The following is a 56,929-nucleotide window of genomic DNA, read 5'->3' as shown; positions in this document are numbered from 1 at the left end:
GCGATGCCGGATCGGACACCAGGGCCGCACAGCTTGCATAGGACCGTACCCGATAGCGTTCGGACAGCAGCAGGATCTGCCGCGCACGGCGTCGCGCGGGATTGCCGTCGACCAGCGAGATGCCCGGGCTGGTGTGCAGAAGCGGGGCCGGTTGAGTCATCGTCGATCCTTGTCGGACCTTCGATGACAGGACGCGCGGACCCGGTCTGTACGTAGATCACGGGGGGCCGCTCAGGCCGGGTCGGTCGTCTCGCCCACACCCGCGGCAAAGGCGATGCGGAGCACGTCCGACAGGCTGCGCGCCATCAGCTTTTCCATCAGATTGGCGCGGTGGACCTCGACCGTCCGCGTCGCGATGTCGAGATCGAACGCGATCAGCTTGTTCGGCCGGCCCAGGACCATCCCGTCCAGCACGTCGCGCTCGCGCGGGGTCAGCGCCGCGAGCAGGACGCGGGCCTCGGCCGCGGCCAGCTGGTCGCGACCGATCCGTGCGGCCTTGGCGATCGCGGTCTCGATCGCCGCGAGCAACGTCGCGCGCTCGAACGGCTTTTCCAGAAACTCGATCGCCCCCGCCTTGATCGCGCGCACGGCGAGCGCGACGTCGCCGTGTCCGGTCAGCATGATCACGGGCAGGGCTATGCCCCGCTGCGCCAGCGTCGCCTGCACCTCGAGCCCGTCGATATCGGGCATCCGCACGTCGAGCAGGACACAGCCATGGGCTTCGCGCGTGACGTGCTTCAGGAACTGCGTGCCCGACACATGTGTCTCGACCGCATAGCCCGCCTTGCGCAGCAGGAAGCCGACCGACTGGCGGATCGCGGGATCGTCGTCGACGACGTGCACGACGCGGCTGGTCTCATCCATCGACAACATCCTGTGTGGCGAGCGGTATCGTGAAGTGGAAGGCGGTACCGGCGGGGCATGTCGGTTCGACCCAGATCCGGCCGCCATGCGCCTCGACGATCGTCCGACAGATCGACAGGCCAAGGCCCATGCCGTCGCTCTTGGTCGTCGCGAACGCGTCGAACAGGCGCTCGCGGATCGCCGGATCGATGCCCGCACCGGTATCGGCCACGCTGATCCGCACCCAGCCTTCGCGATCCGCCAGCGTCGCGATCGTCAGCCGCTTGTCGGGTGCGCAGGCCATCGACTGGATGGCGTTGCGAATCAGATTGACCAGGACCTGCTGGATCTGGATGCGGTCGACCCGCACCAGATCGGCGCCCTGGCGGATATCGGTGGTGACCGTGATCCCCGCCTCGTGCGCGCCGAGCAGCCCCAGGCTGATCGCCTCCTCGACAAGCACGGCGAGCGGTTCCACGCGAAGTGCGGTGTCGCCGCCCTCGACGAACGCGCGCAGCCGCCGGACGATCGTGCCGGCGCGCAGCGACTGCGCCGCCGCCAGCTCGAGCGCCTCGGCGATCTCCGCCAGCAGCGGGGACGGCGCGTCGCCGATCATGTCCCGCGTCGCCTCCAGATAATTGGCGATCGCGGTCAGCGGCTGGTTGATCTCATGCGCGAGCGTCGATGCCATCGTGCCCATCGCGCTGACCCGCGAGACGTGGACCAGCTCGGCCTGAAGCTCCTTCAGCCGGCGCTCGGTGGCCTGGCGCTGGCTGATGTCGCGGATGAAGCCGGTGAAGATCCGCTCGCCCGCGATCGACGCCTCGCCGACCGCGAGCTCGATCGGAAAGACCTCGCCATTCTTGCGCAGCCCGTGTTCGAGCCGGACATTGCCGATGACGTGCCGCACCCCGGTCCGCCGGTAGGTGTGCAGATGCGCGTCATGCGCAGCGGCATTCGCGGGCGGCATGAGCATCGCGACGTTGCGGCCGATCACCTCGTCCGTCTCATAACCGAAGACGAGCGCGGCGGCGGCGCTGAACGATACGATGACGCCGTGTTCGTTCATCACGATCATCGCATCGGGGACGGTGTTCAGGATCGAGCGCAGATGATGTTCGCGGCGCAGGATCGCGGCCTCCGCCGCCTTTTCGTCGGTGATGTCGCGGATCACCTTGCCAAAGCCGCGCAGCGCGCCCGCGTCGTCATGCAACGCGGTGATCGTCACGCTCGCGAGAAATTCCGATCCGTCCTTGCGGACCCGCCAGCTTTCCTCCTCGATCCGGCCACCGGCATGCGCGCGCTCGAGATCGGCGCGTGGTTTGCCCGCCGCGACGTCCTCGGCCGGGTAGAAGATCGCCGCATCGCGGCCGATGATCTCGGCCTCGGTCCATCCCTTGATCCGCTCGGCGCCCCGGTTCCAGATTGTCACCCGCCCCTGCGGGTCGAGCATGTAGATCGCATAGGTCGTTGCGGCATCGATCAGCAGGCCGAGTTCCTCCGCCAGCACGGCGGGACGTCCGGCAGCCGCGTCGCCCATGTCGGACGGATGCGCGATCATGCGGGCGGGGCGGCGGCTGGTCGGGCTGGGCGCGTGCGGTTCATCGGGCTCTGGGCCTTGTCCGGCGGTCGGGTCCGATACGCCGGCGGCCAAGATCCTGGTCGCCGGTACGGGGCCGGCCTGCATGATAGACCAGAACCGCCGCACCGGCCACCGCCGGCCGCTCGCATGCCGCTTGAACCAGAACGAGTCAGGCGGGCGGCGATGCCAGCGTCAGTCGCAGGATCATCGCGGAGGGATCGCCAGGGCAGGGGGCGGCCGTCCAGCCGCGCTCGCGCTCCATGTCGATCGCCTGGTGATTGTCGCGGCTCTCGATCGATTCGAGCGTGCGGAGGCCCTTGGCGCGCGCGAACATCGCGACGTGATCGAGCAGGACCCAGCTGATCCCGCGTCGCTTGAAATCGCTGCGGATCGCGACCGCGACCTCCGCGCGCAGACCATCGTCATCGCCGACCAGCATCGCGGTCGCAAGGATTTTGCCGCTGCCGATCTCGCAGGCGAGGAAATGCTCGCTATGCTCGTGATCGACGCGCAGCAGCGCGAGCAGCTGTTCGTGCCCGACATGGTCGATCGCACTGAGGAAGCGGAAGCGCAGATCCTCCTTGCCGACATGCGTGAAGAAGTCAGCCAGCGCCGCCTCGTCATCCGGCGTGATCGGGCGGACGTGAAACGCGTAGCCGGTCCGGGTCGTCAGATCCGCGCTCCAGTCGGTGGCCGGCGCGGGGAGGGTATCTGGCGAATCGGTATTGCGGGCGGCATCGGCCATGCTGGCATCCTTCCACGGGGTGCACGCCCTCGAAAATGAGGACGGCCCCGGGTAGCGCCCGCTCGCCCGTCGCTGCACCGTCGGGAAACACGTAGCGACACGGTTGCCGCGCACACGAATGCCGCAGTGATCTACGTCTCAGCGATGCCAAAATGGGTAGACTTGGTGACCCCTACGAGAATCGAACTCGTGCTTACGCCGTGAGAGGGCGTCGTCCTAACCGCTAGACGAAGGGGCCGTGTAGTCGAGCCGCGCTCCTACGGAAGCGGGGCGCGGGCGTCAAGGCGGTGCGGCGGCAAAATCGCGCGAGGGGCACGTTTTGCCGCCGGATCGCCTCGACGGTCGTCGTCGTCAGGCAGCGACCTTCTTGCGCTCGGCCATTTCGGCGTTGAGCATTTCGGCCAGAAGAAACGCCATCTCAAGGCTTTGGCTGGCGTTCAGGCGCGGATCGCAATGCGTGTGATACCGGTCCGCCAGGCTCTGCTCGGTGACGTCGACCGCGCCGCCGGTGCATTCGGTGACGTTCTGACCGGTCATCTCGATATGGATGCCGCCAGCATGCGTGCCCTCGGCGCGGTGCACTGCGAAGAAGCCGCGGACCTCGGCGAGGATACGCTCGAACGGCCGTGTCTTGTAGCCATTGGCCGCCTTCACGACGTTCCCGTGCATCGGGTCGCACGACCAGACGACGGGGTGCCCCGCGCGGGTCACCGCACGGACGAGCTTGGGCAGCGCGGCCTCGATCGAATCATAGCCATAGCGCGTGATCAGCGTCATCCGGCCGGGGATGCGCGCGGGGTTGAGCGTGTCGAGCATCCGCAGCAAAGCGTCCGGCTCGAGGCTCGGACCGCATTTGATGCCGATCGGATTGCCGATGCCGCGCAGATATTCGACATGGCTCGACCCCTCGAATCGCGTCCGGTCGCCGATCCACAGGAAATGCGCGCTCGTGTCGTACCAGTCGCCGGTCAGCGAATCCTGCCGCGTGAGTGCCTGCTCATATTGCAGCAGCAAAGCCTCGTGGCTGGTGTAGAAATTGGTCTGGGCGAGCTGCGGCACGGTTTCGGGATCGATCCCGCAGGCCGCCATGAACTCGAGCGCCTCGCCGATCCGGTCCGCCGTCTCGGCATATTTCTTCGACCAGGGGCTGCGGCCCATGAAGTCGTGCGTCCAGCGATGCACCTGATGCAGGTTGGCATACCCGCCCTGCGCGAAGGCGCGGAGCAGGTTGAGCGTCGCCGCCGACTGCGAATAGGCGCGGATCATCCGCTGCGGATCGGGGGCCCGCGACTCGGCCGTAAAGGCGATGTCGTTGACGTTGTCGCCGCGATAGCTCGGCAGCTCGACGCCGCCGATCGTCTCGGTATTGGCCGAGCGCGGCTTGGCGAACTGGCCCGCCATCCGGCCAAGCTTCACGACCGGCAGCTTCGAGGCGAAGGTCAGCACGACCGCCATCTGCAGGATGACGCGGAAGGTATCGCGGATGTTGTTCGCGCTGTGCTCGGCAAAGCTCTCGGCGCAGTCGCCGCCCTGGAGCAGGAACGCCTTGCCTGCCGCAACCTCGGCGAGGCTCGCGGTCAGGTTGCGCGCCTCGCCCGCGAAGACGAGCGGCGGAAACGTCGCAAGCTGTGCGGTCGCGGCGTCGAGCGCGCCGGCGTCGGGATACGAGGGGAGCTGGCGGGCTTCGTGCGTGGTCCAGCTGTCGGGGGCCCAGTTCGCGGCCATAATTGTTCGTCCGATTGGTGAATTCGAGGCGCGGCCATGCGCCGAATCGGCTTTTGGCGCAATCAAGTAAAGCTTGCAGGCGGGTGAGCACCGGATGGAATGTGACTGATCGCAGCAATCCGGACGGTCAGGGGTTGCCCGAGATTGTAGAGAAAGCGCTTCTCAATGTCGGGCAGGTTTGGCACAGGGCGACGATGGATCTTCCCTTGCGAATTATCATTGCATTTTCGATCGTTGGCGTCGGTGTCGCGATCGGCGTGCCCGTCCTGATCATGACGATGAAGCGCCGCCGTCGCGACAAGCGCCGCCGTCGCGGGATCAAGGACTATAACAGCCCGAACAACGGCACCGCGCGCAGCTGATCGTGCGACCGCCGGTGCCTGCCACCGACGCTATCGTTCAATAGCCCGCTGCAAGATCGGCGACGTTCCGCATCGCGGACCCCGCGCGGAACGCCTGCAGATTGTCGAGGAACATCGCCGCGCCGCGTTGGAACATCCTGGTCTGGCTGCGACCCGACAGATGCATCGTCAGGATCGTGTTCGGCGCGGACCATAAGGGGTGATCGGCGGGCAGCGGTTCGGGGTGCGTCGGATCGAGGAACGCGCCGCCAATCTGCCCCGAACGCAAGGCGGCGAGCAACGCCTCGTCATCGATCATGTCGCCGCGCGCGATGTTGATCAGCCATGCGCTGTCCTTCATCGCGGCAAGCTCGCCGCTGCCGATCAGCGTCTTGGTCGCATCGGTCGAGGGCGCGGCAAGCACCACCCAGTCGAACTCCCCGAGACGGGCGCGCCAGGCATCGGGCGTGAGCGTCGCGCCGCGCCCGGTCCGGGTCACGCCGGTCACGTCGACGCCAAAGGCCGCGAGCCGATCGCCGATCATCGCGCCGATCGTGCCATAGCCGATGACCAGCGCACGCGTGTCGGCAAGCTCGATCTTGCCCGGCGCGTCCTTCAGCCAGACATGTTCGGCCTGCGCGCGGAGGACTGTGTCGAGGCGCTTGGCGGCGACGAGTATCCCCATCACCGCATATTCCGCGACCGCGACCGCGTTGATGCCCGCGCCGTTGGTCAGGGTCACGCCCCGGTCGCGGAGCAAGGCGAGCGGGAAGGCGTCGAGTCCCGCATAGATGGTCGACACCCATTTCAGCTGCGGCCCGGCGGCGCGAATCGCGTCCGCCACCAGGTGAGTCGGCTGCATGTCGACCCAGGCGATGTCCGCATCGGCGATCGCCGCATTCGCCTCGCTTGGCGTTGCAAACCATTCGACGTCGAGATCGGACGGCAGATGCGGTTCGAGCAGCGGGCGGGCGGCGGCGGGAAGGACGGCTTTCATCCCCGCCTCTGTACCGCGCTTCGGGTGCGACGCCAAAGCGCAGAGTCGTTTTTCGCCGCGTGTCAGCCGATCCGCCAGTCCCAGCCGAGCGGATCGCCGTCCATCACCTCGACCCCGGCGCTGGCGAGGTCGTCGCGGATCGCGTCCGACCGCGGGAAGTCCTTCGCGGCCCGCGCGGCGCGGCGCTCGGCAAGGCGTTCGTCGACGGCTGCAGCATCAAGCGTAGCCGAAGCCGGACGAACGCGCAGATCTTCCCGGCGCAGGGCCGCAAGATCGAGTCCCAGCACCGCATCGAAATCGGCCAGCGCGGCGAGTCGGTCCGCGGGCGACAGTCGCTTGTCTGCGAGCAGTTCGTCGAGGACCGGCAAGGCGCGCGGCGTTGCGAGGTCGTCGCAGACCGCGATGTCGAGTCGGTCGCGGTAGCCAGCGAGCAGCGCGCGGACGGCGTCGGTCGCGGGTTTGGCGGGATCGCTTGCCGAATTGCCTGGGGCCGCACGGTCGCGCAACGCCTGCACGGTGAGTGCCAGCCGCTTCAGTCGCGTCGTCGCGGCCGCCAGATTGTCCCAGGAGAATTCGAGCTCGCTGCGATACTGTGCCTGCAGGCACATCAGCCGATAGGCGAGCGGGTGGAAGCCACGATCGATAAGCGTCTGGAGCGTCGTGAACTCGCCGCCGGATTTCGACATCTTTCCCGAGCGTTCGACGAGAAAGTTGTTGTGCATCCAGAGGTTCGCGCCGGTGTCCGCACAGCCGCAGCGTGCCTGGTTCTGGGCGATCTCGTTCGGGTGGTGGATCTCGCGGTGGTCGATGCCGCCGGTGTGGATGTCGAACTGCGGCCCCAGATATTTCTGGCTCATCACCGAGCATTCGAGATGCCAGCCGGGCGCACCGCGTCCCCAGGGCGAGTCCCATTCCATCTGGCGCATCTCGCCGGGCGCCGACGTCCGCCAGATCGCAAAATCCTGCGGGTGGCGCTTGCCCGCGACCGGATCGATCCGGCTCTCGCCGGCATCGTCGTTCGACCGGGCGAGCCGGCCATAATCCGGGACCGTGCTGGTATCGAAATACAGCCCGTCCTCGAGCAGGTAGCAATGCTCCGGCGCGATAGCCTCGGCAAAGGCGATCATCTCCGCGATATGGTCGGTCGCGAGCGGGAAGCGCGTCGGCGTGCGGATGTGGAGGTCGATCAGGTTGCGTTTGAAGGCTTCGGTGTAATGTCTTGCGATCGCCCAGATATCCTGCCCGCTGGCGCGCGCGGCGGCCTCCATCTTGTCGTCGCCCGCATCGGCATCCGAGGTCAGGTGGCCGACATCGGTGATGTTGACGATGTGCGTGAGGCCAAAGCCCTTCCACGTCAGCGTCCGCGACAGCGTGTCGGTGAAGACATAGGCGCGCAAATTGCCGATATGCGCATAATTGTAGACGGTCGGTCCGCAGGAATAGAGCCCGACATTGGCGGGATCGATCGGCGCAAACGGCTCGAGCCGGCGCGTCAGGCTGTTATACAGGGTCAGGGCGTGCGTGGTCATGCGCGGCTCTTAGCGCTCGCTTAGCCGGCGCGTAAACCGGTGCCCGACGTCAATCCCGACAAGGATAGGGCGGGTTTGGCTTGAAACAGCCGGCACACGCTGTTAGGGGCTCCCGTTCATGCGGCGCGGACTTGTTCGCGACGGCACTATCCATTCGTATCTATTCGACCGGAGCTTAACGGGTTTATGCAAATCATCGTCCGCGACAACAACGTCGACCAGGCCCTTCGCGCGCTCAAGAAGAAGCTGCAGCGTGAAGGCGTGTATCGCGAGATGAAGTTGCGCCGCCACTACGAGAAGCCGTCGGAAAAGCGCGCTCGCGAGCGTGCGGCTGCGATCCGTCGTTCGCGCAAGCTCGAGCGCAAGCGCGCCGAGCGCGACGGCGCACGCTAAGCTTCGCCTGCAGTAGGAACCCTCGGCTGCACGCGCAGCCAGGGTTTTGGGGGCCGCGTCACCGCGGCTCCGATTACGAATTCTACGGCACGCGCGGCGCTCCGGCGTGACCAGATGACCCGGGGTTTGTCCGATGTCGACCGTCACCGCCGTTCCGCTGCAGCCGACCAAGCGCAGCTATCTCATCTATCTGTGGCTGGGCATCGCGCTCGCGCTGATCGGCGCCGTCGCGCTCGCGCGCCAGGGTGACGATCCGCTGACCCGCAACGGGCGCGCCAAGGGCGTCGTCACGACCGCGTCGGGCCTCCAGTACAAGATTCTGACGCCGGGCAAGCCCGGTGCCGCCAAGCCGACCGATGCCGATGTCGCGCTGGTGAACTATGAGGGCAAGCTCCTCAACGGCACCACCTTCGACAAGTCGCAGCAGCCGACGCCGCTGCCCGTCACGGGCGTCGTTCCCGGCTTCTCCGAAGCGCTCAAGCTGATGCCAAAGGGCGGCAAGTACCGCTTCTGGCTGAAGCCCTCGCTCGGCTATGGCGACAAGGCGAGCGGGCCGATCCCGGCCAACTCGACGCTCGTGTTTGACGTCGAACTGCTCGACTTCCTGCCGCAGAGCGTCGTCCAGCAGATGCAGGCGCAGCAGCAGATGCAGATGCAGCAGGGTGCGCCGGGCGCCGGCGCCGGCGGCGCGGTACCGCAGCCGCGCTGATCGCCTCGTCGGGCGGTGCGCCGCCCGACTCGCCGAACTCGGCATCATGATACAGGGCCGTCCGCGACTGATCGTCGCGGGCGGCCTTTCTATGTCGGCGTAACTTGGATCATGCAGGGTTCGGCCGACGCGCCCGGTGACGCCTCGGGTGATCTCTCGCCCGCATGCCTTGGCCAAGGGTGGGCGCGCCGCGTCAGGGGTCAAACACCATCCGGCATTACAGCGGGATGGCGGATCATGGTCGACTGCCGGAATTCGTGTGCAGGCCTCAGTCCCGCGGATCGTCGCAATCTATCGTCGATCCCGGTGGCACGCGGTGCTTGCGCAGCGGTGCGAGGCGGGGAGGGGCGCTGGAGTTTCGCCGTACCCGCCCCGGGCCCATCTGCGGCAGGCAAAAAAATAGCGGCCCGAAGACCGCTATTTTCCAGAACTGAGCCTAGGCTTAGTTGCTGTCGCTGTCGTCGTCGTTATCGGCAACGATAACGATGCCGCCGACAACGGCTGCTGCTGCGAGGACTGCAACGATAACGCCGCCGCCTGCAACCTTGTTCTTCTTTGCGGTAACCGAACCGGCGCGAGCCGACTTCGAAACCGAAAGGCTTGCTGCCGAATTAACCGGTGCTGCCATGGCCGGAGCAACTGCCATCGTGGCTGCTGCTGCGGTCAGGAGATACTTCCCAAGACGCATGATGAACTCCCTTTGTGCTCGTCGCGTAGGTCTTTGGCACGAAACCTGACCTTGCGCAACCGAGGTAACTGGAACGGTACGGAAGAGTTCCATACTGTTGCGAGCGGGCAACATGCCCTGATCGCCCTGGGGGTATACCCTATTGTAGTAAGACGAGAAGGCATAGTTTTCAGGATTCGAGAGAATTTTCCGACGAACCGGGGCGGGGTGCCGTCTGCAACGTCCATGTGCGATCGCCCTCGATTCCCAGCGCGGTCAGCCGACCGGTCGCATAGGCGCCCGTATCTATGCCGATACGATGCGCCATCGTCTGGACCTCTTCGATCACCGTGTGGCCATGGACGATCATCTTGTCGAGCGGGCTGCGATGATCGAGAAACGGGTCGCGGATCCAGCGCAGATCCGAACCGCGCTGGTCCTCAAGCGGCGTTCCCGGACGGACGCCCGCATGCACGAACGCATAGTCGCCGATCGTGATCAGATCCTCGAAGCCGGCCAGGAACGCGCGGTGTGCCTCGGGCACGAGCTGCGCGAGACGCTGAACCAGCTCCTCGTAATCGAGCCGCTCATATTCCGCCGCGTCCATGCCGTAGCTCAGCACCGTCTCGCGACCGCCGATCCGGCAGAACAGCCGCAGCGCCTTGGGCTCGCCGTCGAGCGCGCCGAGGAAGATCTCCTCGTGATTGCCCTGCAGGAACCGCACGTCGGAGCGCGTCGCGGCATAGCCGATCAGCCGATCGATCACCGCGGCCGAGCCCGGACCCCGGTCGACGATATCGCCGAGGAAGATCACCGTCGTCTCCGCCGCGCCGCGCGCCGCATCGTCCGCGTCGATCTGCGCGATCAGGTCGTCGAGCAGATCGGCACAGCCATGGATGTCGCCGACCGCATAGACGCGCCGGCCTTCGGGGATCGAGCAGGACCGGCCCGCGGATCGCGGGGCCTTTGACCGAAAGAATCTTGAAATCATAAAGTCTATATCCGTTGGCACCGCACATAGAGGCTCGGGCGCGCCGTCGCAACGCGGCGCGGTTCGTCGACTCCTGCGCGAGGGTGGATGGCGTGCGGCTGAAAGCCGTCTATCAGGGCCGCATGTCGATCGTCATGCGTCTCCTGCCCGCAGTCCTGCTAAGCGCAGGTGCGGCCTCCGCGGTTCCGCCGCCGTCCGTCTCCGTCTCCCTCGCCGGCACCACCGCCGCTCCGGCTGCAGCACCCGCGGAGGCCCCGCCCAGGGCATTCTTCGAAGCACTGCGCGCCGCGGATCTGCGGCTTGCGACGATCGGATACCGGCTGACCTCCGCCAATGCGGCTTTGTGCGACCGGCTGCAGCCGCAGATTGGCATGCCGATCCATGCGCTCAACCAATATAGTGCGGAGGCCAGGCCGAATGCGATCGGCGTATTCGGGTTCGAAACGCGGCTGGCGGTCGAGGCGGTGGTCGCCAACGGGCCGGCCGCGCGCGCAGGCGTCCGGTCGGGGGATTCGATCCAGCTGCTCGCGGGCAAGCGGCAACCCGGGATCGGTGCCGCGAACACCGCGGAAACTCCCGCCGACCGCGACGCCGCCGAGGCCCTGATCGCAGCGCAGCCGCCCGGCGCACCGATCGCGATGACGGTCCTGCGCGACGGGCGCGCGGTCACGGTCTCGATCCCGGCTGTCGCGGGATGCCGCTCGCGATTCGAGATCCTGCTCGGCAGCGGTCTGGATGCGAGCGCGGACGGCGCGGTCGTCCAGATCGGCGAGAAATATTTCGAAGGCTATAGCGACGCGGAGATCGCGGTCATCGTCGCGCACGAACTGGCGCACAACATACTGCGCCACCGCGACCGGCTCGACGCGGCGAAGATCAGCCGCGGGCTGATGGCGGAACTCGGCCGCAACGGCCGACTGATCCGCCAGACCGAGGACGAGGCGGACCGGCTCAGCGTCTATCTGCTCGCCAATGCCGGCTATGATCCGCGCTCGGCACCACAATTCTGGCGCGAGAAGGGGGGCACGATCGACGGCGGCCTGTTCCGCAGCCGCACCCACGCCTCGTCAAAGGCGCGGGCGACCGCGCTCGACGCCGCCGTCCAGGACATTGCCCGCCGCCCCGAACGGCCGATCCTGCCCGCCGATGTCCTCGCGCTGCGGACCCAGCCGCTCCGCTAGCCCGCGGTCCGCGCCGGCTGCTGCGCCGTGCCGCGCGGCTGGTCGGGCCAGATCCCCCGCGTATCGAGCACCGTCTTCTCGCTGCGCTCCTCGAGCGGGATCGAACGGAAGACGTCGTGATCGACCAGCACGACCATGATCGGGCAGGTTTCGATCGCGGTGTCGACGTCGATCAGGGTCGCGCCGGTGCCGTCGAACGCCGGTGGCAGCGCCGCGGCATAGGGCTCGACGATCCGGACCCGGTCCCCGAAGCGATTCGCCACCGCCAGCGCGACCTTCATCGCCGGGCTCTCGCGGAAATCGTCGATATTGGCCTTGAACGCGAGGCCCAGGCACGCGACCGGCGCGGCCGGATCCGCCGCGATCATCGCGGCGACCTGCGCAATGACGTGATCGGTCTTGCCGTCATTCACCTCGCGCGCGGTGCGGATCAGCGGCGTCTGGTCGGGCGCGGCATGGACGAGGAACCAGGGGTCGACCGCGATGCAATGCCCGCCGACGCCGGGCCCGGGCTGCAGGATGTTGACGCGCGGGTGGCGATTGGCGAGCCGGATCACCTCCCAGACATCGACGTTCATCGTGTCGGCGATCAGCGACAGCTCGTTGGCGAACGCGATGTTGACGTCGCGAAACGCATTCTCGGTCAGCTTCGTCATCTCCGCGGCGCGCGCGGTGGTGGTGACGCACGCGCCGCGCACGAACCGGCGGTAGAAGGTGAGCGCCTTGCGTGCACAGCGCGGCGTGATCCCGCCGATGACGCGGTCATTGTCGATCAGCTCGACCAGGATGCGTCCCGGCAGCACGCGTTCGGGGCAATAGGCGATCGCGATATCGGCCTGGTCCCGGGTCCGCCCGGGCACGCGCAGATCGGGGCGCAAGGTCGCCAGCAGGTCGCGGACCTTCTCGGTCGTCCCGACGGGCGAGGTCGATTCGAGGATGACCGTATCGCCGGGCTTCAGCACGGGCGCGATCGTCGTCGCGGCCCCCAGGACATAGCTGATGTCGGGTGCATGCGCGGCGTCGAACGGGGTTGGCACCGCGATCACGAAGACGTCGGCGGGCTCGACCGTCATCGCCGCACGCAGCGTACCGCGCGCGACCACGCCCGAGACCAGACCGTCGAGATCGACCTCCTCGATATGCACGCGCCCCGAATTGATCGTCTCGACGACGCGTTCGGTCACGTCGACACCGAGCACGCGCGCGCCGGTCCGCGCGATGATCGCCGCGGTGGGCAGGCCGATATAGCCCAGTCCCATGACGACGACGTTCAGTTCAGTATCGGAAAGCATGACGGATGTTCCTCAACGATAGGCCGGTGCGCTGGCGACCGCCTGGGCCATGGTCTGCGCGATGGTCTGGGCGATCCGGGCCGCAGCATGGCCGTCGCCGAACGGATTGTGCGCGCGCGCCATCGCGGAATAGGCCGCTTTGTCGTCGAGCAGCGTGAAGATTTCGGAAACGATGCGGTCCTCCGACGTCCCGACCAGCTTTGCGGTACCCGCTTCGACACCCTCGGGGCGCTCGGTCGTCTCGCGCATCACCAGCACCGGCTTGCCGAGCGCGGGCGCTTCCTCCTGCACGCCGCCTGAATCGGTCAGGACGATCTCGGCAAGCCCTAGCGCGCGGACGAAGCTCGGGTAATCGAGCGGCGCGATCCGCGCGATATCGGGCTGATCGCCAAGGATGCGGTCCATCACCGCGACGACATTCGGGTTGGGATGCACGGGAAAGACGACCGCGACGTCGTCGCGCGCCGCGATCCGCGCGATCGCCCGCGCGATCCCGGCCATCGCGTCGCCGAAATTCTCGCGCCGGTGCGTCGTGACGAGGATGATCCGCTTGCCCGCAGTATCCGCCACGACCGGGTCGAGCGCGGCGCCGAGCGCCGGATCCGCCGCCACCCGCGCGTTTGTCCAGTGCAGCGCGTCGATCACAGTGTTGCCCGTGACGTGAATCGTCGAGGGGGCGATATTCTCGCGCAGCAACGCGTCCGCCGCGGTCTGGGTCGGCGCGAAGTGCAAGGCGGCGATCGGCGCGACGATCCGCCGGTTCACTTCCTCGGGCCAGGGATGATGGATGTCGCCCGAGCGCAGCCCCGCCTCGACATGCGCGACCGGGACCTTGCGGTAATAGGCGGCGAGCGCGCCGGTCATCGCGGTCGCGGTGTCGCCCTGGACCACGACCATGTCGGGCTGCTCGGCGTCCATCACCTCGCCCAGCCCGACCAGCAGCCGCGCGGTCAGCCGATCAAGCGTCTGGCCCGGCTCCATCAGGTCGAGATCGATATCGGGGGACAGCCCCGCGATCGCGAGCACCTGGTCGAGCAGTCCGCGATGCTGTGCGGTCACGCAGGTCCTGACGACCAGCCCCGGCTGCGCCTGCAACGCCCGGATGACCGGGAAGAGTTTGATCGCTTCGGGGCGCGTCCCGAAGATGACGAGTATTTTTGACATGGAACCCGCCTACACCCCACGTCTTTAATGACGCGCTAACCGCCGCAGTTGATTTGCCGACTCCGTTCGGCGGCTTTATGCACCCGCAACGATCTGCACCCGCAACGATACAAGGGACTACTGAATGACGATCAAACCGCTGCGCAAGGCCGTATTCCCCGTTGCTGGGCTTGGCACGCGATTCCTTCCGGCGACCAAGTCGATGCCCAAGGAGATGCTGACCGTCGTCGACAAGCCGCTGATCCAATATGCCGTCGAAGAGGCGCTTGAGGCGGGGATCGAGCAGATCATCTTCGTCACCGGCCGCGGCAAGGGCGCGCTCGAGGATCATTTCGACATCTCCTACGAGCTCGAGGCGACGATGCGCGCGCGCGGCAAGTCGCTGACCGTGCTCGACGGCATCCGCCAGCGGCCCGGTTCGCCCGTCTATGTCCGTCAGCAGGAGCCGCTGGGTCTCGGCCATGCGGTCTGGTGCGCGCGCGAGATCGTCGGCGACGAGCCGTTCGCGGTGCTGCTCCCCGACGAGCTGATGGTCGGCAAGCCCGGCTTCATGAAGCAGATGGTCGAGGCGTATAACAAGGTCGGCGGCAACGTCATCGGAGCGCTCGAGGTCGCCGATTCGGAAACCGACAAATACGGCATCATCTCGCCCGGCGCGACCGACGGTCGCCTGACCGAGGTCACCGCGCTGATCGAGAAGCCCGCCAAGGGCACCTCGCCGTCGAACCTGATGATCCCGGGCCGCTACATCCTTCAGCCCGAGGTGATGCGCATCCTCGAAGGGCAGGAAAAGGGCGCCGGCGGCGAGATCCAGCTGACCGACGCGATGGCGCAGCTGATCGGCAACCAGCCGTTCCACGGCTTTACCTTCGATGGCCAGCGCTACGACTGCGGCGACAAGGCGGGCTATATCCAGGCCAATCTCGCGCTCGCACTCGCACGCGACGATATCGGACCGGTCGTCCGCGCCTTCGCCAAGACGCTGCTGGGCTGAACGATCTGCAAGATGCGGGGCGGGTGGGTTCAGCCCATCCGCCCCGCTCGTTTTCGGATCAGCCGCCGCCGCAGCAGGGGCAGCCGGGATCCTTGGGCAGCCGGATCGTCCGGAAGCGGAGCGACAACAGGTCGATCAGCAACAGCTGCCCCGCCACATCGTCGCCGAACGGCGCGACCGCACGAATCACTTCCAGCGCGGCCAGGCTGCCGACCACGCCCGTGACGGGGCCGAGGATGCCGTCCTCCGCACAGCTCGTCTCGGCACGCTCGGGATTCTCGCCGACGAAACAGCGATAGCAGGGCCGGTCGGGCTCCCAGCCGCGATAGACGCCGAGCTGGCCTTCGAACTGTCCGACCGCCGCCGAGACCAGCGGGATCCGCGCCGCATGCGCCGCATCGGCGACCACGAACCGCGTCGCGAAATTGTCGCAGCCGTCGAGCACCACGTCCGCGCCCGCGATCAGCGCGCCGATATTGCCTTGGTCGACCCTCAGGCGGTGCGTGTCGACCGTGACGTTCGGATTGATCCGGCGCAGCGCCGCGGCGGCGGCCTCGACCTTGGCGAGACCTTGGTCTTCGGTGCGGAAGATCGTCTGACGCTGCAGGTTCGACGTCTCGACCGCGTCGTCGTCGATCAGCACGAGGCGCCCGATCCCGGCCGCCGCGAGATACTGGATCGCCGGCGAGCCGATGCCGCCGGCGCCGATCACCACCGCCGTCGCCGCCTTCAGGCGGAGCTGACCGGTGCCGCCGAACTCGCGGAGAACGATGTGCCGGGCATAGCGCGCAAGTTCGTCGTCGGAGAGCGTCATGCCTTCCACGCGAACACCATCGTCGTGCGGTACCAGCTGTCGGTGGCGGCGCCGCGCAGGTCGACATTGTTGCGCGCCGCGCCCAGCAGCAGTCCGGCGGCGAACTGCTCGACTGTCGGGCAGTCGATCGCGCGCGGCGTGACCCGTCGCACCCGGCCATCCGCCGCGGCGAGCAGTGCGAGGTCGAGGTTCAGGACCCAGCCCTGCGGCGTCCGCGTCGCGCCACCGCACCGCCCGGCCAGCACCTCGCGCTGAACGAACGTGCTGGCATCCAGCGACGGGGCGACCGCGCGTCGCAGCCGCAACACCGGCAGCGCGCTCCAGTCCTGTGGTGGCAGCGGGACGCCACCCGTCACCTGCGGCGGCGCGGACGGCGCAGGCGCGGGGGGCAGGGTCGGAACGACGGGCGGGGGGATGATCCGCGGCACGGGCAGCGCCGGTCCGGTCTGCAGATCGGCGGCCGGCGCCTGCACGGCGCCCAGCGACGCTGCCAGGAGGAGCAGCGCGATCATCGTCCGGTCGACCCGAATCCTCCATGCCCGCGCACCGTGTCGTCGAGCGTCTCGACCTCGCCGAGGCTCGCGCGCACCACCGCTGCGGGAACGAGCTGCGCGATCCGGTCGCCGCGGGCGATGTCGAAGGGGGCATCGCCGAGATTGGCGAGGATGACCTTCACCTCGCCGCGATAGTCCGAATCGATCGTTCCGGGCGTGTTGAGGCAGGTCACGCCGTGCTTGAGCGCAAGCCCCGAGCGCGGCCGCACCTGCACCTCGTAGCCTTCGGGAATCGCGATCGCAAAGCCGGTCGCGACCGCCGCGCGGGCGCCCGGTGCGAGCGTCAGCGGCTCGGCGGCGACCACGTCCATGCCCGCGGCACCTGTGGTCGCATAGGCGGGCAGGGGGAGGCCATCGCCATGCGGCAATCTCTTGAGGTCTATACGGATCGTCATGCGGCGCGGTTTAGCGCATCGGCTGTGCGGGTTCCAGCGCATCGGCGACGCGCCGTGCCAGCTGCGCCGCGACTGCATCCTTGCCCTGCCGCGGCCAGCTCTCGACGCCGTCCTTCGTGACGATGTGGACGCTGTTGCTGTCGCCGCCCATCACGTCGCCCGACACGTCGTTGGCGACGATCCAGTCGACGTCCTTGCGCGCGCGCTTGGCGGTCGCATGCTCGACGACGCGTTCGGTCTCGGCCGCAAAACCGATCAGCAGCGCGGGTCGCTGCGGGCTGCGCGCCAGCGTCGCCAGGATGTCGGGGTTCTCGGACAGCGAAAGCGTCGGCGTCGCGTCGCCCTTCTTGATCTTCTGCACCGCGGCGTCGACGTGCCAGTCGGCGACCGCCGCGACCATGATCGCGGCGTCGACGGGCAGGGCCCGATCCACCGCATCGGCCATCTCGCGTGCGGTCTCGACGTCGATGCGCGTCACGCCGGCGGGGGTCGGCAGCGTCACCGGCCCTGCCACCAGCGTCACCCGTGCGCCGAGTGCCGCCAGCGCGCCCGCGATCGCGAAGCCCTGCCGCCCCGACGACCGGTTGGCGATATAGCGGACGGGATCGATCGGCTCGTGCGTCGGCCCTGCGGTGACGAGGATGTGCCGGCCCGCGAGACGCTGCGGCTTGGCCTCGAGCGCGGCATCGATCGCGTCGGCGATCCGGTCGGGCTCGGGCAGCCGCCCCGGACCGAATTCACCGCACGCCATCGGCCCCTCGTCGGGCGCCATCACGGTGATGCCGTCCGCACGCAGCTGCGCGACGTTGCGGATTGTCGCGGGGTGCAGCCACATCCGCACGTTCATCGCCGGCGCCGCGAGCACCGGCTTGTCGGTCGCGAGCAGCAATGTCGTCGCAAGGTCGTTGGCGAGCCCGCCCGCCATCCGCGCGATCAGGTCCGCGGTCGCGGGCGCGACGACGATCAGGTCGGCCTGACGGCTGAGCTGGATATGCCCCATCTCCGCCTCGTCCTTCAGGTCCCACAGGGTCGTATAGACCTTGTCCTCGCTGAGTGCGGCGAGCGTCATCGGCGTGACGAAATGCTGCCCCGCCTCGGTCAGCACGCAGCGGACCGCATGGCCCCGCTTGCGCAGGAGTCGGACGAGTTCGCTCGCCTTGTAGGCGGCGATGCCGCCCCCGACGATCAGGAGAATACGCTTCATGCGGCGAGTCCTAGCGGATCACGCGCGTCACCGTAATCCGTCGTGTATCGCGCGCCGCGACGATCATGTCGCGCAGGCCGTCCACCGCGAAGACGATCCCGATCAGCAGGACAGGGGTGGTGATCAGCGCCCAGGGGAAGTCGTCGCTGCGCACGCCCAGCGCGATCACCGCCGCATAGCCCAGCAGCGTGGCGAGCGCCCGGACAGCGGCAGGATCGCGCCACGCCAGCCACCCGAACAGCGCGGTCGCGATCAGGACCGCCGCCAGCCAGTCCGGCAGCAGCGCGAGGCCCGACGACAGCGTCACGAGCTGCACATAGAAGCCGAACCCCTCCAGACCGCTCAGCCCCTGCGCGCTGCGGTCGAGCGGACCGGTGACCAGCGTCACCGCATGCGCATGCGCGGCGAGCGCGACGAAGAAGACGAGGGTCGCGCCGACCCATGCGGCGGCCTCGCGGCGCTCGCCCTCGATCCACGCGATCACCGCCATGATCACGACATAGATCAGCGCGGTCTCGCGGATCAGCATCGCCGACAGGCCGAGCGCGACCGCGGGGATCCACTCACCGGGGCGCCGCAAGGCGAGCGAGAGCGCGATCAGAGCCCCCGCCCAGACTTCGGGGAACACGACCAGCGGCGGCTCGAGATGCACGTAGAGCCCCGTCAGGATCAGCAGCCCCGCGATTCCCACGGGGATCGGCCCGGTCATCGCCGGGCGCAACCGGACGATCCACGCGCCCATCGCGCCAATGCAGAGGAGCGGCAACAGCGCGGTGACGAGCAGCGGCGGCACCGCGGCCTGCACCACCGCCAGCGTCGGCAGCCGGACCGTCGTATAGGGCTTGAGCGGAGCGTGCGCGACGCGGTGCGCCTCGGCCGCCGCGACATAATAGGGCGTGCCGCTGCGCACGTTTGCGACGACGCTCTGATAGAGCAGCAGCTCGGTCTGGCCCAGCGGCGCGGACGCCACGCCCGCCTCGCCAGGGCGTGGTCCGGGCGCGCTGGTCGCGGTCAGGCACGCGAGCAGCAGCATCGCGAACAGCGCGAGCCCCAGCCGCGCCTGCGACCGGGACATGCCGGCAAACCGGCTCGGGCCGACCAGCCACAGGGGGGCGCCCCGCCGCGTCCTCATCCGACGTGCAGGCTCAACCGAAGACCAGCGTGGCGGCAACCCCGGCCATCGCCGCGATCACCGCGACGAGGCCATAGCGCCAGCCGCCGCCGATCCGGATGACCTCGATCTCGCGCAGTGGCATCGTCGGCGGTGCGCCGCCGGGTGCCGGGTAATGCGCCTCAATCCGGCGGACCAGTTCGGGCAGCCGGGTCAGCGTGCGCACGTCCTCGATGATCCGGTCGGCGATCGCCGCCTCGGGGCCGAGTTCGCCGCGGATCCAGTCGCGCACGAACGGCTCCGCGCTCTCCCACAGGTTGATGTCGGGATCCAGGCTGGTCGCCACGCCCTCGACCATCACCATCGTCTTCTGCAGCAGCAGCAAATGCGGCTGAGTCACCATGTCGAAGTCGCGCGTGATCGAGAACAGGCTGTCGAGCATCATGCCGATCGACATGTCCTTGACCGGCAACCCGCGCATCGGCTCGCCAACCGCGCGCAAGGCGGTCGCGAATTCGGCGACGTCGTGGTGCGCAGGCACATAGCCCGCCTCGAAATGGATCTCGGCGACGCGTTTATAGTTGCCGGTGATGAGGCCATAAAGGATCTCGGCGAGCCAGACTCGGGCGCGCCGGTCGATCCGGCCCATGATGCCGAAGTCGATCGCCGCGATCCGGTTGCCCGGCATCGCGAACAGGTTTCCCTGGTGCATGTCGGCATGGAAGAACCCGTCGGCGATCGCCTGGCGCAGGAACGCGCGTACCAAGGTCTGCGCGAGGCCGGGCAGGTCGTAGCCGGCCGCGACCAGCGCGGGGCGATCCGACAGCTTGATGCCGTTGATCCACTCGATCGTCATGACCTTGGCGGTCGATCGCGCCCAGTCGATCGCGGGGATGACGAAATCGGGCTCGGCGGTCATGCCGTCCGCGAGCTCGGACGCCGAGGCGGCCTCGCGCCGGAAGTTGAGCTCGCGCAGCGTCCAGCGCTTGAACGTCTCGATCGTCAGGCGCGGCCGCAGACGCATCGCCTCGGGGCTCAGCGCCTCGAGCTGCGCCGCCGCCCAGCTATAGGTGTCGATCGCCCGCGCGAAATCATCCTCGACGCCGGGGCGCAGCACCTTGACCGCAACCTGGCGGCCATCGGTGGTCGTCGCGCGGTGGACCTGCGCGATCGACGCGGCGCCGACCGGGACCTGCTCGATCCGCGAGAACAGCGTTTCGAGCGGCTTGCCGAAGCTCGCCAGCATCGCCGCCTCGATCGTCTCGTAAGGGACGGGCGACAGCTGGTCCTGCAGCCGCAGCAGATCCTGCGCGGCATCCTCGCCGACCAGATCAGGGCGAGTGGCGAGCGTCTGCCCGAGCTTGATCGCGGCGGGGCCGATCGCCTGGAACGCATCGGCATAGCGCGGCACCTTCGGCACGCGCGCGCCGAACCGGGCGATCCGCGCGAGGCGACGCACGGCGGCCGGCGTATTGGGATCCCGCTCGATCCCGCGCAGCGCGCCGTGCCGGGCGAGAATGCGACCCCATTTGAGAAGCCGCCAGACATGGGTGGTCGAGGCGGTCACAGGCCGTTCACTGCAGAAAGCGAGATGGGTTCACGCGAAGGCGCGAAGGCGCAAAGAGAAGGCAGAAATGGTTCGCGCGGAGGCGCGGAGGCGCGGAGAGTGTGCACCCTGCCGCGACTGCGGCTTTTCATCACCGGCGAAGAGTTGATTATGCGCTGTCGCGCGAATGCGGCTCTGACTCTCCGCGTCTCCGCGTCTCCGCGTGAACCCCTCTTCGCGCCTTCGCGCCTTCGCGTGACCACTAAATCTTCCAACCCGAATGAATCGCAACCAGACCGCCCAGCAGCGGCTCGACCTTCGTCTGCACGAAACCCGCATCCGCGATCATGCCCTTGAACTTGGGCATGTCCGGGAATCGACGGATCGACTCGATCAGATAGCGATAGCTGTCGGCATCCTGCGCGAGCAGTTGCCCGAGCTTCGGCACCATCTTGTGCGAATAGGCGTCGTACACCTCGGCAAAGCCCGGCCACACGGTGGTCGAGAATTCGAGACAGTAAAACCGCCCGCCACGCCGCAGCACGCGGTGGGCCTCGCGCAGCGCCTTGGGGATGTCGGTCACGTTCCGGATTCCGAACGCGATCGTGTACGCGTCGAAGAACCTGTCGGGAAAGGTCAGCGTCTCGGCATTCGCCTCGGTCCAGACCAGCCCGTCGAGCCCGCGCTTGTGCGCGCGTTCCATGCCGACCTCGAGCATCTGCGGATTGATGTCGGCAACCGTGATCGATGCGCCCGACGGCTCCATGCGGAACGCGATGTCACCGGTGCCGCCCGCCATGTCGAGGATCTGCTCGCCCTCGCGCGGCTTCACGCGGCGGACGAAGCGGTCCTTCCACAGCCGGTGCATGCCGCCCGACATCGCGTCGTTCATCAGGTCATATTTGCTCGCGACGTTCGAAAACACGCCGCCGACGCGCGCGGTCTTCTCGGTGGCGGGAATGTCCTCATAACCGAACGAGACGGTATCGGCCTTCGGGGCGGTGTCGGGGATGAGAGCGGGGGCGGGCGCGATGTCATTCATGCCCCGTGCTCTAGCGGCGCCTTGTGGCGCGGGCAAACGCAACCTAGCTGGAAAACGTGCCAGAACTTCCCGAAGTCGAAACCACCGTGCGCGGGCTCGAACCCGTGCTGCTCGGCCAGCGCCTGGCCTCGGTCGAACCGCGCCGTGCGGACCTGCGCAAGGCGATTCCCGTCGACCTGCGGCAGCGCATGACCGGCGCGACCGTCACGCGGCTGTCGCGGCGCGCCAAATACGGCCTGATCAACACCGATCGCGGCGATACGCTCGTCTTCCATCTCGGCATGTCGGGACGCTGGCGGGTCGATCCCAGCGCGATCCTGCCGCACGACCATCTGCTCATCGGCACCGCGGCGGGGCGGACGGTCGCGCTGAACGACCCGCGACGCTTCGGCTTTCTCGATCTCTGGTCCAGCGACGCGATCGAGACCTATCCGCCGTTCCTCACGATGGGGCCCGAACCGCTCGGCCCCGATCTGACCGCGGCCTATCTCCTCGCGGCGCTCGAAGGGCGTGGCGCCTCGATCAAGGCGATGCTGCTCGACCAGCGGATCGTCGCAGGCCTCGGCAACATCTATGTGTGCGAGGCGCTGCACATGGCTAAGATCGCGCCGAGCCGGGCGGCGGGGCGAATCGCGCTGCCACGACTCGAACGGCTGGTCGAGGCGATCCGCACGGTGCTGACCGCCGCGATCCTCGCGGGCGGATCGAGTCTGCGCGACTATGCGCGGCCCGACGGCGAGCTCGGCTATTTCTCGAAACAATGGCGCGTCTATGGTCGCGAGGGCGAACCCTGTTCGTGCGGCGCGCTGGTCCGCCGCAGGACGGAGGGCGGGCGTTCGACCTTCTGGTGCGCGCGCTGTCAAAAGGCATGACGGAACGCGGTTGACGATTCGGTGCGGAGTGGGTAGGAGCCGCGCTTCGAGAGGGCGTAGGAGCAATCCGGCGCCCCTTTTTATCATTCGAACATCCAGAGGGCTTCATGGCGAACACGCCGCAGGCGAAAAAGCGTATCCGTCGCAACGACCGTCGCGCGGAAGTGAACGGCAACCGCGTTGGCCGTATCCGTACCTTCATCAAGAAGGTCGAGGCCGCACTGGCTTCGGGCGACAAGGGCGCAGCGACCACCGCACTGGCCGCGGCACAGCCTGAGCTGCAGCGTGGCGTCGCCAAGGGCGTGCTGCACAAGAACACCGCGAGCCGCAAGTTCGCGCGTCTGACCAAGGCCGTGACCGGGCTCGCCTGAGCGACCCGACATTGCCGGAGCGGATTGCCCGCCGGGATCTTCCCGGCGGGTTTTTTGCGTCTGCAAAGGGAACGGAAGGCGCGCTCGCGCAACCCACGGATTCCCCGCGATTCGAGTGACGCCGGATCATGCCGCACCGGCTCCGAAATCGTAAAAATTGGCCAAACACAGCCACTTATAAAAATATCGACGCATTTCCGGGGCTTGATCAAGTCAACCCGCTTTATTTCGAAAATGTGACGTGCTCGGGCCTTGCTAGACTCGCCGATCGCTTCATAACTGAACGAACGGCGGCGGTGAATCACGGACGTGAATCACCACTGCGCAAGCAACAGGGCGAAGATGCCGGGCGACCCTATGGGTCGTCACGGGGGATCATTTTCTGTCGGGACTATATCACCAGCGCGGCTGTCGCGCGGGGTCGGAGAAGTGTGCGCGTGACGAATTGGCAAGGATCGACCGTGCACGCTTCGGAGGCCGAAAAGGCCTGGGATCGCGTGCGCTCGTCCCTGCGCGAGTCTGCCGGCGCGCGCCTGTTCGAGCAGTGGCTGAAGCCGATCGAGCTGATCCCGAGCGACGACGAGGAGTCGATCCGCCTCGCCTTGCCGTCGGCCTTCATGACCAACTGGGTCCGCAACCATTATGCGGACCGGCTCGCACTCGAATTCCGGCAGATCCTGCCGCAGGTCCGCACCGTCCAGATCGAGACGCGCAGGCCCGGTCCGAAGCCCGTGCTGCTGGTGATGCCGACCCCTGCGGAGATCCCGGACCGCACCACCGCGGCTGCGGCCGTGGAACCCGCCCAGGTCCCGGTCAAATTCGGCGTCGACCCGTCACTGAAGCCCGCCCCCGCGGCACAGCCGGCGCCCGCCTACGACACCATCATCCCCGAGCGCCCGCCGCTTGATCCGCGCTACACGTTCGACCGCTTCGTCGTCGATGCGTCGAACAAGGTCGCGTTCAACGCCGCCAAGGTGCTCGCCGAGCCCGGACCCGTGCGGTTCAGCCCGCTGTTCCTCCACAGCAACACGGGGCAGGGCAAGACGCATCTGATGCATGCGATCGGCCACACGTTCCTCGCGGCCAACCCGCACGCGGTCGTGCTGTGCATGTCGGCCGAGCGGTTCATGTATGACTTCGTCGCGGCGATGCGCGCGCGCGACACGCATGCGTTCAAGCGCCGGCTGCGCGGCGCCGACCTGCTGCTGATCGACGATCTCCAGTTCATCGCCGGCAAGGACGCGACGCAGGAGGAATTCTTCCACACGATCAACGAGATCATGACCGCCGGCAAGCGGCTGGTGATCTCCGCCGATCGCTGCCCGCAGGCGCTCGAGGGCGTCGAATCGCGGATCATCAGCCGCATGGCGGTCGGGCTGGTCGCCGACATCAAGGCGCCCGACCTGCTGCTGCGCCGGACGATCCTCGACCGCAAGCTCGTCGACCTGCCCGACCTGCGCGTGCCGACCGACGTGCTCGATCTGATCGCGAGCCGGATCCACGCCAATATCCGCGAGCTCGAGGGCGCGCTGAACCGCGTCATCGCCTATGCGCAGCTGACCGGCGAGACGATCGACCTCGAGTTCGCGATCGCGACGCTCGGCGAAGTGCTGCGCGGCGCGCAGAAGCGCGTGACGATCGACGAGATCCAGAAGCTGGTGACGGCGCATTTCGAACTGAAGCCGCTCGACATGATCTCGGCACGCCGCGCGCGTGCGGTCGCGCGGCCGCGGCAGATCGCAATGTATCTCGCCAAGCGGCTGACGACGCGGTCGCTGCCCGAGATCGGGCGCAAGTTCGGCGGCCGCGATCACTCGACGGTGATCCACGCGGTCCGCAAGATCACCGAACTGCGCGACCAGGACCGCGACATCGACGCCGCGGTCCGTGTGCTGATGCGCGAACTGGAGGGCTGAGGCCCTCGCGCCCCTCATCCCGATGACGGGGGGGGCTTCAGGGTAACGGGTGCAAGGCAGCCTAAACCTGCAACCCCATCGCATCCTGCGTCCGCTTCAGCACCGGCGCCGCCAGCGCGCGCGCCTTCTCCGCGCCGTCGCGCAGCACCGCGGTCACGGCGCTGCGATCGTCGAGCAGCCGCACCATCTCGTCACGAATCGGCCCGAGCTTGGCGACAGCCAGATCCGCGAGCGCCGGCTTGAACGCGCCGAAGCCCTTGCCGCCATATTCGCCCAGCACGGTCGCGACGTCGCTGTCCGCCAGCGCGGCATAAATCGTCAGCAGGTTGCGCGCCTCCGCCCGGTCGCCGAGCTCGTCGACGGTCGCGGGCAGCAGGTCGGGATCGGTCTTCGCCTTGCGGAACTTGTCCGCGATCGTGTCGTCGCTGTCGATCAGCTTGACCACCGACTGTTCGGACGGGTTCGACTTGGACATCTTCGCCGACGCATCGCGCAAGCTCATGATCCGCGGCGCCGCCTTGCTGATCAGCGGCGCGGGGAGCGTGAACAGGTCGACGCCGTAATCGCCGTTGAACTTGGTCGCGATGTCGCGCGCAAGCTCGAGATGCTGCTTCTGGTCCTCGCCGACCGGCACGTGGGTCGCATTGTAGAGCAGCACGTCCGCCGCCATCAGCACCGGGTAATCATACAGCCCGACGCTCGCGCCCTCGCGGTTCTTGCCCGCCTTGTCCTTGAACTGCGTCATGCGGTTCAGCCAGCCGACGCGCGCGACGGTGTTGAGCAGCCACGCCATCTCGCTGTGCGCGGGCACGCGCGCCTGGTTGAACAGGATCGACTTGGCCGGATCGACGCCCGCCGCGATCATCGTCGCGGCAACCTCGAGCGTGTGTGACGAGAGTTCGGCCGGCGCGATCCATTCGGTCGGCGCATGCAGGTCGGCGATGAAGAACATCGACTCCCCGCCCTGCGCGACGACGTCGTCCTGCAACGTCACCCATTGCTTCACCGCCCCCAGGTAATTGCCGAGATGGAGATTACCGGTGGGCTTGATGCCGGAGACGACGCGCATGGGAAAACCTTATTTGGAACGACGCAGGAGCGTGGAGATGTCGCCCAGCCGGAACGCGCCGGTGAGCAGGGTGGCGATCGCATAGACGACCCCGCCGGTCGCGACCAGCACGAGCATCGCACCCCAGCGCTCGGTCCCGCTGCCCGAGACGAACGGCTGGAACAGGTCGTTGAGGAAATACATCACGCCGCCCATGATCAGCGCGGCGACCAGCAGCCGCCACGTCCGCCGCACCAGCCGTGCATCGGGGATGAAATGCCCGCGACGGACGAGCGTCCGGTAGAGCATCGCGACGTTGACCGTGCTCGCGATCGCGGTGGCGAGCGGCGGGCCCATATGGCCGAGCGGCTTGATGAAGGCGAGGTTGAGGACGAGGTTCACGACCATCGACATCGTCGCATAACGCACCGGCGTCTTCGTGTCGGACCGCGCATAATAGCCCGGCGTCAGCACCTTCACGAGGATGTAGGACGGCAGCCCGATCGAGAAGGCGGCGAGCGCCTGCGCGGTCAGCTGGCTGTCCTCGAGCGCGAACTTGCCGTGCTGGAACAGCGCACCGACGATCGGCACGCCGCAGACGATCAGCGCCACCGTCGCGGGCAGCGTCAGGAACAGCGCGAGCTCCATGCCGCGGTTCTGCGTCGCCATCGCCTCCGTCTCCTCGCCGCGACCGAGCTGGCGCGAGATGGTGGGGAGCAGGACGGTGCCGAGCCCGATGCCGATCAGCCCGAGCGGCAGCTGGTTCAGCCGGTCCGCGAAATAGATGTACGAGACCGAACCCGCGGGCAGCAGCGCGGCGGCGAGTGCGGTCGAGACGACGAGGTTGATCTGTACCGCGCCCGCACCCGCGGCGGCGGGCCAGATCAGCGACATCAGCCGCTTTACCTCGGGATTGAGCTGGGGCCGCTTCAGCCGGAGCACGACGCCCGATCGGCGGCAGGCGTAGATCAGCCAGAGCAGCTGGAGCGCGCCCGACACCGTGACCGCGATCGCCTGGTTGCGCGCGGTCATCAGCGGCAGCCGCTCGTGGAACAGCAGCAGCGCGGCGATCAGCGTCGCGTTGAGCAGGATCGGCGCCGCGGCGTTGATCCAGAATTTATGCAGCGAATTGAGGATGCCGCCGAGCAGCGAGACGAGGCTGATCAGCAGCAGATAGGGCAACATGATCCGCGACAGGTGGACGACATAGGCGAAGCGCTCGGCGCTCGCCCCGTTGAACCCGAAGGTCAGCAGCCAGGTGACGGGCCAGGCGGCAAGCTCGAGCAGCACCGTCATGCCGATCAGCACCGGCAGCAAGACCGACAAGGCGTCCTCGGCAAAGGCGATGCCGTCGGGCAGGCCGCGGCCATCCTTGTCGCCGACCTTGCGGTTGAACATCGGGATGAATGCGGCCGAGAACGCGCCTTCCGCGAACAGCGCGCGGAACATGTTCGGGAGGCGAAACGCGATCAGATAAGCATCCGATGCGAACCCCGCGCCGACGAACCGCGCGAACAGCGAATCGCGCACCAGCCCCAGGATGCGGCTGGCGAGCGTCAGCCCGCCAACCGATCCCAGCGCCTTGGTCAGGTTCACCTATGCGCCCTCCGGTCTGGGCTTCACGCCTGGCCGAAATCGCCGACGTTCGGCTGGATGCCCTGCTGCTCCGACTGCTGGAGATAGAGCTGCGCGAAATCGATCGGCTCGAGCAGCAGCGGCGGGAAGCCGCCGTCACGCACCGCATCCGACAGCACGCGGCGCGCGAACGGGAAGAGCAGGCGCGGGGCCTCGCCCAGCAGGAAGGGCTGGACATGCTCGGCCGGGATGTTGCGCAGCCCGAACAGGCCCGCAAAGGACAGGTCGACGATGAAGGCGACCTGGCCGTCGGTCTCGGCGCGGACGTCGATCTTCAGCACGACCTCGTGCACCTCGTCGCCGACCTGCGCCGCGCCGATGTTGAACTGGACGTCGATCGCGGGCGGGGTCTGGTTCTGGTAGACTGCGGGCGCGTTGGGGTTCTCGAACGAGAGATCCTTGACATATTGCGAGATCAGGCCGGCGGCGGGCGCTTCGTCGGCACCATTGGCAAGCGGCTGATCCGCGATCGACATGCCGTTCTGGTCGTCCATGATCTGCGAATCCTTCGTATAAATGAGGTGGGACCGAAGCGGACGGGTCGCGCGTTCGTGTCTTGAGGCAGTGCGCGTAGCAGTGCCCGACGGGTGTTTCAACGGCTACGGATCCCACGGAATCCTAGGCGGGTTTGAAAAGAGACGCCGTTGCCCTATGTTGGGACGAAGATCGGAGGCACGGTTGTTTTACGTAGTACTTCTCGCGATGGTCGCAGGGTTCCTGGCGATGCGTCTTTATAGCGTGCTCGGAAAGCGGACCGGTCATGAACAGCAGCCCCTGCCGCGTGCGGCAGAGGAGCGGTCCATACCCGTCACGATCCCGCGCACGATCGATGCGGCCGCCGAACAGCGGACGATCGCGAACCGCAACATCGACGCGCGCGCCGAACCCGGCCTGCGCTCGATCATCGCCGTCGAGCCCGGCTTCGACGTCAACCAGTTCCTCGAAGGCGCGCAGGCGGCTTATCGCATGACGCTGGAGGCCTTCTGGAAGGGTGACGCTGATACGCTCACTGATCTGGCCGAGGACGATGTCCGCACCGCGTTCGTCGAGGCGATCGCGGCGCGCGAGGCGGCTGGCGAGACGCTCGACAATCGTCTGGTGACGATCGAACGCGCGGTGATCGCCGACGCGTCGGTCTCGGGCCGTGAAGCCCGCATCTCGGTGCGCTTCGATGCCGACATCGCCGCGATCACGCGCAACGAGGCGGGCGAAGTCATCGCCGGGTCACTGACCGACGCGGTCGAGACGCATGACATCTGGACGTTCGTCCGGACGCTCAAGAGCGCCGGTCCGAACTGGAAGCTCGCGGACACCGACGAGGCGTGACGCGCGCGATCAGGGGGATTGGCGGTTCGTTCGCGCTGGCCCTGGCCGTCAGCGGGTGCGTCAGCGGTGTCGCGGCACCGACCGACCGCCCGTCCTCGCCGGGCACCGCATCGCCGGCGGCCACCGCCGGAAAGCCGTCACGGGGTCAATTTACCCCAAACAGTGACAACATTCGCAACATTCGCGGCATCCAGATACCCGCCCGCATTGTTGGGGCGGTACCGCTGGCTGCCGTTCCCGTCGCACCGCCTCTGCCCGGTGCGCTCGCCCCGGTCAGCGCGGTCACGGCCGGCGTAACGCTGGGGCCGTCGCTCGCAACGCTGCCGATCAGCGATGCGCAGGCCGAGGCCGCACGTCTGGCCTTCGTCACGAGCTGCCCCGGCTTGCAGCGTCGTTCCGACCAGTCGGGGCTGACCCGCGGTCCCGATTGGCAACCCGCCTGCGCCGCGGCACAGGCGACCGGGCCCGGTGGCGCGCGCGCATTCTTCACCCAGTGGTTCGAGGCGGTGCAGGTCGGCGACGGCAAGGCCTTCGCAACGGGCTATTACGAGCCCGAGATCGCCGGCTCGCTCGAACGCCGCGACGGCTATGCCCCGGTCTATGGGCGCCCGCGCGATCTGATCGACGTCGATCTCGGCGCCTTTTCGACATCGTTGAAAGGCAAGAAGATCCGCGGCCGCGTGTCGGGCTCGAACTTCATTCCCTATTATGACCGCACCGCGATCGAGCAGGGCGCGCTTGCCGACACCGCGCCGATCCTCGCCTGGGCGAAGGATCCGGTCGAGCTCTTCTTCCTCCAGATCCAGGGGTCGGGGCGGCTGCGCCTGCCCGACGGGTCGATCCTGCGGATCGGCTACGACACGCAGAACGGCCGCGATTATACCGGCATCGGCGCGCTGATGAAGACGCGCGGGTTGTTGCAGCCCGGCCAGACGTCGATGCAGGGCATCGTGCGGTGGCTCCACGATCACCCCGTCGAGGGGCAGGCGATCATGCGCGAGAACAAGAGCTTCGTGTTCTTCCGCGAACTCGACGGCGCGCCGCAGGGTGCGATGGGCTATCCGGTGACCGGGCAGGTCAGCGCGGCGGCGGACGTCAAGTTCGTGCCGCTCGGCGCGCCCGTGATCCTGTCGCTCGACCGGCAGGATGCGACCGGCCTGTGGATCGTCCAGGATACCGGTGGCGCGATCAAGGGCAGCAACCGGTTCGACACCTTCTGGGGTGCCGGCGCCGCTGCCGAGGCGACCGCTGGCGGCATGGCGGGGCGCGGCACCGCGTTCCTTCTGCTCCCGATCGGCACCACCGCACGGCTGAACGCCGCAACCGCGAACGGGGCGCGCTATGACGGGTCGTCCGCTCAACCCTGACGAGGCGCATCTCTGGGCGCGCGTGATGCAGACCGTGCGACCAATGCGCGCGGTCCCCAAGCTCGTGCCCCCGGTCGCGCCGGTGGCCGCGCCCGTCGCGACGACGCGCAAGGTGAAGCCAACCAAGGGCATCCGCCTGCCAACGCTTCCGCCCCCACCCGGCGCTGCGCCGCTGAAGGCGGCCGCGCGGACCTTGTCGCCGGCCAACACGCTCGACGGTGGCTGGGATAAAAGGCTGTTGCGCGGCGCGGTCAGTCCCGACAGTTCGATCGACCTTCACGGGCACACGCTCGCCTCCGCGCATGCGATCCTCGACACCGGCCTGTCCCGCGCGATCGCCCGTGGCGACCGCGTGCTGTTGCTGGTGACGGGCAAGCCGCCGCGCCCCGAAAGCGAACGGCCGCACGCCCGCGGCGCGATCCGTGCAGCAGTCATCGACTGGCTGTCGATCTCGCGTCACGCCGGCGGTATCGTCGCGGTCCGCGGCGCGCATCCCCGGCACGGCGGGGCAGGGGCGCTCTACATCATCCTGCGTCGCAGCCGCGAACTGGGCGGCTGACACGATGGGTTATCCGCGCTCGATCGCACGCACGATGACATCGGCATAGATGTCGGTCAGGCGGTACAGGTCCTCGACCGCAACCGCCTCGTCTACCTTGTGCATCGTCGCATTGATCAGCCCGAATTCGACCACCGGGCACAGCTTCGCCAGAAACCGCGCGTCGGACGTGCCGCCCGTCGTCGACAGGTCGGGAACGACCCCCGTCACCGCCGTGATCGCGTCGGACACCAGCGTCGACAGCGGCCCGGGCGTCGTCAGGAAGGCTTCACCCGACACGCGGCCGGTAACGATCGCTGCGGAATCATGACGTGCCGCCAGTGCGGCGATCCGGGCGATGAGCGCGTCGCCGCTATGCGTGTCGTTGAACCGGATGCTGAGCCGCGCCGACGCTGCGGCCGGGATGACGTTATGCGCGGGATTGCCGACCGCGATATCGGTGACCTCGATGTTCGACGGCTGGAACCAGGCATTGCCCTGGTCGAGCGCGACGGTCTCGATCTCGGCGAGGATCGCCACCAGCCGTGGGATCGGGTTGTCGGCAAGGTGCGGATAGGCGACGTGACCCTGCCGCCCGGGGACGCTGATCCAGATATTGACCGAGCCGCGCCGGCCGATCTTGATCGTGTCGCCGAGCGCGGCGGTGGAGGTCGGCTCGCCGACGATGCACTGGTCGGGACGGATGCCCCGTGACGCCATCCGGTCGATCAGCGCGCGCGTCCCGAAGGTGGCAGGACCTTCCTCGTCCCCGGTGATGATCAGTGACACGGTGCCCGCGTCGGTCCGGCTGGCGGCAGCGGCAAAGGCGGCGATCGCGCCCTTCATGTCGACCGCGCCGCGCCCGTAGAGCAGGCCGTCGCGAACCTCCGCCGACCAGGGCGAGCCCTGCCACCCCTCGCCCGGGGGGACGACGTCGAGATGCCCTGCAAATGCCAGGTGTGGCCCCGATCCGGTCCGGACCGCGAGCATGTTCTCGACCGGACCGTCGGGCGCTTCGCCGATCGTGAAGCGGTCGACGTCAAAGCCGATCGGCGTCAGCGCCGCCTCCAGCACGTCGAACACGCGGCCCCGCGCCGGCGTGACGCTGTCCTCGGCCAGCAGCGCCTGCGCCAGCGCCAACGGATCGATCACCGCAGCGCGCTCGGTGCCGGCTGCTCATATTGTTCGATCACCCAGTCCTCTTCCTGCGCACCGGCGATCCAGTCCTGCATGAAGGGGTGGTCGAACATCGCCTGCATATAGCCCTGCGCGAACCGGGCGATCGGCAACTGATAGGTGACGATCCGCGTGACGACGGGCGCGTACATGATGTCGGCCGCGCCGAACGTCCCGAACAGGAAATCGCCGCCACCCCCAAAGCGCGCGCGCGCCTGAGCCCAGAGCTCCATGATCCTCTGAAGATCGACCAGGACATCGTCGTCGGGGCGCTGTGCCGGGAAGATCTGACGGACGTTCATGCTGTGCTTCTTGCGCAGCGCAGCGAAGCTCGAATGCATTTCGGCCGCCATCGAGCGGGCCATCGCGCGTGCCGCCTCGTCGTCGGGCCAGAACCGGTCGCGACCGACCTTGTCGGCAAGATAGTCGACGATCGCGAGACTATCCCAGACGACCGCCTCGCCATCCCACAGGATCGGCACCTTGCCCGACGAGGGGGCGAACTCATCGCCCTGGCGCCGCTTTTCCCATTCCGCATCGTAGAGCGGGACGACGACCTCGTCGAAGGGCAGCCCGGACTGCTTGCAGGCGAGCCAGCCGCGTAGCGACCAGGAGGAATAGGCCTTGTTGCCGATGACGAGTTTCATGGCCCGGGGACTAGCGGGCGGGAGCGGCGAGGGCAATCTCTGCCGGCCTCGCCGGATGCACGGGCGTCAGCTGACGGCTTCGACGACCGCCGCGCGCAGTTCGGGGATGCCCATGCCGTACTCACTCGACGTCACGAGGATGTCGGGATGCGCGGCGGGGCGCTTGCGGGCCTCGGCCGCGGTGCGCTCGGTGACCTCGACGAGTTCCGATGCCTTGATCTTGTCCGCCTTGGTCAGCACCATGCGATAGCTGACCGCAGCCTTGTCGAGCATCTCGAGGATCTCGCGGTCGACGTCCTTGATGCCGTGGCGCGAGTCGATCAGCACGAGCGCGCGCTTGAGCACGTCGCGGCCGCGAAGGAAATCGTTGATCAGGAACCGCCACTTCTTGACGACGTCCTTGGGCGCCTTGGCAAAGCCATAGCCGGGCATGTCGACGAGGCGGAAGGCGAGCGGCGCGCCGACTTCGAAGAAGTTCAGTTCCTGCGTGCGTCCGGGCGTGTTCGATGTACGCGCCATCGAATTGCGCCCGGTCAGCGCATTGAGCAGCGACGACTTGCCGACGTTCGACCGCCCGGCAAACGCCACCTCCGGCACCGACGCATCGGGCAGGAATTCGAGCGTCGGTGCCGATTTCAGGAAGCCGACATGGCCGGCGAACAGCTTGCGCGCGTGCTCGAGCTGCTCCGCGGTGAACGGCGCGTCGGTCCGCTCGAGATCGGGACCCAGATTCGGGGCGGCGGTCGGAAGGTCGTTCACTTGGTCACCGGTGCTTGCAGGCCCGGATGCCGGGCGTAGAGGAGCTTCTGCTGAAGGATCGTCAGGCAGTTCGACGTGATCCAGTAGACCTGAAGACCGACGGCGAACGGCGCCATCACGAACATCAGCACCCAGGGCAGCAGTTTGAAGACCTGCTTCTGCGTGTCGTCCATCGGCGTCGGGTTCAGCTTGAACTGGAAGTACATGCTGATGCCGAGGATGATCGGGACGATGCCGATCGCGATCATGTGCGGCGGGGTGAACGGCAACAGACCGAACAGGTTGAGCGGCGTCAGCGGATCAGGCGCGGACAGATCCTTGATCCACGCGACGAACGGCTGGTGACGCATTTCAATCGTCAGCATCAGCACCTTGTACAGCGCGTACATGATCGGGATCTGGAGCAGCGTCGGCGCGCAACCCGCGAGCGGGTTGACCTTCTCCGCCTTGTACAGCGCCATGACCTCCTGCTGCATGCGGACCTTGTCGTCCTTGTACTTCTCCTGCAGCGCCTTCGTCTTGGGCTGAACCGCGCGCATCGCGGCCATCGACTTGAACTGGCGCTGCGCGATCGGGAAGAGCAGGCCGCGGATCGTCACCGTCAGCAGGATGATCGCCACGCCGAAATTGCCGACCGTGCGGTACAGCCAGTCGAGATAATAGAAGATCGGCTTCTCGACGATCCGGAACCAGCCCCAGTCGATCGCATAATCGAGCTTGGCGACGCCGCCCGCCTGATCCGTATAGCGATCGAGCAGCCGGACCTCCTTCGCGCCTGCAAAGAAGCGCGACGTCTGGGTCACCGCCTGGCCGGGGGCGACGAGCTTGGGCTGCAGCGCATAGTCCGCCTGATAGGCCTTGTTGGCGCCCGCGCGGAACTGGCCGTCAAACGCCTGGCCCTGGTCGGGAACGAGCGCGGTCAGCCAGTATTTGTCGGTGAAGCCGAGCCAGCCGCCGGTGGTCGTGAACTTCTGCGGTGCCTCGTCGATGTCGTCATAGTTCGGACGGTAATGCGCGCCGCCATTGTCGACCGACATCGGCCCGACGTGGATCGTCATCGACGACGGATCCTTGGAGATGCCGACACGGTTGACGAGGCCATAGGTGGCAACGGGGACGGGCGCGGTGCCAGCGTTGAGCACGGTCTGGCGGACCGTGAACATGTAATCGCCGTCGACCGCGATCTGGATGCGGAAGCGCTGGCCCGTGGCGTTGGTCGCATCGAGCGTGACCGGAGTCGTCGGCGTCAGCGTCGTCGCGCCCGACGCAGTCCAGACGGCGTCAGCGGCAGGCGGAGCAAGCCCCTGCGCGCGCCAGCCGAAGCTCGCGAAATAGGCGTCGGGTGCACCGGCCGGTGAAAGCAGACGGATCGGCGGAGAATCCTTCGCGACGGTCTCGTCATAGCCCTTGAGAACGAGATCATCGATCCGCGCACCCTTCAGGTTGATCGAGCCGGACACCCGCGGGGTTTCGATACGGACGCGCGGCGTCTCGGCGATGACCGCGGCGCGATCGCGCACTGCGGCGGCACCATCGGCGGCCGGATCGGCGGCGGGGTTCGCGACGGGCTTGGTCTTGCCGCCTTCGATTTTCGTCACCGGTGGATTGGCCGTCGGGAAGAATTTGCCCTGGATCATCGGCCATCCGAACAGGATGAGCGCCGCGATAACCGCGAACAGCACGAAATTCTGCTTGTCGTCTTTCACAGGGCGGCGTCTTTCAATTTCTCAGGCTTCAGCTCTGGGACTGGGTCGGGTCCGTACCCGCCCCAAGGATGGCAGCGCGCGATGCGCTTCGCCGCCAACCAGCCCCCCTTGCGCGCGCCATAGCGCCCAACGGCCTCGATTGCATAGGCGGAACAGGAAGGATCGTAGCGACAGCTAGACGGCAGGACCAGCGAAGGACCGAGTTGCCAGCCGCGCGCGACGAGGATGAGGAGGCGGGCTAGCACGACGGCACACGCGACCGCTGATCCCATCGTGTCCTTGCGAAAGCGACGGTCCAGGCTAGGTTCCCGCCTTCGCAGGAGAACAACAAGCGGGGCAATGCCACACGTCGTGCGCCGAGCAATCCGTAGCCAGGCACCACCCCGGCGGAGGCCGGGGCCCAATTGGGGGCGCCAAGTAACGAATGGCGGTGCGTCGTCACGGGCGATTTGCCATTTGGCCCCCGGCCTTCGCCGGGGTGGTGGCATGGTCTGGCGCAATAACAGCCGCATGTGGAGCGACCTTCTTCAACGCCTTGCCGAGCTCGGTTCGCAACAGCGCGTAATCACGCTCGATGCCGCCATTGCGCCCGATCAGCACGTGATCGGCGCCAGCGACACCGCGTTCCGCCAACAGTTCACGCGCCAAAGCCCGCAACCGCCGTTTCATGCGGTTACGGACGACGGCGTTGCCAATCTTCTTGGTGACGGTGAAGCCGATTCGCATCGTCTCGTCACCGTCATCGCGGGGGCGCATGAGCAGGACGAATCCCGGCATCGGTGCACGCTTCCCCGAATTCGCCGCGAGAAAGTCGCAGCGTTTCGACATGATCGTCAGGCCGGCATCGCCGGCCGCGACGGTCAGGCCGACAGCTTCTTGCGACCGCGGGCGCGGCGGGCGTGGATCACTGCCCGGCCGCCGACCGTGGCCATCCGTGCGCGGAAGCCGTGACGGCGTGCACGTACCAGGTTGCTCGGCTGAAAGGTCCGCTTCATTGGTCATTCCCTAGGTCATCAAATAGAAAACGGCCGCCACGGGGACGGCCTTGATGGGTGGGCGCTTAGGCAAACTAGGGGGACAAGTCAATTCGCCCGCTCCGTCTTGGCCGAATCGATCCGCTGCGAAACCGCAGCGGCACGATCACGGGCGTGCCGTCGCAACGCGCTGCGCCGGCGCATCATCCGGTCGACGAAATGGCCACCCCGCGGCCAGCGGCGCTTCAGCCGGCCCCAGCGTCGCCGTGCCCGTGGCGAGTTGCGCAGCACCAGGACCATGCCGCCGGCAAATACGAAGACGCCCGCCGGTCCGGGCACCGGTGTCAGCAGGGGGGCGGCAAGGATCATCATCCCGCCGCACAGCAGCTTGACGAGGCGATAGGTCGAGGAGCGGACGGCGTTCACGCGAGGCATTTGGGACCGGTGTGTTAGATTGGCAAGACGGCACCGTGCCGCCTGCCATTGCCCAAAGGTCAAATCCGGTATGAATAGGGCGTGACGGTGGCGATCCGCCATGACGAGCGACGCGGCGGGGGATTTTCATGGCGGCGATCGTGTCGACAGTGGCGTATCTGGGGCTGGAAGCGCGCGCCGTCGAAGTACAAGTCCAGCTGATTCCGGGGCTTCCTGCGTTCAACCTCGTCGGGCTGGCGGACAAGGCGGTCGGCGAGAGCCGCGAGCGGGTCCGCGGTGCGATCGCGGGGATGGGGCTGGCATTGCCGCCGAAACGGATCGCGGTGAACCTGTCGCCGGCCGATCTGCCAAAAGAAGGATCGCATTTCGATCTTCCTGTCGCGCTCGCATTGCTGGCGGCGATGGGCGTGATCGATGCGGAAATGCTCGCCGATTATGTCGTCGTCGGCGAGCTCGGCCTCGATGCGCGGATCACCGCGTCGCCCGGTGTCCTGCTCGCCGCGCTGCATGCGTCGAACGAGGGCAAGGGGCTGATCTGCCCGGCCTCGCAAGGATCGGAAGCGGCCTGGGCCGGGTCGATCGAGGTGGTTGCCGCGCCCGACCTGCTCGCGCTGATCAACCATTTCAAAGGCCATGGCCTGCTGCGCGCGCCCCAGCCTGGCGAGGTCGATGTCGCGCCGGCCGGGCCTGACCTTGCGCAGGTTCGCGGGCAGGAGACCGCCAAGCGCGCACTGGAGGTCGCTGCGGCGGGTGGGCACAATCTGCTGATGTGTGGTCCGCCGGGGTCGGGCAAATCGCTGATGGCGGCGTGCCTGCCGGGGATCCTGCCGCCGCTCGACCCCGCCGAGGCGCTCGAAGTGTCGATGGTCCAGTCAGTGGCAGGCGCGTTGTCGGGGGGACGGCTGACTCGAACCCGCCCGTTCCGCAGCCCGCATCATTCGGCGTCGATGGCTGCGCTGACCGGGGGAGGGCTGAAGGTGAAGCCCGGGGAGGTCAGCCTGGCGCATCTGGGTGTGCTGTTCCTTGACGAATTGCCCGAGTTCCAGCGGGCGGTACTCGATTCGCTGCGCCAGCCGCTTGAGACGGGAACGATCAGCGTCGCGCGCGCCAATGCGCATGTGACCTTCCCCGCGCGCGTCCAGCTGATCGCGGCGATGAACCCGTGTCGTTGCGGTCATCTCGGCGATGCCGGCCTCGCCTGTGCGCGGGCACCGCGCTGTGCCGCGGACTATCAAGCGAAGGTGTCGGGGCCGCTGCTCGACCGAATCGACCTGCACATCGATGTGGCAGCGGTCACGGCGGCGGATCTTGTCCTGCCCCAGGCCGGCGAGGGATCGGCAGCGGTGGCAGTGCGAGTGGCCGCCGCCCGCAGGGTGCAGACGGAGCGCTATCGTGATCATCCCGTGCGGACAAATGCCGAGGCGGACGGCCCGTTGCTCGAATCGGTCGCTACCCCCGATGCGCCAGGACAGCGTCTGCTAGTGCAGGCGGCAGAGGCTATGCGGCTGACCGCGCGGGGTTATACCCGGATACTGCGCGTCGCGCGGACGATCGCGGATCTGGCCGGCGCCGATCACGTGGCGCGTATCCATGTCGCGGAAGCGCTGAGCTATCGCCGCCGTCCGCCAACCAATTGACGCATGTTTTCACGTCTACAAGATACTTGATCTATGATAATAAGCTATTACTACTCATTCTGTTAATTGTTGTAGATTAACAATGACCTCACCGAGTTTGGAGTGAGGTGGCGTCGCGCCGGTCCTCATGCCCGTCCGGCCCCGACAGAGCGCGGTAAGGAGCGACAGTGACATTTATCGACCCCGCCCCATTCCGGGCTGCAGCGCGCGCTACAGCGGACGCGATTGCACCTGTCGAGACGGCGACCCGTGTGACGTGCGGTGCCTGTGGCACCGGCAGCATGCTCCCGTTCGATTTCACGATGGCGTTCCAGCCGATCGTCAACATCGCGACGGAGCGGGTCTGGGCCTATGAAGCGCTGGTTCGCGGTGCCGACGGTGCGGGCGCGGGGGCGATCCTCGACAGGGTGTCGGGGGACATGATCTACGGGTTCGATCAGGCCTGCCGTGTGCGCGCGGTGGAGATGGCTGGCGCGCTGTTCACGCCGGGCGAGGACGTGAAGCTGTCGATCAATTTCATGCCGAACGCGGTCTATGAACCCAATGCCTGTATCCGGGCGACGCTGGGGGCAGCGGCGCGGGTCGGCTTCGACAAGCGCAACCTGATGTTCGAATTCACCGAGAACGAACGCATGCGCGACGTGCCGCATGTACGGCGGATCATCGAGGCGTACCGTGCGCAAGGGTTCGTGACCGCGATCGACGATTTCGGCGCGGGCTATGCGGGGCTGGGGCTGCTCGCCGAACTCAATCCCGATGTCATCAAAATCGACATGGCATTGATCCGCGGGATCGACGGTTCCGCCGTGAAGCGGTCGATCGTCGCCGCGGTCATCGCGTTGTGCGACGAACTTGGCATCATCCCGATCGCCGAGGGGATCGAGACTTCGGGCGAACTGGCGGCGTTGCGCGCGCTCGGGGTACGGTTGTGCCAGGGCTACCTGATCGCGCGTCCCGCGATTGCGCGCCTTCCGGTCCCCTTCGCGGACGCCGCAGAGGTGGTCCACGCCTGACGGTCCGGTGCGGCCCGGGCGCGGTACCGGGCTGCGCCGATCCGCGTCGCCGCGGCGATGTCGTGACCGCCGGCGGAACGTCGCTGCGCACGGCGGGTTTAGCCGGCGTAACGATCAATATGATCCAGGGGGATTTGCCGTGACCATCTCGGATGTCCGTGCGACGCAACTCGCACGTCTCGGCTTCGCCGCGCGCGGGCTGGTTTATTGTCTGGTGGCCTGGTTTGCCGTCGATGCCGCGATGCGCGGCGGGACGATCGCCGACAATCAGGGCGCGATCGGATCGCTGGCGGACGAGAAACTCGGTGCCGTCCTGCTGGCCGTCATTGCCGCGGGTCTGCTCGGCTATGCGGTGTGGCGGCTGACCGAAGCGATCGCCGATCCGGAGCAGATCATGCGCGACGCCAAGGGCGCCCTGACCCGGATCGGGCACGTCGTCAGCGGGATCGCGCACCTCATCCTTGCCTGGAGCGCGGCACGTCTCGCCTGGCAACCAAGGACGGGTGGCGGCGGGCAGTCCCCGGGTGACGAGAGTGCCCGCGACTGGACAGGCTGGCTGCTTTCGGTGCCGTTCGGCCGCGTGCTGGTTGCCGTGGTCGCAATCGGTATCCTCACCGCGGCGGTGATGCAGGCGAAGAAGGCCTGGAAGGGCGATTTCGTCAAGGACCTGCACAATGACGGCTCGCTGCCTTCCTATGTCTGCACGATGGGGCGGCTGGGCTATAGCGCGCGCGCGGTCGTCTTCACCATAATTGCCGGCTTCTTCGCGGTCGCGGCATGGAATGCGCATGCCACCGAAGCCGGTGGCATGGCCGACGCGCTGGCGATGCTGCAGGACCAGCCGGGGGGCAAATGGCTGTTGGCAGCCACAGGCGTCGGGCTGGGATTGTTCGGCGTCTACAGCTTTGTCGAAGCGCGCTTTCGCCGCGTTCAGGTTCGTCTGCCTGGCTGAACGTCACAGCCTTAGGCATGGGAATAGCGCGCGATCTCATTCGGTCGCTTGTGCGTGCGACGCATCACGGGCAGGTTGAGCCGATGAAACGCCTCCTGCCACTGCTGCTGCTCACCGTCTCGGCCACCACCGCCGCCATCGCCGCTGATCCACGGCCGCCCATCCTGTCGCCGGACCGGATCAAGGCGGACGTCAAGACACTGAGTGCGGATGCGTTCCACGGGCGCGGGCCTACCCAGGCGGGTGAGGCGGTCACGCTCGAATTCCTCGAGCGACGCTTCAAGCAACTCGGGCTGAAACCCATTGTCGGCGCCAGCTATCGGCAGCGTGTGCCCCTGCTGCGCTGGACCCGCGATGCCGCAACCTTCACGCTGCAACTCGGCAATCAGTCGGTGCCATTACGGCCGGGGATCGAGATCGCGGCATCGTCGCGGATCGTCGGCACGACCGCGCTCGATCATGCCGATATCGTCTTTGTCGGCTATGGCGTGGTCGAGCCGAAGCTCGGCTATGATCCGTATCGCGGGGTCGATGTGCGCGGCAAGATCGTCGTCGCCCTGGCCGGCGATCCCGATGTCGAGGCGGGACGCGACCTGGGATTTGGGGGACGGGCCTCGAGTCCGGCCGCACGGACCAAGCTGAGCGAGGCGCAGAAGCGCGGCGCAGCGGCGTTCCTGACGATCCACGAGACGTTTCCCGCGAGCTATCCCTGGCTGCAGATCGCGAACGGCGACGCGGTACCGGGCTATGCGCTCGACACCGGGACGGTGCCTGCGGCGTTCGGACTGCGCGGCAACCTGCGCAACGACATCGGGATCCGCCTGCTGGGGCAGGCGGGCATGGATTATACCACGGCAAAGGCTGCCGCACAGCGCGCCGATTTCGCTGCGATCATATTGAAGGGGGCGACCCTGTCGGCGCGTGTTCAAACGCGGATGGAGCATGTCGCGAGCCACAATGTCGTCGGCCTTCTTCCGGGCACCGATCCCGCGGCGGGCAGCATTCTCTATGGCGCGCATTGGGATGCCTATGGGGAGAACGCGTTCGATCCGCCCGCGGACCGGATCCGCAACGGCGCGATCGACAACGGGACCGGCACCGCGACGCTGCTCGAGATCGCGCACGCCTATGCGGGCGCCGCCCGGCCGCGGCGTTCGGTCGTGTTCGCGCTGTGGACTGCGGAAGAAAAGGGGCTGCTCGGCGCAAGCTGGTATGCCGACCACCCGGTCCTGCCGCTCGCGACGACGGCCGCACAGTTCAATCTCGATCCGCATGTCGTGCTGGGGCGGACCCGCGATCTCGAGCTGATCGGCGTCGGGCGAACGCCGATGGAGCGCGATCTCGAGCGGGTTGCGGCGGCGCAGGGGCTGCGAATCGTGCCCGAGGAGAATACCGAGGCGGGCTGGTATTACCGCTCGGACCATTATGCGCTGGCGCAGAAGGGCGTGCCGGGGGTGTATTTCCGCGCGGGCCGCGATCTGGTGACGGGCGGGGCGAAGGTGGGCGAGGCAATGCGCGATCGGTTCAACGCACGATGCTATCACCAGACCTGCGACGAATTCGACACACGCTGGGACATGACCGGCGCCGCGCAGGAGGGCAGCGTCGCCTATGCGCTGGGCCGCGAGGTCGCCGAGGGGACGGCATGGCCGGTCTGGAACGCGTCCGAGCCGTTCGCAGCGGCGCGCGACACGACTCGGGCGGCGCGCAAATGACGGGCACGGCCGTGGCCGGGCCGAAGGAGGCGTTGGATCCTGTGATAGTCAGCAAGGCGGCGGGAAATATCGCGTCGTCCGGGCTTTATTCAGGCTAGGGCGATATTGCCCGTGCGACGCAGGACGCGATCGCTATAGGGACGCTATGCAAAGCCTTTCAAAGACAAAGACGAACGCCCCCTGGTTCGGCACGATGCTGAGCGGTGCCGCGGTGGTGGCCCTGTTGCTCCCGGTCGACGCCGTTTCGGCCCGAGCGGCGCAGGAGCAGCTGGTGCCGCCGCAACTGTTCCAGACCCAGCCGCAAAGGCCCGTCGCCCCATCGAACCCGCCGGCCAGCCAGCCTGCGCTTCCAGCCCAGGCGATGACGCCGCGCATGGCGGTGCCGCCGGTGGTGCCTACCGTTCGCATGCCGGTGCTGTCCGTTGCCCAGGTCAAACAACTGCAGAAGCTGCTTGCGTCGGACACGATGGGGCAGGGGCTTGCGCTCGCGAGGCCGGCGCTGGTGCTCGACGTCGACAACGACACGTTGGTCCGCGAAGCGCTCGACCATGCCCGCGCTGTCCATGCCGGGCGCTTGTCCGAGGCGGACTTCCAGCGTGACTGGGGCATGCGCCCGCCCGCCTTCGACCCGCTGCCGGGCTTTGCCGATGCGGTGAAGCGTGACCGGATCGCCGCGTGGTTCGCCGCGTTGCCACCGCCCTATTCAGGGTATGACGGGCTCAAGGCCGGGCTCGAGCGCTATCGCGCGATCGCGGCGGCGGGTGGTTGGTCCATGCTGGCGAGTGGCCCGGACATGACGATCGGCGCGACGGGCCCGCGCGTGACCGCGCTGCGCCAGCGGCTCGCGGTCGAGGACAAGGACGTATCGACCGGTGGTGACCGGTTCGACGCTGCGCTGCTCGAGGGCGTACGTCGCGCGCAGCGGCGCTACGGGCTCAACCCGAGCGGGATCGTGTCGGGGCAGACGCTGGGCGCGCTGAACGTCTCGGCGACCGATCGCGTCCGCCAGATCATGGCGAACATGGAGCGCTGGCGCTGGCTGCCGCAGGAGCTGCCCAAGGATCGCATTCAGGTGAACATCGCCGCCGCGGTCCTGACGGTATTCGACGGCGACCGGCCGATCACCTCGATGCGCGCGGTCACCGGGCGGCCGGGCGACGAGACGCCGATGCTGACCTCGACGATCCACAGCGTCGTGATCAACCCGCCCTGGAACGTCCCGACCTCGATCGCGACGCGCGAGCTGTGGCCGAAGGAAAAGGCCAATCCGGGATACCTGAAGCGCAACGGCTTCAAGGTGATCGGCGGCACGCGGCTGCAGCAGGCCGCTGGTACGCAGAGCGCGCTGGGGCGGTACAAGTTCGATTTCGACAATCCCTATTCGGTGTATCTGCACGACACCCCGTCACGCGCGAAGTTCGCGAGCTTCAGCCGTCTGGCGAGCCACGGGTGCGTCCGGCTCGAAAAGCCTGCCGAGCTTGCCAACCTCCTGCTCGCGGGTGATCCGCAATGGACCCCCGAGATGGTCGCGGCGACGGTCGACAAAGGCGCGACGGTCCGGGCGCGGCTCAGCAAGCCCGTGTCGGTCTATCTGCTCTATTGGACGGCATTCGCCAGTGGTAACGGCCAGATGAACTTCCGCGCGGATCCCTATAGCTGGGATTCGACACTTGCCTCCAAGATCGAGGCACGGTCGGCGGCGCAGGCGATGGCAGCACGATGAGGGACATGACCATGACGACCAAGACACATGCGATCCGCTTCGCGCTGGGCGCGAGCCTGTTGGCGACCGCGCTCGGCGGCTGTTCCCCATCCGAGCCGGACACCGCACCCGTGACCGAAAACAGCGCGTATGAGGAAGAGGCCCCGGCTGAAGCCGAAGCGCCGGCGGTGGTTGAGGAAGCGCCTGCGCCCGCCCCTGCAGAGGTGAAAGCCGAGGCACCGCCCGCTCCGGAAATCGCGCCGGACGTTCAGATGCAGGACGATGCCGATGCGACGGGAATGACTGCGCGCGTCCGCCGCGACGGCAGCAGCGCGAGCGAACCCGCCGATGACGTGCCCGCCACGAACGAGATGGAGCCGCAGTGAGGCTGATGCCGACCGGCGCCTATCAGCGCCGTATCCCGGCCGTGCTGGCGGCGCTGGCCACGCTGGTTCTGCCCATGTCGTCTGCGGTATCGACGGCGTCGCCCGCCGGGGTGGCGAGCCGCGCCGCGCCGGTTCCGCTGGCGGCGATTCCCGGGACGGCAATGGCGGTTCCGGCTTTGGCGGAACCGGTGCTCGCCGCGCCATCGCCGGCGGCGGCGCGGACGGTGTCGGCCATCCTGATCGATGCGCGCGATGGCCGGGTATTATATGCGCAAGGGGCCAATCTGGTCCGTCGACCCGCGTCGCTGACCAAGATGATGACGTTGTTCCTGGCGTTCGACGCGCTCGACGCGAACAAGCTGCAGCTGTCCGACACCGTCAAATTCTCGCGGGCCGCGGCGAACCAGCCGCCGTCACGGCTCGGTCTGCGGCCCGGTGCCGGACTGACGGTCGGCGAAGCCATCCGGGCGATCGCGGTGAGTTCGGCCAATGACGTGGCGGTAGCGCTTTCCGAAAAACTGGGTGGCAGCGAAGCCGGCTTCGCGCGGCGGATGACTGCGAAGGCGCGGACGCTCGGCATGCGGCGCACGTTGTTCACCAACGTCACCGGATTGCCCGGCGCCAATCTCACGACCGCGACCGACATGGCCATGTTGTCCAAGGCACTGATCGACCAGCATGCGGATCGCTATGCCTATTTCAGCACCCGGTCGTTTCGCTGGGCTGGACGGCAGTTGCAGAACCACAATCACATGCTCGGCGCCTTTGACGGACTCGACGGCATCAAGACCGGCTATACGGTCGAGGCCGGGTTCAATCTGGCGGCATCGGCCAAGCGCGGCAACCGCCGACTGATCGCCGTCGTCCTGGGCGAGCGAACCGCACGCTCACGCGATCGGCTGGTCGCGCAAATTCTCGAGCGCGGGTTCAACGGCGGCGAGGGCGCCCCGAGCTAATCTGTTGCGGCTCAAGCCAGGGCACCCCGTACGCCACGGTGCACGGGGTGCCTGATTGGCGCGGGGGCGTCAGGTGCGTTCGATCAACTCGATCTCGGCCTCGACCTCGATTTCTTCATCCTCGTCGCCGCCGTGCGTGCCGTCATCCTCTGGGATGATCAGGTCGACGGTCCAGTCATAGACCTTCTCGCGGTTTTCGCCCTGCACCCAGACGCGCACAGCGCCCTTGGTGATTTCTCCACCCATCTGCCCAACAAAGTCGGAGATGAGCGTCTCGGCGGCATCCTCGTGATCGGTCGCGCCGGAGATGCACGCGGACTGCATCTCCTCTTCGAAGTCGATCAACTGTGCCCAATATTGTTTCGCCATGTGTCGGTCCTCTTCGTGGGGCGCTGCGTGCGCCGGGTCAGCGTGCGATACCGCCCGCCGGGGTCGAGACCGGAGCGATTTGCCCCGACGCGGGCAGCAAGGCCAGCGCCGTCTTGTAGCAATCCTCGATATGCGCATTGCCGACCAGCTTCATCGCGCCGAAGCTGATCGTGGCGGCGAAGGCAGAACCGACGAACGGTACATATTTGGCAAGCGATCCCGCCGCGACCCGCGCACCGACGCGCCGCAGCAGCGCGGCGACCACCCGCTTGGTAACCATGCGCCCGATCACGTTATTGCCCATGCTCGACGCCATCACCAGCACCTGCTGCGCAAGATGCGGCTCGAGCTTTTGCACCTGTTCGTGATCGAGCTGGAACATTTCGCTGATCTTCGGCAGCAGGGTGGTCAACAGGCCGACATCCGCGACCAGGTCGACGCCCGGGATCGGTACGACCGCGGCGCCCGCCGACATCAAGGATCGCCGGGTGACAAGCGACCGGCTTTCGGCGCGGACCCGCTCCAGATCTTCGAGCCGTGTAATCATCGATGTCGATCTTTCCAAATGGTTGAATTGCGGCGCGATACCACAGGCTTTGCAACTTCGCGACGTGGCTTGTTCGCTGCCGGATGCAGGCTGCCGTGCCGGCCGGTGCGGAGATATAACCAACTTGGCATATTCAATTGACCGGCTGGGGTGGATGTCGGACTATAGGATCGTATTTGGGGCCGTCGGCACGCACGACTGACGGGGCGGCGCGCGAAGTCACATCGATGCGCGCCTCGACGTTCCGGGGAGGGAGCAAGCCGTGGATTTCTCGGATTTCGAGCCGCATGCCGGTGGCGGGGTGACTGCGGAGGAACGCGCGGTGCGGCTCGGCCCGAGCCTGTCGGGCACCAATCTTGAACGGGCCGGCGACTATAACCAGCGTGTCGTGCTCCAGGTGATCCGTCGAAACCCGGACATCACCCGGACCGAGATCGCGACGATGACCAACCTCACCGCGCCGACGATCGCGAATATCACCGGGCGCCTGTTCGAGGCCGATCTCATCGTCGATGCCGGGCGCCGCAAGGGCGGACGCGGCCAGCCGGCGGTGCGGTTGCGGATCAACCCCGATGGATGCTTCGCGATCGGGCTGAACATCGACCGTGATCACGTCACGCTCGTATCGCTCGATCTGGCAGGGCAGGTCCGGTCCCGGTTCACACAGCAGATCGCGTTCGCGATGCCCGACGACATCATTGGCATCGTCGGCAAGGAGATCGCCGAGATCCGGGGATCGGGCGTGCTGCGCGCAGACAGGATACTTGGCGTCGGCGTGGCACTGCCCGACGATCTGGGGCAGGTGGCGTTGCCGCATCGTCCGGCGGGCTATGAATGCTGGGGTGCTGTCGACCTCCAGGCGCTGCTCGCCGGTGTCGTTCCCTGGTCGGTCCATATCGATAATGACGCGGCGGCGGCGGCGATCGGCGAGGCGCAGTTCGGTGGCGGGCTCGACCATGCGAGCTTCTTCTACATCCTGGTCAGCGCAGGGCTTGGGGGCGGGGTCGTCATCGACGGATCCTATTATCGCGGCGCCGACGCCCGCAGCGGGGAGCTCGGCTTTCTGCCGCTGGCGGGCATGCCGGGACAGGTGCTTCAGGACGTGGTGTCCTTGTCCGCGCTCGCCGCGCGGCTTGAACAGGCTGGCTTGACCACGCCGTTCGACCCGGCGCTGGACGTTGCTGAACAGTTCGGTGCGACACTTGATGCATGGGTCGACGAGTGCGCGAGCGCCCTCGTGCCCGCGCTGACCGCCGTCAACTGCCTGATCAACCCGGCCGCGGTGCTGATCGGCGGACGTCTCCCCGACCTGGTGCTCGACCGACTGGCGTCGGAAACGACGCGCAAGCTGATCGCGGCGGCGCCGACGATCCCGGCGCGTGCACCGATCCGGCGCGCCACACTGTCGCGCGATGCGCCCGCCGTGGGCGCTGCGATCCTGCCGTTTCTCGACCGGATCCTGCCGTCGGACGCCATCCTGATCAAGGGCTGATTGTTAAAGCAAATTGACTTTATCTTTCTCGCGGGCAGGGTGCCGCAAAATCAAGGTCAGAGAGAGATGCAGTGATCCAGATCGGTATCGACGTCGGCGGCACGAAGATCGAGGCAGCGGCCCTCGACGCCAACGGTCAGTTTCTCGCCCGCGTGCGCAGCCCGAACCCGGGAAATTACGACGGCGCCATCCGGACGATCGGCGAGCTGATCGCCAGAGCCGAGAGCGAGGCGGGCGCCATGGGCTCGATCGGCGTCGGCACGCCCGGGTCGATCAGTCCGCGCGACGGGCTGATGCGCAACTCGAACGCCACCTTCCTCAACGGCCGCGCCTTTCGCGAGGATCTGGAGACTGCGCTCGGCCGTCAGGTCCGGATGGCCAATGACGCAAACTGCATGGCACTGTCCGAAGCGGTTGACGGTGCGGCAGCCGGCGCGCGGTCCGCCTTTGCGGTGATCGTCGGGACCGGCGTCGGAGGCGGACTGGTCGTCGACGGCCACATCGTCGAGGGCGCGAACGGCATGGGCGGCGAATGGGGCCATGTCCCGCTTCCGTGGATGACCGCGGCGGAATATCCCGGTCCGTCCTGCTGGTGCGGACAAAGCGGGTGTCTCGACATGCTGATATCGGGGACCGGTTTCCGGCAGGATCATGCCGCCCGGTCCGGGCAGATGCTCGACGGGGCCGCGATCGTCGAGGCCGCGCGACACGGTGAAGCCGACGCGGTCGCATCGCTCGACGCCTATGTCGATCGGCTTGGACGCGCGCTGGCGATGATCGCCAATATCGTCGACCCGGACGTCTTCGTGTTCGGCGGCGGCATGTCGAATGTCGAGGCGATCTACGCCCGGCTTCCCGCGGTGATCGATCGCTACAGCTTCGGTGGCGACTGGAAGGGGCAGGTGGTGCCGGCCCGTTGGGGTGATTCCTCAGGCGTGCGTGGCGCAGCGCGGTTGTGGCCACGCTGAGCCTCCTGCGTCGGAGCCCGCGAGGCGCCTAGCCGGCTGACCGGCGGTGCGCCGTCATCCGGCGAGGGTGCGGTTAAATAGAGCGATGACCGCGTTCAGCGTCTGGGCGAACAGGGCGGGATCATAGCGTGGTCCCTCGTCACGCAAAAACGCGTGCTGGCCGTTGACCTCGAGCCAGCCATAATTGGCACCGACCGCCTCCAGCCGTGCGCGGATCGTCTCGCGCGCGGCAAACGGGACATGCAGGTCCTGCCGCCCCCAGATAAACAGCGTTTCCGCCTTCAGCTCCTCCATGCGCGCCAGACTGTCATCCTGCTTGCCCGCACCCAGCGTGCCGCTGTGGATGTCGGTCGCGTAAAAGCATGCCGCTGCGGCGACGCGGGGATCGAGTGCTGCGCGGTAGGCAAGATGTCCCCCCAGGCAGACGCCCATCGTCGCAAGCCGCCCGGTACAGGCGGGATGCGCAGCAAGGCCGTCGAGCGCGGCGACCGCATCCTCGTCAAAGGCGGGAACCGGTTTCGTGACCTTCAGCGCGTTGCCGCGATCGGTGCCGGCCGCGTCGTAGCGCAGCACCGTCCCGGGTTGCTCATACTCATGATAGACCTCGGGCACCGCGACACAGAAGCCGTGACCGGCGACATAGGCAGCAAGCCGGCGGATCGGGTCCGTGACCTGGTAGATTTCCGAGAACAGCAGAACGCCGGGATAGCGTCCTTCGACCGCGGGGCGGAACAGGTGCGTGCGCATGACGCCGCCTGGTGACGGCATGGCATCATCCGAAGGAGTGCCGCTGGCGATGCGAGGGATATCGATGAATTCGTCGCTGCGGATGATCATGGGGTAGGGGGCTGTCCTGCGGGGGAATGGGGAATGGTCAGCACGCTTTGTGCGCCGACCGGATCGGCGCTTCTGACGTCGAAGCTGCCACCGAGCTGTCGCGCTAGCGTGGTGGCGATCTTCAGGCCGAGGCTCGTCGAGCCGCGCGTATCGAATCCCTCGGGCAATCCGGCGCCGTCGTCGGTCACGCAGAGCTGCAACCCGGTGGCGGTCTGGACGAGATCGACCCGGATGCTGCCATGGTCGCGTCCGACCAGACCATGCTCGATCGCGTTGGCGATCGCCTCCGCCATGATCAGCGCAACGGGGATCAGCGCGTCAGGGGGGAGCATGACGCCGGGCGGTGCGGAAACGGAGTGGACGATACCGGGATTGCCGCCCGCCTCGATCACGTCGGCAGTCAGTTGATGAAGGAACTGGTCGAGCGCGATCAGCGATCCGCTGGTATCGTAGAGCTGCCGCTGGATCCGGCCGATCAGCGTGATCTTGGTCGCTGCATTGTCGAGCGCGAGAGCCGCGGCAGGGTCGGCGATACCGCGCTTCTGCAACGCGAGGACGGCCCCGATCATCTGGAGATTATTCGATACGCGGTGCTGCAATTCGCGGAACAGCACCTCTGTCCGATCAGCCAGCAGCCCGCTGCGCAGCGCAAGGTCGGCGTTGCGTTCGCGCTCGTCGCGCAGCCGGTGATTGGCCTGCTGCATCCAGTGGACCAGCGCGATGTCGACGGCAGCAACAGCGGCATAGAAGAGCAGTGCTACCGCGGTATCGACGCCGAGTGTGAACCCTTGGCGTGGCGCGATGAAATAATACCAGGCCAGCACACCGCACAACAGTGCAGCCGCTGAACCGGGACCGCGCCCGAGCAGGAAGGACGAGATGATGACCGCCGGGAAGAAGGTCAGGAACGGAAAACCGGGCGGCAGCAGGTGATCGACGCCGATCCGGATCGCGCAGGCAGCGATGGAGAGGGCGACCGCAACGCCGTACGCGATGGCGCGGCGATCCCATAGCAGCGGCAGACGTTCGAGGAAACGGAGTGGGGTGGCGGTCACACAGGTGTCGTAACAGTGTAGCCCGCCGCTTCCAAATCTTGGATGCGGCGGGTGACACTCTGCGCGGCGATCAACGGGGTTTGACGAACTTGAGCGTCATCCGGTCGCTTTCGCCGATCGCGGCATAGCGCGCGCGGCCAACATCGCCCTCGGCGTAATTGGGCGGCAGGGTCCACACGCCCTTGGGATAGTCATGCGTATCCTTCGGGTTCGCATTCACCGCGCTCTCGCCTGCCAGCTTGAATCCTGCCTTGGTGGCATAGGCGATGACCGAAGACCGCTTCATATAGCCGCTCTTGCCTTCCTCGATCTTGCCCGACGCTTCGGGCAGATGGTGTTCGACAAGGCCAAGCGTGCCGCCGGGCTTGAGCATCGCGAACATCTGGTCGAACGCGGCCTGGGTCTGATCGGCGGCCCCGAACCGCCAGTTGTGCACGTTGCGGAAGGTCAGCACGACGTCCGCCGAGCCTGCGGGAACGGTCGGCTGGCCGGCGACTGCCGGGAACATGGCATAGCGCAGCGCGCGATAGGCTTCGGGCATCGCCTGGCGCTTGGCCCGGACAGCTGCGAGACCCTTCTCGCTCGGCGCAGCGGCATAAAGCGTGCCGCGGGCCGCGAGATAGGGCGCAAGGATCTCGGTATACCAGCCGCCGCTGGGCCAGATCTCGACGACCGTGTCACCAGGCTTCACACCGAAAAACGCCAGCGTCTGGGCGGGGTGGCGGAAAGCGTCGCGCGCGATCGTCGCGGGCGTTCGCGTCCCGGCTTTGGTCGCCGCGACGAGAGCGGCGCTCGGCGCGGGATCGGGTGCGGCATACGCCGCTGTGGCGGCCGACAGGCCGGCAGCGATAACCAAGGCAAGGCGCGTCATAGGACCTCCAGTCAGAAGCCAGCAACATAGCGCCCTAATCTGACGGGCCGCAACCCGCCTACAGTCTCGGTTTCCCCTGACCATTTGCGAGAGCTCGCAGCGGCCAGCAGATAAGGTTTGAAGTAAAGATGCGCCGGGCCGACGAGACTTTCGCCGGCCCGGCCTCGGCATCAGTCCGCGCGGGGCTGAGCCGGCGTGAACCCGCCATCCTCGTCCATCACGCGCAGAATGCCGTCGTCGATCGCAAACACCGCGCCGCGGATCTCGAGATCGCCGGCAGCCTCTGCATCGCGGACGAACGGGAAGGTCCGCAGATTTTCAATCGACGTCCGAACGGCAGCCTGCTCCATCGCCTCGCGAGCCTCTTCAGACTTCAGATCGGCATGATCCTTGGCGACGGACTCGCGTGCGCCATCGAGCAGATGCACCCAGTCACTGATGAAGCCACCCTGGCCGCGCTCTGCCTTGTCGAACGTGCCTGCGAGCGCCGCCTTGCAGCCGCCGCACTGGCCATGGCCGAGTACGACGATCTCGCCGACCTTGAGCTGCGTGACCGCAAATTCCACCGCGGCAGAAACGCCGTGATAGCCGCCGCCCGTCTCGAACGGCGGAACGAGGTTGGCGACGTTGCGGACGACGAACATCTCACCAGGCAACGTGTCGAAGATCTGCGCGGGTTCGACCCGGCTGTCCGAACAGGCGATCACCATGACGCGCGGTTCCTGTCCGACTTTCAATTTCTCCCAACGGTCATGCTGGCGGCGCCAGTCGGACGTCCGAAACCGCTGGTATCCATCTACAAGATCGGCAAAATCAGTCATTGTGTATCGTCTCCCGGGATACGGCCAAAACGGCCAATTTCAGAAACCCCTTGTCATGCGAGCGGTTCCCCGGGAAGCCCGCAACACTGCCGATCCTGCGATAGGGCGAGCGATCTGCCCCGCGAGTGGCGCAGGTACGGGGGAATCGTAGGCACGCCCCCCGCACGGAGGAATTGCGCGACCATGGGGTTGGTCAGGCCCTATGCCATGGGCAGGGGCTCCGGCGCCATGGACAGGGCGCTGCCGCGCGCAGCATTGCGCTACGAGGATATTCTGCGCTCGCCTGCTCAGCGCTTTCGCTGGGGCTGGTAGCGACACCCGCCGCGCACAAACCGCATGGCTCAGTGGACGCCGCAAACATCCTATATTGGTACGGAGTGTTGCCCTTATTCGGGGTTCGCCAACGGATACCTCGCGAGCCTAAGCGAGTATTAGATCCGCTGCGGTCGATCTTGGCGTCAGTTGCCGGGGTCATGATGCGCTAGCGCCTGTCAGTAAGCGTGGGCAAGTCCCTCGACGGGCGAAGGAATGTGTCTTCGGCTCGCGACTGACACCATCTTCCGAAACGTGGAGTATCTTGGCAAATTGATGCGCTGACGCGTCTTGCCTTGTCGAACGGACTTGGCCCGGGTCTCGCTGATGTCAGGTCCGCAGCCACGGGGCAATCGCCGGACTGAAATGCGTCCCTCCCAGAATTGGTAATAAAAAGGTAATTTTCTCATTAGATTCGGAAAATGAATTTGATATAGGTAGCGGCGCCTAGACATCGACCTGGCTACCAAAAGAATACCGGGCGATTCGCGGGATTTACGGGTGCAGGCATGGGCTGCATCGGGATGGCGCGATGGCGCCTATGAAAAGGGGCTTTGACCAATGGTTCTTCCTAAGCAGATGTTGCTCGCATCCACCGCCGTGGTCGCCAGCGCGATCGCCGGGCTGATCGCGCCTGCGGGCGCCCAAACCGCGCCGTCATCGGTCCCGCCAGCCGCGGCCGAGCAGCCCGTATCCGCGCAGACACCCCCCACGCAGGCCGCCCCCTCGGGGGACGCGGACAGCGACATCGTCGTCACCGGTATCCGGGGCAGCCTGCGCAGCGCGATCGCGGTCAAGCGCGAGGCCAATGCCGTGGTCGACGTGATCAGCGCCGAAGCGATCGGCAAGTTTCCCGACCGCAACGTCGCTGAATCGCTGTCGCACATCCCGGGCGTGAGCATCGATCGGCGCTTCGGCGAGGGCGAGAAGGTCGCCATTCTTGGTACCGATCCCGCGCTGAACCGGATGCTGCTCGACGGTCATGCGCTCGCGTCGGCGGATTGGGGCGGCAACGACAATGACCCGTCGAGCCGCACCTTCAACTATTCGTTGCTCGCGCCCGAACTCGTCGACCGGCTGGAGGTGTACAAGTCGCCCGAGCCGCGGATCGAGGAGGGTAGCCTCGGGGGCACCGTCATCGTCCGCACCCGCCGGCCGCTTGAGCTCAAGGCCAATTCGATTTTCGCGTCGGGCGGCTATTCGTACAACGACCGTTCGGACAAGGGCAATGTCCGCGGCTCGGGGCTGTACAGCTGGAAGAACGATGCGGAGACGTTCGGCGTGCTGGTCGCCGCGACCTATGACAAGCAGAGCCTGACGCGCGCCGGCGTGGAATTCTTCGGCTATGACAATGCCGCGGCGAATGCGGACGGCACCTATAACAGCCCGTTCGTCAACCGCGCGCAGGACGGCACGCTCAGCCTGAAGAGCCCGGGTGCGACCATCACCGGCGGAACGATTGCGGATCTCTACAAGGCCGCATCGCCGTTCGGCATCAACTATGCCTATTTCCAGCAGACGCGCGAGCGCAAGAGCGTGTCCGGCACCGTGCAGTACCGCCCCAGCTCGGAGCTAACGCTGACGCTCAACGGCCTGCACATCAACGGCAATTACGACAATTACAGCCAATCGATGTACACCATTCCCGGGGCCTGGACGGGTAACGTGCTACAGTCGGCCAACATCAGCAACGGGGTCGTCAACGCCGCGACCTTCGGTGCCGCGACGAGCCAGAGTGCGCAGCTCGACACGCTCGTCCGCAAGACCAAGCTGACCACTGACAATCTGAACCTGTTTGCGGATTGGGAAGGCGATGACGGCGCCAAGGTGTCGTTCGCGGGTGGCTGGAGCCGGGCGAGGGGCGGGCGCAATCCCGAATATCTGTTCAACGTGCAGACCAGACTGCCATTCAGCTATGCCTTCACCAACGATACGGCGACGGTCAATTTCACCGGCGATCCGACCAACCCTGCAAACTACTTCACCAACCCGAACAACAATCCCGCACAGATCGAGGGCAGCCCGGTGCTGGTCGGCGGCACGCAGCTGAACGCCGCGCAGATCGGCGGCCTCGATTACAGCGTGACGACCGATCGCGACATCTTCGGCGGCTATGATGCGACGATCCCGGTTTCGTTCGGGCCGTTCACGCAGCTGATGCTCGGCGCACGCGTCACCGACCATGTCAACCGCATCGACGGTCGCGGCATCAACACCTATCTCACCACGTCGCAGCTTGCATCGCAGCTCAACGTGCCGACCGCGTCGACTCCGGACGGCACATTCAGCGGCAGCGGCGGGTTGGGCAACGCGACGCAGTATCTGAACCTGTCCGAACAGTCGGTGATCGATATCCTGGCGAATGCGATCAATTCGCCGCTGATCCGCAAGATCGGCGCGTCGACCCGGGTCAAGGAAACCGTCGTGGCGAGCTATGCGCAGCTCAATTTCGAGCAGAGCGGCTTTCGCGGCAATATCGGTGGCCGGCTGGTCTATACCAAGGACGTTTCGGACTATGCGCTGACGCTGTCGACCGCGGCCAACCCCAACCCCGTGCCGACCCCGACCACGACATCGACCGACTATCTGAAGTTCCTGCCGAGCTTCAATATCGCCTATGAGGCGAGTTCGTCGCTCATCTTCCGCGGTGCGGTCGCCAAGGTGATCTCGCGGCCACGCTATCAGGATCTGGCGGCATCGATCTCGCAAAACGATACGACGCGCGATGCGGGTGGCGGCAATCCCAATCTGAAGCCGTATGAGTCGACCAATTACGAGCTGACCGCGGAATTCTACCCGCGTCCGGGCAGCCTGCTCGCGGTCGAGGCCTTCCGTCGCGACATCAGCAACTACATCATTACCACCCGGACCGAGGGGGTGACTTTGTTCAATTCGCTGACCGGGCGGCTGGAGAACAATTACAGCGTTTCGCAGCCGATCAACGGCGGCAAGGCGAAGGTGAACGGCATACTCGTGTCCGGGCAGAGCGAGATCTGGGGCGGGTTTGGGCTCCAGGCGAATTATACCTATCAGGACAGCACGACCTCCTCGACCGACGCGTCGGGCGCCGATCTCAACCTTCCCTATTTGTCGAAGCACACCGTCAACGTGATCCCCTATTTCGAAAGCGGACCGTTCCAGGCGCGGTTGAGCTACAATTACCGGACGAAGTATTTCCGCACGATTGGCCGTCTCGGCTCGCGCGAAATGGTCGCCGCGTATAACCAGCTCGATCTGTCGGCAGGGTTCAATTTGACCAAGCAGGTCACGCTGTCGCTCAACGCGCAGAACCTGCTCGACGAGACCTATCGCCAGTATAACGCGACGCCCGATCGGCCCACGGCCTTCTACAAGAACGGGCGGACCTATGTCGCGTCGCTGTCCTTCCGCCTGTAGGTCTGGCGGCCGCTAGATAGGCCGCGTCTAGCCTCGCCCGCCCAGAGACCACCTGTCTGCAGACGGCTCTGTGGCGAGCGGGCGTTCATGGCTTAACGGGGTGGCGTGGCACGCTGGAGCGGTAACGCCGCCTTAGCTGGACCTCTATGAAGTAGCAGACCACCACCCGGGACGCTGTTCAGCCAAGGGCCGCACTATCACCAGAGGTACCGGGCTCCTTGGACAGTTGAAGATAGGCGGGGTCGAACGCGGCCAGATCGACCAGCGCCGGCCAGTCGTGGATCGTCAGGCGTCGGGCCTCGAGCGACAGCAAGCCGTCACGGCGCAGCTCTTGAAGCGCACGATTGGTATGGATGGACGTCAGCGCACAGGCATCCCCCAGATGAAACTGGGTCAACGGCAGCGCACAGCTGCCGTCCTGTACCAGCCCGACACGGTCCATTCGCAGATATAACTCGCACAGCAGATGTGCGATTCGCTGTTTGGCACTGCGTTGCCCGACATTGAGCGTCCAGGCGCGCTGGATCGCGGCGGCGGTCAGCGATTCCCACCACAGGGCCTGCGTCAGGGGCGGGTGGTCGATCGCAAGCCCGGCCAGCATCGGGGCATCGACCACCGCAACGCGTGCAGGGGTGATCGCGGCGATCGTCTGGTCCATCCCCGCCAGCAGGAAGACGTCGAAATCACAGACATCGCCCGGGAGATAAAAGGCGACGATCCGGCGGCGCCCATCGACGAGCATCGTGTAGCGGCACGCCCAGCCGTCAAGCAGGACATGGATCCCGCTTGGCTGCATCCCCCGGTCGAGCAACACCGTCCGTCCGGAAATCGGCCCGGCCTTGGCCGCAAGCAACGTGTTAAGCGCGACCTCCTCGGCAGCCGACAGAGGATGCCGGTCGCGCAGCTTCCGGACAAGCTTGTCCGCCGCCGGACTCCGCGTCGAAAAAGACGTTCGTGGGCCTGAGGTGCTGCCGGGGCGATGTTCGGATAAGACGCTGGTCATCAAGCAGGAACGAGAACGCCCCAGCGGGGGATGACCGGGGAAGTGTGTGATGCGCTCGGCTCACCGTTCGAATCGCTCGACTTATGGAATATCCTGATCCCGCTCAGTGGCAACGCACTTGGATTGCGTCGTTCTTGCGGCCGGGCTCGTACGATCATCGCCTATCGGACCCGGCTCCGCGCCATTGGGCGCGCAGAACGCGCCAGGGCGCAAAAATTGCCATAAAAGTGAAATTTGCGTTTGACGGGATTGGGGATGGGCCCTAGAGGGGTGTCACCGCAGCGAACGGCCACACGGTCTGGTTGCTG

The 56,929-nt window shown here is 66.8% G+C and carries 57 protein-coding genes and 1 tRNA gene (1 of these 58 cut by a window edge); 21 read left to right on the top strand and 37 right to left on the bottom strand.

Translation table 11 applies throughout. From position 1 onward, the window contains the following. From C8J24_RS00285 to C8J24_RS00260, 6 genes are all read right to left on the bottom strand, one after another. Positions 1-160: the beginning of a response regulator transcription factor gene (locus C8J24_RS00285; protein ID WP_107929552.1), read on the bottom strand. The gene continues 254 nt to the left of window position 1, outside the view; only the first 160 of its 414 coding nucleotides appear in the window; its start codon is at positions 158-160; its stop codon lies beyond the left edge, outside the window. Positions 161-231: 71 nt separating this feature from the next. Next, on the bottom strand, positions 232-864 hold the full coding sequence (locus tag C8J24_RS00280; protein WP_107929550.1) for a response regulator transcription factor: 633 nt from the start codon (positions 862-864) through the stop codon (positions 232-234). Next, positions 857-2,497 carry a PAS domain-containing sensor histidine kinase gene (locus C8J24_RS00275; RefSeq protein ID WP_244180295.1) on the bottom strand — a complete coding sequence of 547 codons (1,641 nt, stop codon included), beginning with the start codon at positions 2,495-2,497 and terminating at the stop codon, positions 857-859. Before C8J24_RS00275 ends, C8J24_RS00280 begins: the two co-directional genes overlap by 8 nt. Positions 2,498-2,594: 97 nt before the next feature. Beyond that, positions 2,595-3,170 carry a GNAT family N-acetyltransferase gene (locus C8J24_RS00270; RefSeq protein WP_107929548.1) on the bottom strand — a complete coding sequence of 192 codons (576 nt, stop codon included), beginning with the start codon at positions 3,168-3,170 and terminating at the stop codon, positions 2,595-2,597. A gap of 163 nt (positions 3,171-3,333) precedes the next feature. After that, positions 3,334-3,408, bottom strand: a tRNA-Glu gene (locus C8J24_RS00265). Between the two features lie 113 nt (positions 3,409-3,521). Further along, the gene (locus tag C8J24_RS00260) at positions 3,522-4,895 is read right to left on the bottom strand and encodes a class II 3-deoxy-7-phosphoheptulonate synthase (RefSeq protein WP_031441317.1); all 1,374 of its coding nucleotides are present in this window, start codon (positions 4,893-4,895) and stop codon (positions 3,522-3,524) included. A gap of 206 nt (positions 4,896-5,101) precedes the next feature. Between C8J24_RS00260 and C8J24_RS17675 the strand changes: the two genes are divergently transcribed. After that, positions 5,102-5,257, top strand: coding sequence for a hypothetical protein (locus tag C8J24_RS17675; RefSeq protein WP_183936458.1), 156 nt, complete (start codon positions 5,102-5,104; stop codon positions 5,255-5,257). Positions 5,258-5,294: 37 nt separating this feature from the next. On the opposite strand, the gene C8J24_RS00255 is transcribed toward C8J24_RS17675, so the two are convergent. Beyond that, entirely contained in the window at positions 5,295-6,233 is a 939-nt protein-coding gene (locus C8J24_RS00255) for a D-2-hydroxyacid dehydrogenase (RefSeq protein WP_107929546.1), read from the bottom strand. A gap of 62 nt (positions 6,234-6,295) precedes the next feature. Continuing rightward, on the bottom strand, positions 6,296-7,762 hold the full coding sequence (gene cysS / locus C8J24_RS00250) for a cysteine--tRNA ligase (protein WP_107929545.1): 1,467 nt from the start codon (positions 7,760-7,762) through the stop codon (positions 6,296-6,298). Positions 7,763-7,948: 186 nt separating this feature from the next. On the opposite strand from cysS, the gene rpsU reads away from it, so the two are divergent. Further along, positions 7,949-8,155, top strand: coding sequence for a 30S ribosomal protein S21 (gene rpsU, locus C8J24_RS00245; RefSeq protein ID WP_031394635.1), 207 nt, complete (start codon positions 7,949-7,951; stop codon positions 8,153-8,155). Positions 8,156-8,288: 133 nt separating this feature from the next. After that, the gene (locus tag C8J24_RS00240; RefSeq protein ID WP_107929542.1) at positions 8,289-8,864 is read left to right on the top strand and encodes an FKBP-type peptidyl-prolyl cis-trans isomerase; all 576 of its coding nucleotides are present in this window, start codon (positions 8,289-8,291) and stop codon (positions 8,862-8,864) included. A gap of 442 nt (positions 8,865-9,306) precedes the next feature. Here the strand turns inward: C8J24_RS00240 and C8J24_RS00235 are convergent, their stop codons facing one another. Then, positions 9,307-9,552, bottom strand: a complete 246-nt coding sequence (locus tag C8J24_RS00235; RefSeq protein ID WP_031394633.1) for a hypothetical protein — start codon at positions 9,550-9,552, stop codon at positions 9,307-9,309. A gap of 169 nt (positions 9,553-9,721) precedes the next feature. Further along, positions 9,722-10,522 (bottom strand): metallophosphoesterase family protein, encoded by an 801-nt coding sequence (locus tag C8J24_RS00230; protein WP_107929540.1) that lies wholly within the window; start codon positions 10,520-10,522, stop codon positions 9,722-9,724. A 92-nt stretch (positions 10,523-10,614) separates the two neighbouring features. On the opposite strand from C8J24_RS00230, the gene C8J24_RS00225 reads away from it, so the two are divergent. Then, a complete protein-coding gene (locus C8J24_RS00225; RefSeq protein WP_146163605.1) occupies positions 10,615-11,703 on the top strand; it encodes a M48 family metallopeptidase in 1,089 nt (362 codons plus the stop codon). On the opposite strand, the gene wecC is transcribed toward C8J24_RS00225, so the two are convergent. Together wecC and wecB are read right to left on the bottom strand one after the other, a co-directional pair. Further along, positions 11,700-12,995 (bottom strand): UDP-N-acetyl-D-mannosamine dehydrogenase, encoded by a 1,296-nt coding sequence (gene wecC, locus C8J24_RS00220; RefSeq protein WP_107929536.1) that lies wholly within the window; start codon positions 12,993-12,995, stop codon positions 11,700-11,702. The genes C8J24_RS00225 and wecC overlap by 4 nt on opposite strands. A 12-nt stretch (positions 12,996-13,007) precedes the next feature. Next, positions 13,008-14,159 (bottom strand): non-hydrolyzing UDP-N-acetylglucosamine 2-epimerase, encoded by a 1,152-nt coding sequence (wecB, locus tag C8J24_RS00215; protein ID WP_107929534.1) that lies wholly within the window; start codon positions 14,157-14,159, stop codon positions 13,008-13,010. A 124-nt stretch (positions 14,160-14,283) separates the two neighbouring features. On the opposite strand from wecB, the gene galU reads away from it, so the two are divergent. Then, the gene (gene galU, locus C8J24_RS00210) at positions 14,284-15,153 is read left to right on the top strand and encodes a UTP--glucose-1-phosphate uridylyltransferase GalU (RefSeq protein WP_031394718.1); all 870 of its coding nucleotides are present in this window, start codon (positions 14,284-14,286) and stop codon (positions 15,151-15,153) included. 58 nt (positions 15,154-15,211) lie between these two features. Here galU and C8J24_RS00205 read toward each other — a convergent pair whose 3' ends face one another. The 7 genes from C8J24_RS00205 to C8J24_RS00175 form a co-directional block, all read right to left on the bottom strand. Beyond that, a complete protein-coding gene (locus C8J24_RS00205; RefSeq protein ID WP_037531158.1) occupies positions 15,212-15,967 on the bottom strand; it encodes a HesA/MoeB/ThiF family protein in 756 nt (251 codons plus the stop codon). Beyond that, positions 15,964-16,479 carry a hypothetical protein gene (locus tag C8J24_RS00200; protein WP_107929532.1) on the bottom strand — a complete coding sequence of 172 codons (516 nt, stop codon included), beginning with the start codon at positions 16,477-16,479 and terminating at the stop codon, positions 15,964-15,966. Before C8J24_RS00200 ends, C8J24_RS00205 begins: the two co-directional genes overlap by 4 nt. Then, positions 16,476-16,916, bottom strand: coding sequence for a dUTP diphosphatase (gene dut, locus C8J24_RS00195; protein WP_107929530.1), 441 nt, complete (start codon positions 16,914-16,916; stop codon positions 16,476-16,478). The genes C8J24_RS00200 and dut overlap by 4 nt, the downstream gene beginning before the upstream one ends. Before the next feature lie 10 nt (positions 16,917-16,926). Further along, complete coding sequence (gene coaBC, locus C8J24_RS00190) at positions 16,927-18,120, bottom strand: bifunctional phosphopantothenoylcysteine decarboxylase/phosphopantothenate--cysteine ligase CoaBC (RefSeq protein ID WP_107929528.1); 1,194 nt, start codon at positions 18,118-18,120, stop codon at positions 16,927-16,929. Positions 18,121-18,130: 10 nt separating this feature from the next. Next, positions 18,131-19,252 (bottom strand): hypothetical protein, encoded by a 1,122-nt coding sequence (locus C8J24_RS00185; RefSeq protein ID WP_107929526.1) that lies wholly within the window; start codon positions 19,250-19,252, stop codon positions 18,131-18,133. A gap of 13 nt (positions 19,253-19,265) precedes the next feature. Beyond that, a complete protein-coding gene (gene ubiB, locus C8J24_RS00180) occupies positions 19,266-20,798 on the bottom strand; it encodes a 2-polyprenylphenol 6-hydroxylase (protein WP_107929524.1) in 1,533 nt (510 codons plus the stop codon). Positions 20,799-21,039: 241 nt separating this feature from the next. Next, positions 21,040-21,819: a class I SAM-dependent methyltransferase gene (locus C8J24_RS00175; RefSeq protein ID WP_042467653.1), complete on the bottom strand. Its 780-nt coding sequence runs from the start codon at positions 21,817-21,819 to the stop codon at positions 21,040-21,042. A 56-nt stretch (positions 21,820-21,875) separates the two neighbouring features. Between C8J24_RS00175 and mutM the strand changes: the two genes are divergently transcribed. The 3 genes from mutM to dnaA all read left to right on the top strand — a co-directional run bounded on the left by mutM (position 21,876) and on the right by dnaA (position 24,978). Continuing rightward, a complete protein-coding gene (mutM, locus tag C8J24_RS00170) occupies positions 21,876-22,691 on the top strand; it encodes a bifunctional DNA-formamidopyrimidine glycosylase/DNA-(apurinic or apyrimidinic site) lyase (RefSeq protein WP_107929521.1) in 816 nt (271 codons plus the stop codon). Positions 22,692-22,798: 107 nt separating this feature from the next. After that, the gene (gene rpsT, locus C8J24_RS00165) at positions 22,799-23,062 is read left to right on the top strand and encodes a 30S ribosomal protein S20 (protein ID WP_031394736.1); all 264 of its coding nucleotides are present in this window, start codon (positions 22,799-22,801) and stop codon (positions 23,060-23,062) included. 437 nt (positions 23,063-23,499) lie between these two features. After that, positions 23,500-24,978 carry a chromosomal replication initiator protein DnaA gene (dnaA, locus tag C8J24_RS00160; RefSeq protein WP_107931337.1) on the top strand — a complete coding sequence of 493 codons (1,479 nt, stop codon included), beginning with the start codon at positions 23,500-23,502 and terminating at the stop codon, positions 24,976-24,978. A gap of 61 nt (positions 24,979-25,039) precedes the next feature. Here the strand turns inward: dnaA and trpS are convergent, their stop codons facing one another. From trpS to secB, 3 genes are read right to left on the bottom strand one after another with little or no spacing between them, the layout of a single operon-like run. Further along, positions 25,040-26,047 (bottom strand): tryptophan--tRNA ligase, encoded by a 1,008-nt coding sequence (gene trpS, locus C8J24_RS00155; protein ID WP_031394738.1) that lies wholly within the window; start codon positions 26,045-26,047, stop codon positions 25,040-25,042. A gap of 9 nt (positions 26,048-26,056) precedes the next feature. Beyond that, a complete protein-coding gene (gene murJ / locus C8J24_RS00150) occupies positions 26,057-27,622 on the bottom strand; it encodes a murein biosynthesis integral membrane protein MurJ (RefSeq protein ID WP_107929519.1) in 1,566 nt (521 codons plus the stop codon). A 23-nt stretch (positions 27,623-27,645) separates the two neighbouring features. After that, positions 27,646-28,155 (bottom strand): protein-export chaperone SecB, encoded by a 510-nt coding sequence (gene secB, locus C8J24_RS00145; protein ID WP_031394740.1) that lies wholly within the window; start codon positions 28,153-28,155, stop codon positions 27,646-27,648. A 184-nt stretch (positions 28,156-28,339) separates the two neighbouring features. Between secB and C8J24_RS00140 the strand changes: the two genes are divergently transcribed. Genes C8J24_RS00140 through C8J24_RS00130 form a run of 3 tightly spaced genes read left to right on the top strand, consistent with a single transcriptional unit; the run spans position 28,340 to position 30,913 of the window. After that, the gene (locus C8J24_RS00140) at positions 28,340-28,987 is read left to right on the top strand and encodes a Tim44/TimA family putative adaptor protein (RefSeq protein WP_146163604.1); all 648 of its coding nucleotides are present in this window, start codon (positions 28,340-28,342) and stop codon (positions 28,985-28,987) included. After that, positions 28,984-30,354: a murein transglycosylase A gene (mltA, locus tag C8J24_RS00135; RefSeq protein ID WP_244180292.1), complete on the top strand. Its 1,371-nt coding sequence runs from the start codon at positions 28,984-28,986 to the stop codon at positions 30,352-30,354. Before C8J24_RS00140 ends, mltA begins: the two co-directional genes overlap by 4 nt. Next, the gene (locus tag C8J24_RS00130) at positions 30,329-30,913 is read left to right on the top strand and encodes a Smr/MutS family protein (protein ID WP_107929515.1); all 585 of its coding nucleotides are present in this window, start codon (positions 30,329-30,331) and stop codon (positions 30,911-30,913) included. The genes mltA and C8J24_RS00130 overlap by 26 nt, the downstream gene beginning before the upstream one ends. Positions 30,914-30,922: 9 nt before the next feature. Here C8J24_RS00130 and dapE read toward each other — a convergent pair whose 3' ends face one another. The 8 genes from dapE to C8J24_RS00090 form a co-directional block, all read right to left on the bottom strand. Continuing rightward, positions 30,923-32,044 carry a succinyl-diaminopimelate desuccinylase gene (gene dapE / locus C8J24_RS00125; protein WP_107929513.1) on the bottom strand — a complete coding sequence of 374 codons (1,122 nt, stop codon included), beginning with the start codon at positions 32,042-32,044 and terminating at the stop codon, positions 30,923-30,925. Further along, complete coding sequence (locus tag C8J24_RS00120; RefSeq protein WP_107929510.1) at positions 32,041-32,715, bottom strand: glutathione S-transferase; 675 nt, start codon at positions 32,713-32,715, stop codon at positions 32,041-32,043. Before C8J24_RS00120 ends, dapE begins: the two co-directional genes overlap by 4 nt. Positions 32,716-32,781: 66 nt before the next feature. Then, entirely contained in the window at positions 32,782-33,444 is a 663-nt protein-coding gene (gene yihA, locus C8J24_RS00115) for a ribosome biogenesis GTP-binding protein YihA/YsxC (RefSeq protein WP_107931334.1), read from the bottom strand. Positions 33,445-33,470: 26 nt separating this feature from the next. Continuing rightward, a complete protein-coding gene (yidC, locus tag C8J24_RS00110) occupies positions 33,471-35,180 on the bottom strand; it encodes a membrane protein insertase YidC (protein ID WP_107929508.1) in 1,710 nt (569 codons plus the stop codon). Next, positions 35,177-35,425, bottom strand: coding sequence for a membrane protein insertion efficiency factor YidD (gene yidD, locus C8J24_RS00105; protein ID WP_081874402.1), 249 nt, complete (start codon positions 35,423-35,425; stop codon positions 35,177-35,179). Before yidD ends, yidC begins: the two co-directional genes overlap by 4 nt. Before the next feature lie 193 nt (positions 35,426-35,618). After that, positions 35,619-36,008 (bottom strand): ribonuclease P protein component, encoded by a 390-nt coding sequence (rnpA, locus tag C8J24_RS00100; protein ID WP_107929506.1) that lies wholly within the window; start codon positions 36,006-36,008, stop codon positions 35,619-35,621. A gap of 32 nt (positions 36,009-36,040) precedes the next feature. Continuing rightward, positions 36,041-36,175: a 50S ribosomal protein L34 gene (rpmH, locus tag C8J24_RS00095; protein WP_031393806.1), complete on the bottom strand. Its 135-nt coding sequence runs from the start codon at positions 36,173-36,175 to the stop codon at positions 36,041-36,043. An 87-nt stretch (positions 36,176-36,262) separates the two neighbouring features. Continuing rightward, positions 36,263-36,580, bottom strand: a complete 318-nt coding sequence (locus tag C8J24_RS00090) for a hypothetical protein (protein WP_244180288.1) — start codon at positions 36,578-36,580, stop codon at positions 36,263-36,265. 137 nt (positions 36,581-36,717) lie between these two features. On the opposite strand from C8J24_RS00090, the gene C8J24_RS00085 reads away from it, so the two are divergent. From C8J24_RS00085 to C8J24_RS00055, 7 genes are all read left to right on the top strand, one after another. Beyond that, complete coding sequence (locus C8J24_RS00085) at positions 36,718-38,226, top strand: YifB family Mg chelatase-like AAA ATPase (protein ID WP_107929502.1); 1,509 nt, start codon at positions 36,718-36,720, stop codon at positions 38,224-38,226. Between the two features lie 167 nt (positions 38,227-38,393). Further along, positions 38,394-39,239, top strand: coding sequence for an EAL domain-containing protein (locus C8J24_RS00080; protein WP_338110751.1), 846 nt, complete (start codon positions 38,394-38,396; stop codon positions 39,237-39,239). A gap of 139 nt (positions 39,240-39,378) precedes the next feature. Then, entirely contained in the window at positions 39,379-40,191 is an 813-nt protein-coding gene (locus tag C8J24_RS00075) for a DUF1206 domain-containing protein (protein WP_167396662.1), read from the top strand. 83 nt (positions 40,192-40,274) lie between these two features. Next, positions 40,275-41,906, top strand: coding sequence for a M28 family peptidase (locus C8J24_RS00070; RefSeq protein ID WP_107931330.1), 1,632 nt, complete (start codon positions 40,275-40,277; stop codon positions 41,904-41,906). A gap of 145 nt (positions 41,907-42,051) precedes the next feature. Then, positions 42,052-43,629, top strand: coding sequence for a L,D-transpeptidase family protein (locus C8J24_RS00065; RefSeq protein WP_244180286.1), 1,578 nt, complete (start codon positions 42,052-42,054; stop codon positions 43,627-43,629). 11 nt (positions 43,630-43,640) lie between these two features. Beyond that, entirely contained in the window at positions 43,641-43,994 is a 354-nt protein-coding gene (locus C8J24_RS00060; protein WP_208403868.1) for a hypothetical protein, read from the top strand. Between the two features lie 5 nt (positions 43,995-43,999). Beyond that, positions 44,000-44,950 (top strand): D-alanyl-D-alanine carboxypeptidase family protein, encoded by a 951-nt coding sequence (locus C8J24_RS00055; protein WP_234387781.1) that lies wholly within the window; start codon positions 44,000-44,002, stop codon positions 44,948-44,950. Positions 44,951-45,019: 69 nt separating this feature from the next. On the opposite strand, the gene C8J24_RS00050 is transcribed toward C8J24_RS00055, so the two are convergent. Continuing rightward, positions 45,020-45,319: a hypothetical protein gene (locus tag C8J24_RS00050; protein ID WP_056675025.1), complete on the bottom strand. Its 300-nt coding sequence runs from the start codon at positions 45,317-45,319 to the stop codon at positions 45,020-45,022. Positions 45,320-45,356: 37 nt separating this feature from the next. Beyond that, positions 45,357-45,866, bottom strand: coding sequence for a DUF697 domain-containing protein (locus tag C8J24_RS00045; RefSeq protein ID WP_052149412.1), 510 nt, complete (start codon positions 45,864-45,866; stop codon positions 45,357-45,359). 262 nt (positions 45,867-46,128) lie between these two features. On the opposite strand from C8J24_RS00045, the gene C8J24_RS00040 reads away from it, so the two are divergent. After that, positions 46,129-47,358 carry an ROK family transcriptional regulator gene (locus C8J24_RS00040; RefSeq protein WP_043156719.1) on the top strand — a complete coding sequence of 410 codons (1,230 nt, stop codon included), beginning with the start codon at positions 46,129-46,131 and terminating at the stop codon, positions 47,356-47,358. A gap of 71 nt (positions 47,359-47,429) precedes the next feature. After that, a complete protein-coding gene (locus C8J24_RS00035) occupies positions 47,430-48,326 on the top strand; it encodes an ROK family protein (protein WP_107929498.1) in 897 nt (298 codons plus the stop codon). Positions 48,327-48,380: 54 nt separating this feature from the next. Here the strand turns inward: C8J24_RS00035 and C8J24_RS00030 are convergent, their stop codons facing one another. The 4 genes from C8J24_RS00030 to C8J24_RS00015 form a co-directional block, all read right to left on the bottom strand. Continuing rightward, a complete protein-coding gene (locus C8J24_RS00030) occupies positions 48,381-49,073 on the bottom strand; it encodes a dienelactone hydrolase family protein (protein ID WP_244180284.1) in 693 nt (230 codons plus the stop codon). Between the two features lie 86 nt (positions 49,074-49,159). Further along, complete coding sequence (locus C8J24_RS00025; protein WP_107929492.1) at positions 49,160-50,218, bottom strand: sensor histidine kinase; 1,059 nt, start codon at positions 50,216-50,218, stop codon at positions 49,160-49,162. 70 nt (positions 50,219-50,288) lie between these two features. Then, positions 50,289-51,089 carry a class I SAM-dependent methyltransferase gene (locus C8J24_RS00020; protein ID WP_031394265.1) on the bottom strand — a complete coding sequence of 267 codons (801 nt, stop codon included), beginning with the start codon at positions 51,087-51,089 and terminating at the stop codon, positions 50,289-50,291. Between the two features lie 170 nt (positions 51,090-51,259). Next, the gene (locus C8J24_RS00015) at positions 51,260-51,910 is read right to left on the bottom strand and encodes a carbonic anhydrase (RefSeq protein WP_031394264.1); all 651 of its coding nucleotides are present in this window, start codon (positions 51,908-51,910) and stop codon (positions 51,260-51,262) included. Between the two features lie 873 nt (positions 51,911-52,783). On the opposite strand from C8J24_RS00015, the gene C8J24_RS00010 reads away from it, so the two are divergent. After that, on the top strand, positions 52,784-55,618 hold the full coding sequence (locus C8J24_RS00010) for a TonB-dependent receptor (protein ID WP_244180281.1): 2,835 nt from the start codon (positions 52,784-52,786) through the stop codon (positions 55,616-55,618). A 178-nt stretch (positions 55,619-55,796) separates the two neighbouring features. Here C8J24_RS00010 and C8J24_RS00005 read toward each other — a convergent pair whose 3' ends face one another. Beyond that, positions 55,797-56,432 (bottom strand): Crp/Fnr family transcriptional regulator, encoded by a 636-nt coding sequence (locus tag C8J24_RS00005; RefSeq protein ID WP_208620890.1) that lies wholly within the window; start codon positions 56,430-56,432, stop codon positions 55,797-55,799. Between the last annotated feature and the right edge of the window lie 497 nt (positions 56,433-56,929).

It is taken from the genome of Sphingomonas aerolata (assembly GCF_003046295.1).
GTDB lineage: Bacteria > Pseudomonadota > Alphaproteobacteria > Sphingomonadales > Sphingomonadaceae > Sphingomonas > Sphingomonas aerolata.
This window is presented reverse-complemented; position numbering and strand designations above follow the sequence as displayed.

Bases quoted from the DNA above. Each gene is read 5' to 3' on its own strand.
- C8J24_RS00280 (WP_107929550.1), bottom strand. From the start codon at position 864: ATGGATGAGACCAGCCGCGTCGTGCACGTCGTCGACGACGATCCCGCG.
- C8J24_RS00270 (WP_107929548.1), bottom strand. From the start codon at position 3,170: ATGGCCGATGCCGCCCGCAATACCGATTCGCCAGATACCCTCCCCGCG.
- C8J24_RS00260 (WP_031441317.1), bottom strand. From the start codon at position 4,895: ATGGCCGCGAACTGGGCCCCCGACAGCTGGACCACGCACGAAGCCCGC.
- C8J24_RS00255 (WP_107929546.1), bottom strand. From the start codon at position 6,233: ATGAAAGCCGTCCTTCCCGCCGCCGCCCGCCCGCTGCTCGAACCGCAT.
- cysS (WP_107929545.1), bottom strand. From the start codon at position 7,762: ATGACCACGCACGCCCTGACCCTGTATAACAGCCTGACGCGCCGGCTC.
- rpsU (WP_031394635.1), top strand. From the start codon at position 7,949: ATGCAAATCATCGTCCGCGACAACAACGTCGACCAGGCCCTTCGCGCG.
- C8J24_RS00240 (WP_107929542.1), top strand. From the start codon at position 8,289: ATGTCGACCGTCACCGCCGTTCCGCTGCAGCCGACCAAGCGCAGCTAT.
- C8J24_RS00235 (WP_031394633.1), bottom strand. From the start codon at position 9,552: ATGCGTCTTGGGAAGTATCTCCTGACCGCAGCAGCAGCCACGATGGCA.
- C8J24_RS00230 (WP_107929540.1), bottom strand. From the start codon at position 10,522: ATGATTTCAAGATTCTTTCGGTCAAAGGCCCCGCGATCCGCGGGCCGG.
- wecC (WP_107929536.1), bottom strand. From the start codon at position 12,995: ATGCTTTCCGATACTGAACTGAACGTCGTCGTCATGGGACTGGGCTAT.
- wecB (WP_107929534.1), bottom strand. From the start codon at position 14,159: ATGTCAAAAATACTCGTCATCTTCGGGACGCGCCCCGAAGCGATCAAA.
- galU (WP_031394718.1), top strand. From the start codon at position 14,284: ATGACGATCAAACCGCTGCGCAAGGCCGTATTCCCCGTTGCTGGGCTT.
- C8J24_RS00205 (WP_037531158.1), bottom strand. From the start codon at position 15,967: ATGACGCTCTCCGACGACGAACTTGCGCGCTATGCCCGGCACATCGTT.
- C8J24_RS00200 (WP_107929532.1), bottom strand. From the start codon at position 16,479: ATGATCGCGCTGCTCCTCCTGGCAGCGTCGCTGGGCGCCGTGCAGGCG.
- dut (WP_107929530.1), bottom strand. From the start codon at position 16,916: ATGACGATCCGTATAGACCTCAAGAGATTGCCGCATGGCGATGGCCTC.
- coaBC (WP_107929528.1), bottom strand. From the start codon at position 18,120: ATGAAGCGTATTCTCCTGATCGTCGGGGGCGGCATCGCCGCCTACAAG.
- C8J24_RS00185 (WP_107929526.1), bottom strand. From the start codon at position 19,252: ATGAGGACGCGGCGGGGCGCCCCCCTGTGGCTGGTCGGCCCGAGCCGG.
- C8J24_RS00175 (WP_042467653.1), bottom strand. From the start codon at position 21,819: ATGAATGACATCGCGCCCGCCCCCGCTCTCATCCCCGACACCGCCCCG.
- rpsT (WP_031394736.1), top strand. From the start codon at position 22,799: ATGGCGAACACGCCGCAGGCGAAAAAGCGTATCCGTCGCAACGACCGT.
- trpS (WP_031394738.1), bottom strand. From the start codon at position 26,047: ATGCGCGTCGTCTCCGGCATCAAGCCCACCGGTAATCTCCATCTCGGC.
- secB (WP_031394740.1), bottom strand. From the start codon at position 28,155: ATGGACGACCAGAACGGCATGTCGATCGCGGATCAGCCGCTTGCCAAT.
- C8J24_RS00130 (WP_107929515.1), top strand. From the start codon at position 30,329: ATGACGGGTCGTCCGCTCAACCCTGACGAGGCGCATCTCTGGGCGCGC.
- C8J24_RS00120 (WP_107929510.1), bottom strand. From the start codon at position 32,715: ATGAAACTCGTCATCGGCAACAAGGCCTATTCCTCCTGGTCGCTACGC.
- rnpA (WP_107929506.1), bottom strand. From the start codon at position 36,008: ATGTCGAAACGCTGCGACTTTCTCGCGGCGAATTCGGGGAAGCGTGCA.
- rpmH (WP_031393806.1), bottom strand. From the start codon at position 36,175: ATGAAGCGGACCTTTCAGCCGAGCAACCTGGTACGTGCACGCCGTCAC.
- C8J24_RS00085 (WP_107929502.1), top strand. From the start codon at position 36,718: ATGGCGGCGATCGTGTCGACAGTGGCGTATCTGGGGCTGGAAGCGCGC.
- C8J24_RS00070 (WP_107931330.1), top strand. From the start codon at position 40,275: ATGAAACGCCTCCTGCCACTGCTGCTGCTCACCGTCTCGGCCACCACC.
- C8J24_RS00065 (WP_244180286.1), top strand. From the start codon at position 42,052: ATGCAAAGCCTTTCAAAGACAAAGACGAACGCCCCCTGGTTCGGCACG.
- C8J24_RS00060 (WP_208403868.1), top strand. From the start codon at position 43,641: ATGACGACCAAGACACATGCGATCCGCTTCGCGCTGGGCGCGAGCCTG.
- C8J24_RS00055 (WP_234387781.1), top strand. From the start codon at position 44,000: ATGCCGACCGGCGCCTATCAGCGCCGTATCCCGGCCGTGCTGGCGGCG.
- C8J24_RS00050 (WP_056675025.1), bottom strand. From the start codon at position 45,319: ATGGCGAAACAATATTGGGCACAGTTGATCGACTTCGAAGAGGAGATG.
- C8J24_RS00045 (WP_052149412.1), bottom strand. From the start codon at position 45,866: ATGATTACACGGCTCGAAGATCTGGAGCGGGTCCGCGCCGAAAGCCGG.
- C8J24_RS00030 (WP_244180284.1), bottom strand. From the start codon at position 49,073: ATGCGCACGCACCTGTTCCGCCCCGCGGTCGAAGGACGCTATCCCGGC.
- C8J24_RS00020 (WP_031394265.1), bottom strand. From the start codon at position 51,089: ATGACGCGCCTTGCCTTGGTTATCGCTGCCGGCCTGTCGGCCGCCACA.
- C8J24_RS00015 (WP_031394264.1), bottom strand. From the start codon at position 51,910: ATGACTGATTTTGCCGATCTTGTAGATGGATACCAGCGGTTTCGGACG.
- C8J24_RS00010 (WP_244180281.1), top strand. From the start codon at position 52,784: ATGGTTCTTCCTAAGCAGATGTTGCTCGCATCCACCGCCGTGGTCGCC.